Below are 50271 nucleotides of genomic sequence, written 5' to 3' on the forward strand. Positions count from 1 at the left end.
GTGTCATGCAGCAGGTACTTGGTGGAGTGCTCCCAGAACCGCTCGGTGGCTGCCCTGAGGAGCTTCTCAGGGTGTTCGGCAGCATGGACCGCCAAGAGGTGGTCTGAGATCCGGCGGTGAAGGAACTGCATCGATCCGGAGGCGCCAACGATCAGGTTGCTCGCGTCCTCGAGCTCGCGGGCATCGCTCCGGCTTCCGTCGAGGGCTTGGACGAGGTCGCGGTGGCTGAAGGTGGAGACGGTTCGGCCGTCTGCGAGGTTCCAGGCTGCTTTGGCTGCCAGATGCAGTAGATCGTCGGTGGTGCGTTCGTCGTTGTAAAGCCCGTCGGTCCGCCAATGGCCCGCCACAAGAAACTCGACGACTTTGGGGATGAGCGTCGCGACGGCGGAGTAGGCAAGAGGATCAGGGTCAGCGTCGGCCTCGACCGCCATCGCCATCAAAGTGAGGTTGATGAGAAGGAGGTCCGACTGAAGCCGGCCCTCGCGAATGCGATTGGCGACCGGTGCGACCCGACTTTCGTCGAGGCGAGCAATGATCATAGTGTTGATTTCGCGTTCGGTTAGGTTGGCAAACGCCAGCGGCGTTAACTCGCCGTAGTTGGTGACGATGGGATCCACGCTACGCCCGGCAAGAAGGAAGCGGTTCCCGGTCTGTTCTGCCCATCGGCGCAGCGCGTTGTTGAACCGAGCGAACCGGGCGCGTTGTTCGCGACCATTGTCGACCTCGTCGACGCCATCGACTAGGAGGACCGAGTTGCCCTCGAGGAGATGTGCCGCCAGGACAGAAGCGCGGCGCGGATCAGTCGGGAACACCCCAGAGGAAACTGCTTCGGTGAACGCACGCTCTGTGGCAGCTCGAGGCAGATCTGCCGCCTCCGTCCAGTGGATGACGACGGGAAGCGGAGACCCGGGGGCACCACTGAGATTGATTGCGGCTTCTGCGAGCGCGACGCTCTTGCCTTGACCGGCGTCCGCAATCAGCAGCATGGGCTGGGTCGCGTTGACGATCGCCTGGCTTAGAGACGTTCCGCTCTTGAGACGTCTCGCGACACGGATCTGTGGCACCAGCGGGTTGGCGTCGAGGAGCCGTTGACTGCGTGCTAGGAGCAGATCACGCACGTCCTCAACGCTTGGGTGGCCGTTCCCGGTGCCGTTTGAAGAGTCATTCGCGCCTGAGACATCCAGCGACGCTGTGAGCGACGTAAGCTCTCGGAGATTGGCGACGTCCGCGTGGATTTCCGAGATTGCTCGCAACACTGCTTCGTTGCGGAAGCGGTCGACGTCGCCATCGAGGTGGGTGGCCAACACCGCGAGTGCTCCCCCTCGCAAGCGGTTGAGGGCGACCTCGACTCGGAACTCCTCGAACCAGTGTCGCTGTAGACGTTGTGGATCGAGGTCAATGGCTAGTTCATCCTCGAGCATCGACCATGACGAGAAGCTCTCAAGGCCGTCGATGTCGTCGCGTTGACTCCTGACGCCGTCAACCTGGGCCGAGATGATCGCCGCGATTCCCACAAGAAGGGGCGCTTCAGGCGTGACAGCTCCGACCGGGAGGTCGATGGGCGCAACGCCGAGTATCACCTCTCGCGCACGTTGCCGTGGTTCGTCCTCAGCGATCTGGTCAGCCAGTGCTGTGTCGAGCGAAGCGCTGAAGGCGTCGTTGAGCTCTCCGGTGAATCCTTCGCCTCGAATCCACCCGGTTGCCTTGTCCCACAGGGTGTCAGTTGTGCGCTGGAGCAATTGCTCAACGAGGAAGTCGATGATGCCGGGTCCAGACAACATGAGGACTAGTTTCGCTACTGGCGCGTGGCCTCGCCGGTGTTTGCGCAGATCCGGAGGTCGCGGCGGTCCCGGACGCGCCGTGGGCCCAGACAATTGCCCAAGGATCAGTCGTTCGATGCGCGGAGTCGCGAGAGCCGGCACTTTCGCGACGACCACGGCAGCATGGCAAGGTCGACGGCCTCCCGCCCGCTAAGACGCAACCGTAAGCGTCGAGGCCAATGCTCGAACGATTTGACGTCCGGGCCGACACTTGCCATCGACCGAGAAGTGCCGTGATCGGGCCTACCGTCGTGTTCAGGAAACGGGAACCGCGGAGCAACTGTTCAGCGCCGGGCACGACCTGAAGCAGCAGAAGCGAGGGCGATCTAGCTGGACTTCATTTCCCGTGGCGTCACACGGTTGCCATGGATGACGATCGTCACGACGTGGCGGGGCTTGCCACCGGGAATGGGAACCTCCTGGACCCATACTGATTCCTCAAGCGTAGGTATGCCATGGGATTGGTCGGTTAGGTCGAGAACCATTTCCAGGGACACCGCCGGGCCGGTTACCGTGTAAGCAGCGGCCTGTCCTCCGTATGCCTTCAGGAGGGCGGCAGGCGACACGTCGACGAGATCGCGCTTCACCTCAATCGTGAACTTGTGCGTCTGAGTGACAGTGACGTCAGCACGTCCAGAGGCGACGTCGTGTTGCTCCATCTCGACGAACCGCCGCAAGGGCGAAGTCTTCAGCCATGTCGCGATATCACGTTGGAGGAAGTTCTCGGTGAAGGCGTTCCCGTCAACGGGCTCAAAAAGGTAATAGACGATAGGGCCGCCATTCATACGGCCGATGTTTGCCCGGTCGGCCGCAAACTTCAGGACGTACGTCAGCAGTTCTGTGAACTCGTCGCGCGCCGTTCCCGTCAGCCCAGGACAGCCGTCGAGGCCGCTCATGACACGGCCAAGGAGCTGGTCAACGACTGGGTCCGACTCTCGTGCCTTGATTCGAGCCCTTGTCTTGGCTCCATGGTTCAGTGCCTTGACGAGGTCTGGCGTTCTCTCGGCAGCATCGGCGAGCTGAGCTGCTGTGCCCAGATCAAGGTCAGCGCCAAGCTCTGCGGCTAGGTCTGGAGCCGCGGCCCACGCTTTTCCCACGGCATCACCGCCAGGGTCGCGCCGTGATGTGGATACGGCAGTTAGAAGGTCGCGCGCGACCTCCAGCTCGCCTTCGGGCAGTTCTTTGTCCTCGACCAACCCGCGGAGGTGGTTCAGAAGCCCTTCTCGCCCGAGGAAGGCTGCTTCAACGGTCGGTTCAAGTACGACCCGAAGCCCGTCACCGGTCATCACTGTGACGGACCGTGAGGCCCGGTAGGCAGCGAGGACCCGAATCAAGGTGTCGCTGGGGGTGTTCCACGACGGCTCTGCCAGCGGGTCCATGGCCGACCGCAGTGTTCTCGCGAGCGCGAGCCATTCTGCCTCCGCTTGGCGCCGGGGTGCCGCCCAACTTCCAAGGTTGCTGCGGGTCGCCATCGCGGCACGATGAGTAATCGCGCCGGTCAGAACTTCGAGGGAATCGCTTACCTCTGCGCTCGCATGCCCACCAGCAACGAAGGCTACGGTGAGGTCCAACGCGCATCTGTAGAGGGTGGCATCCTCGCGTGCCTCCTCCATGTTCTCCACGGTGGTGAACTGGTCTCGAGCGGACGTCAGCCCAGCGAGGACGTCCTTAACCGTGTTGGCTTCCAGCGCCGCGCGCAGTGTCTGATGTGCAAGTTCGTAGGAAGCATCTGCGCGGGCGATGTCGTGCTCGAGCAGCATGCGGAGCTGTTCCCTAAGGCCGTTCTCGTCCCAGCGGTCCAGGGCGAGCCCGATGAGCTTCGGAAGGCGCTCCAGCAGGTCCTCAGGATCATCAGGACCCACCGTGTTGAGGTGCTCAAGTGCTCGGTAGCGAGCCGTATCCACGGCAAACCCGAGGCGAGTGAGGGTTTCTAGGTACGCATAGGCCTGCAGGCCATTCGTCGCCTTCGAATCCGCGACACGGTCGTAGAGGGCGAGCGCGAGAGGTCGGCCCTTGTTTTTGAGGAGTCGCGGGCTGTTGAGCGCAACATCGGCCGAGTCGAGGAAGGCCAGGTTGGTAAGGGTTGGAAGGGCCACGACGACTGCTTCGAGCAGGCCGTCGGCGTGAGCGTCCTCTGCGCGCGCGGCTGCCTCCGCGAGAGCAATAAACTCGGGCGCGCACTCTGCTGCGGCTCTGGCGACGGTTGCGGTCTCGTTGAGATCGGACCGGTCAACGGAGGCAAGAAGCTCATCGCCATATGCCTCCAGTACGCCTGGAGTGCTCGTGTCCGGGACGCTGAGGGCGCTCAGAGCTTCAAACAGACCAAGCATTGACACCTCCTCTCATGACTAATTCCGAACAGCAGCGAATCTCAATTGTGCTCGTCGCGCCTCCCATGCCGACCACTGGGACTGGTCTTGGTGACCGGTGCACCTGGCCTCCGAACTAAGCTCGAAGCACGAGCGGCCGGACGGATTGTGGTCACCACAGTGGGGTTCCATCGAGGCTGGAGTAGATGTGGTCCTGGTCGAGGTGCCCCTGCACTGCAGCCGGCTCGTCGGATGCGACGAGGACCTGGAGCGTGGGGAGTTCCTCTTTGAGGGAGTCGAGTTCGCTGAGAAGAACCGCTTCGGCATCGACAGTGAGTTCATCGCCTGGTGAGTCGAGGAGGACAAGGCCGGGATGGCTGCCAACGCCAGAGCGTTGGCCGACGCGGAGGAGGGCGGCGACGACTGCAACGCGCAGGCGGACGCGTTCACCGCCGCTCAGCTTCTTGAAGGACTCCTCTACGCCGGCGGTAACGACGGTCATGCCACCGTTGCGATTGAGTTCGACCGAGTCGAGGTTGTCGATGCCAAGCTTGCGGCCAATAGCGAGAATCTCAGCGTCAAGCTCGGCGAAGAGTTGGCCAGCCTCCTCGGTGGTGACCGCCTTAAGAACGTCGAGTGCCGCTTCGAGAACGCGGACGGTCTCGGAAGACTCAGTCATGACTCTTCCGTCGGGGAGGCTTTCGAGGCGACCCTGGAGGCGGGCCTGCTCGAACTGGATCTGGAGTCGGTCGGTGAACTCGTCGGCTTGGCTTGCAGCGGTGAGCTCGGCCGCAAGGGAATTTACGCGGTCACGGGCTTCCTTCACGGCCGCTTCTGCGACCGCAGCGCCTTCCTTGGCTGCGTGCTCTACGTTCTGGAGCGCTTCGAGTGCGTCAGTGGCGTCCTCATTGTCGTCAGTGCTGTCGTCGTTGTGAATAGCACCGGTGGGGATCTCTTTGGTGCAAACGGCACATTCGTGGTCACTGAGTTCACGTTGGGTGCGCTGAGCCTCGAACTTCTGCTCGCATCGGGGGCAGGAGGCCGGGTTCAGTCCTTGGAACAGCACTTCTGCGAGCTCGGTCTCGCGTTCCCTACTGACGCGGAGTGCTTCTTCTTGTCGGGCGATCCGGGCATCGTCCAAGGTTCGGCAAGCTTCGCGACTCTCGGCGGTCGCGGTGTCGAGGTCGCGTTCAGCTTCTCGAAGTTCGATGGAAACAACGGCAAAGGACCGGCCGGACGCTGAGGGGAGGGCCGCGAGTTTGGTGTCAAGTGCTTTGAGATCGGATTCAATGGCTGCGCGTGCGCCGGTCCGCACCGCGGCGTCTTCGGTGACCCGGCGGACCGTGTTGGCCTCGTCCTGACGTTGGACGCGGATGAGAGTACTGAGCCGAATATAAGCACCCATCAAGGGCACATTGCAGTACATCTGAAGAATTCGGGCAGGAAGACCCGCGAAGACGGTGTCACCGAAGAGAAGATCGGAGCTCCTCGGGAGGTGGATTCCTCCATAGTAGGCGGGCCAAGTGTTGGATCGTGGGGCTCCTTGGTCGCTTCCTTTGTGCCTCTGGAAATTTGTAATGGGGTCGAACCCCAGGAGAGTCATCATCGTTTCATCTTGGAAACTGGCGAACTGTGACTCGGACAGGTTGGAAGCAACCACGTTGACCGCGTCGGCCCCAGTGTCTCCAGCGAGGTAACCGCGCAGGGTTTCGGCGTCCGTGGCACGGACCACGTCCGCGACGAAGCCGTTCCCCTCCTTGGTCAGGATGACTGCCATCGGGATGCCGTTGATGGCGTACTCGAGCGCAACGCGGTCGAACCACGGCTGCACATCGCTTCGGAGACCTCGGGGCTTGCCGCGCAACGCCCATGTGACTAGTTCTAGCACCGACGACTTGCCGCGGAGGTTTTCATTGGTGATGAAAGCCGTAACACCATATGGGAAGTCGAAGAACTCGTCGAACGGTCCGTCCCACTCGGTGCTCGTCCGGGTTCCGCTGAACGTGAGTCGCCTGAGGTCGATGGACCTCGCTACGGGAGGTACGGGGACGAGCGAGACTCCTTGACCAGTGAGGACTTCGTCCACTGTGGCGAGAGGCAAGCCAGACTTCTCCGCGATCTGAGCCTTCAGCTTGTCTTGCGTTGGCACGCTCATGCCTGCTGCCCTTCCAGGGTGGCTCGAATCTCGGCCAACCGGCGGCGAGCTCGGTCGGTAATGCTGGGGATGCGGACGCCGTGGGGAGTACTCAGGTACTCGTCGACTAGGTATTGGCGGTCTTTGAGAGTGGTAGCGCCATGGCCATCAGCAAGGAGGACTACGAGTGCTGCACGAGTGGAGTACCAGGCTAGGTCCGGATAGTCCTTGCGAATGCGGGCAGCCATGTCCTTCCCGGCTTGAGTGAGGTAGTAGTCGGTTCGCGTCACGTGGCCAGGTCGGCCCTTCTTGCGGCGGATTACTAGGTCAGCCTGGCGGAGAACGGAAAGGGCGTCCTCGAGGTCTTCGTATGCACCAAAGAGGTAGCGGAGCATCGGGTAACGGCGGAGCTCGGGCTCTTCGCTGTCGAGAATCTCGCCAGCCATTTGAAGTAGCGCGGGGTCCTGGTCGCCGTCGTCGTAGTCGTTGAGGAGTTCGTTGGCGAGGTAGTCCGGGTTCCTGACCCAAAAATCGAGCTTCTGAAGGCGCACCTGTGTCCGCACGACGCCTACAGCGGCGGCGAGCGGGGCGTCGGCAACTGACAATGTGCTCCCGTCTACAACCTCGATCGCCTTGTCGATCAGCATCAAGATGCGGACCGCGTCCTGCATACGCGTCGTAGGTCTGGTCATTAATCGCTCTCCGCTGCATACGATGACCAAGACGAGGTCAGCGGTCACCACCGTTCGCTACATGAAACCAGAAGAGTCCGTGCGCACGCGGGGAAACACAAGACTCGGTGGGCACGGCGTGACACACACGCGACTCGCGTCATTCCGCCGCCTATGACAGAGGTGGTATGGAAGGATCCCGGTCCGTGATTCGGGCGGTGGTGTTCGATGTCGGCGAGTGTTTGATCGATGAGACCCGCGAGTACGGGACCTGGGCGGACTGGCTGGGGGTGCCGCGGCATACGTTCTCGGCGGTGTTCGGGGCGGTGATCGCTCGTGGGGTGGACTATCGCGAGGCGTTTCAGGTGTTCCAGCCGGGGTTCGATCTGACTGAGGAGCGAAGGAAGCGAGAAGAGGCTGGACAGGCGGAGCGGTTTGGGGAGGATGACGTCTATCCCGACGTACGTCCTGCTTTGAAGGCGCTGCGCGAGGACGGGTCGTGGTTGGGACTTGCCGGGAACCAGACGGTGAGCGCGGGGCGGATCCTGCGGGAGCTGGACTTTCCGGTGGACATGGTCGCAACCTCCGACGACTGGGGTGTGAGCAAGCCGGATCTGGGGTTCTTCGAGCATGTCATCCACGCGACTCCGTACGCGGCGGAGGAGATCCTCTACGTCGGAGACCGGCTCGACAACGACATCCGGCCAGCCGCCGAGTCCGGGATGGCGACGGCGCTGATCCGCCGGGGTCCGTGGGGTTTGATCCAGGAACACGACCCGACCGCAGACGAGATCGCGACGCTCCGGATCTCCTCCCTCTCCGAGCTTCCCAAATGGATCGCAGCCCTCAACGGGAGCGGACAGGGCCGCTGAGTTGAGCATCATGGCCGAGCGCAGCGCGACCCAGTGAATCAGGGATCAGCCGACCGTCGATTCAGCATGAGCAGGACCGGCCTCGTGCACACCAGAAGACTCAGTCGGTGATGTCGCCGGAGTAGCCATAGGTCGTGTCGTGCCAGGTGCCGTTGGCTGCGCTGGTGGCGTGGAACTCGGACCACGTGACGTTGACGCTGGTGATGGGCGAGAAGTACATGGCGGGTGACGGCCGCGGTCCGGTGCAGGTGCCGGTCGCGTCGCACTGCCAGTCGAAGTCTGCGACGTGGCCGCTGAGCGGATACTGCGGGTTGAACTCGCCGGTCAACCGGAGGATGCGCAGGCCGTGGAAGGTGCCGGTCAAGCCCTCGCTGATCGTTCCGGTGCCGCCAGGGCTTACGCCCGCGAAGCTGGTCCAGGTGCCGCTGTACTCGATGCGGAAGCAGTAGTGCTTCTGACCGATCTTCCACACCCGGACATGCTGGAGGTACGAGTCGAGAGCCCAGACATGGCCGTCGCTGGCAAAGTCCGCCACGTTCGTGTTGCCGATGGTCACGTCGTACAACGTATGTCTGTCCGTCGGGCACGAGTCCAGGTCGGTGGGGACCGCCGAGGCACGTGAGGTGCCGGCGGCCAGCAGACCCACGCAGAGAAGCATGGCCATGAGAATCCGCAGTGCGGGCTTCGACATCTTCATGACGCCTCCTGGCGAGCTGCGGCCGAAGACTCAGGTGCCGAGATCGGCCGGACAGCTACTTCGAAGTATCCGCCTGGCTGCCCCCAATGTGGATCCCCGTTCCGGGGTATAGATCGCCGGCACCCACGGTGACTCAGGCTTCGTCGGCTCCTTCCACCGGTTCCATGGAATGTGCCCGGATCTCGGTCTCGTCGAATTCAAGATCGCCCTCGGCGGGTGCTTCGCTGTGGATGCGGTTATCGGCGACCTCGTCCTCGTCGGGTTCGTCGCCGTGGATGCCTGAGATCGCTGACATGTGCATCGCCTCGATTCTGGCTGGATCTCTTGTGCCCCTTATCCAGAGTAGGTCGGCAGCGAGGCAAGGTTCGCGTCGGACTGCACGACGATGGCCTGACCGTCGCGCTCGAGCGCGTCGAGGATGTCGGCGGCGTCGAAGATCTCCCCCGGTGCCCCGGCACCAGAGCGACGGCGACGGCCGTCGAGGAGCCGGACGGCGCCCTCGACCACGATCGGTGCGGTGACGGCGTAGATGTCGCGGCCGGTCGCGGTGATCCGCTTGACGTCGGCGCCCTGACGCACGCGAACGTCTACGGCGAACCGCTGGGCAGAGCGTCCTGACTCGTCACTCGCGGCCGGCTCGGGTGTCGCCTCGTCGCGGAGCTCGGCGAGCGGAGCGCTGTTGAGGTAGGAGCGGAGCGTACCGACGTCGAGGTGGTTGTTGATGGTGATCACCTCGGAGAACGGCAGTTCCACCACCGACTGCTCGCCCAGCGGCTCCGGGTAGGACCAGGCGCCGGTCGGCGCGGGGCTGGGCAACGGGACCAGTGAGCCCTCGCGGATGACCAGACGAGTCGCGGTGTTGCGGGCTCCGGTGATCCGGGTGCCGGCGGTCGGCCACCAGCGGTCCAACCCGATGGCGACCTCGACCTCGTCGGCCGACGAGCCGCCGAGGACGGCGGTCACGAGCAGGTCGGCGAGGCCACCGTAGAACGCCATCGCCGGGACCACGGAGACGTCCATGTCCCGGGCTGGGGCGTCCAGCTCGCGATAGAGCGCCTGTACGACCGGCTGCTCGGCGGTGACGTCGAGATAGTGGGCACCGGACTCGACCGCGGCCCGGGCCAGTGGGAGCGCGGTGTCGAGGAAGGGGCCGGCGCAGTTGATGACCGCGGCAACACCCGCGATCGCGTGCCGCAGCCGCTCGGCGTCGTCGAGGCCGACGACTCGGCTCTCCAGGGCGGCATGGCGGGGCGGGACGTCGGCGAGGCGCTCCGCGCTGCGGCCGGCGAGGACCGGGGTCAGCCCGCGGCGTACCAGCTCATCGACAACGAAACGTCCGGTGTGACCGGTGGCGCCATAGACCAGGACTCGCTCATCTGTGTTCATGGCTCCATCGTCGGGCCGTGAGACCCAGCCAAACGAGTGTCTGAAACGACGTACTACGTACACTTTGCGACATGCCTCGGCTCGCCCTCGTCCTGCACGGCTCCTCGATGCTCTACGAGGTCGCGATCGCCGCCGAGATCTTCGGCGGCGACCACTCCGGCCTCGCTCCCGGCGGTGAGTGGTACGACCTCGTCGTCTGCACTCCCGACGGCACACCGCATCCCTGGCTGGCCGACCTGGCGACGGCGTCGTACGACGCGATCGCCGAGGTCGACACCGTCGTCGTCCCGTCCTCGATCGATCTCGACGACAATCCCGACCTCGCGCTCCTCGACGCACTTCGCGCCGCCCACGAGCGCGGCGCCCGGATCGCGTCCCTGTGCACCGGTTCGTTCGTGCTGGCCGCAGCCGGGCTGCTCGACGGCCGGGTCGCGACGACCCATTGGCTGCACGCCGACGAGCTCGCCCGGCGTTATCCGCAGGTCGACGTCCGCCCGGACGTGCTCTATGTCGACGAGGGCGACGTGCTCACCTCGGCGGGCAAGACCGCTGCGCTCGACCTCTGCGTCCACCTCGTACGCAGCGACCTCGGCGCCGCCGCGGCCAACGGGATCGCCCGCAACCTCGTCGTCCCTGCCCACCGCACCGGCGGTCAGGCGCAGTTCATCACCCCACCCGCGCAGCCCCGTGTTCCCCGCGGCCTTGCGCCCACGCTGGAATGGGCGCGCGCCCGACTCGACCAGCCCCTGACGGTCCGCGAGCTGGCTGACCACGCCGGCCTCAGCACCCGCCAGCTCGCCCGACGGATGCAGGCCGAGCTGCAGACCGGGCCCTTGGACTGGCTGCACCACCAGCGCATCTCGCGCGCCCAGGAGCTCCTCGAGCGTACCGACGCCTCGATCGACCAGATCGCGGGCAGTTGCGGGATGGGCACAGCAGCCACGCTGCGCCGTCACTTCCACCGCACTCTCGGCGTGACACCCACGACCTACCGGACGACCTTCCGTCTCGTCGGCTGATCAGCGGCCCCGACCGAGTGCCATCCGCCCGAGGGTGCGGTCCAGGTCGTCGAGGGCCTCGGGCCACGTCGTCTGGCTCGGCGGGGCGGTGTGGGCGAAGCTGCCGGCGAGCTCGAGGGTGACGTAGCCGTGGATGAGACTGGACATCAGCCGGACCGCGTACGTCTCGGTGGTCTCGGGGATGCCGTAGCTGCGGACGACGGTGAGGGCGAGGTCGGCGTTGCGGCGTCCGGCGGTGATCGCCTCGTCCACGGAGTCGAGCCGGGACTCCCCTTGCGACGCGGGCGGGACGCGCTGGCGGGTCGTGGCGTCGTAGCGGCCGGGCGAGCGGCGGGCGAAGTCGCGGATGGCGTTGGCGTACGCGACGAGGAGGTCGCGGCCCTCCCCCGCGGCCGTCGCCTGGGTCGTGGCGTCGGCGAGCTCGTCGAGGACGTACGCGGTGACGGCCGTGCGGAGGTCGGTGCCGCTGGAGATGTGGGAGTAGAGGGTCGGCGACCTGACACCGAGACGCCGAGCCAGGACCGAGACCGTGACGGCGTCGAAGCCCAGCTCGTCGGCCAGGTCGGCGGCGGCCGCGATCACGTCGCTCCGGTTCAGTCCAGGACGACCCATCGGATTCCTCCCGATAACGAGTTGCCTACGAGTTGTAGGAAACCTAGCATCGTTGGCATGAAGCCGCTGACCGAGACCGACGTACGCTCCTCGTTCGTCAACCTCACCAAGGGTGCGACCAAGCGCCTCAACCTTCCCGCCGACCTGACCGAACGGCCGTGGGAAGACCTCGACTACCTCGGCTGGCAGGACCCGAAGGCGCCACAGAACCAATACCTCGTCACCGAGCACGACGGGCGGCTCTGCGGCGTCGCCCTGCGGGCCTCGCGCGAGTCGCGCGGGCCGCGCAAGACCATGTGCGCGCTGTGCACCACGGTCGGTGACGTCGCGCTGCTGGTCGCCTCCCGCGCCGGACGTGCGGGACAGGACGGCAACTCCGTCGGCACCTACATCTGCGCCGACCTCGACTGCTCCCTCAAAGCGCGCGGCAAGCGCAAGCTCGACACCCCGGTCATCCACGAGACCCTCAGCGTCGAGCAGAAGATCGACCGACTCCTCGGCAACCTCGATTCGTTCGTGGCGAGGGTGCTCCGGCCTGCGTGACACCTCGACGGCTTGACGTCTGACCCCACGCCGGAGGCCCAGAACTTCGCACAGCCGACGAGCACGTCGGCACAGATCTTTCCGAGTGCGACGCAATTGACGGAAATTCCGTTGCGCGGCCCGATATGGTCAAGGTCACAAAGTTACTGAACTCGGGGACTCGGAATGAAGATCAAGAAGGTCAATGCGGCGGGCGCCGTCGCACTTGCGCTCACAACTGTGTTGTTGCCCGCGTCAGCCAACGCCCACGAGGGAACATCGATCGGCTACACACCGATCGATGCGGTATCGGAGCATGTCGCCAGGGTCACAGCGGAGGAGCTGGTTGCGGCCGAGGCAGAGATCTGGCGCACGGGCGATCTGGCCACGGCCAAGTCGTTGGCGCTACGCACGCTCGACTCTCGGCTCAGCACCACCCTCTCACCAGAAGCAGTTGCCAAGGTGCTCGAGCGGGCAGCGATGCTCCGGAAGACGGTTACAGACAGCGGCTTTGAGATCACGCGGTACAGCGCCAGCGAAGACTACCGATTGGTCACGGGTGAGGGCCGGACCGTTGTTGAGGTGACGGTGATCCGAAGCTGGGTCGAGACCGACACAGTCACCCGCGAGCAGACAGACGTCGGAGACACTGACGTCTATCGCCTACCGCTTGAGCCAACGACCGATACTCGGATCCCATCCGCGTCAACCGTCGAGATTGCCGCGGAGGGCGAGCAAACGGCGAGCGAGCCTGGCGCCAAGTCAGCAGACACGCTTACGGAACAGGCTGAGAGCGAGACCGCCAAGCCACCGTCTTCCAAGCCCGAGGACTCCGATGTCACGGACGGAACGGTCGGCACGACCGCAAACAGTTTCAACTACACCGCGTTCGCGAACTACGGAAAGAAGTGGACCTCGTCCCCGTATAACGGCGACAAGAAGGAGGACTTCAACCCCAGCTATCCCTACTTCAAGAACAACTGCGCGAACTTCGTTTCACAGATGTACAACAAGGGCGGATGGAAGCGCACCGGCGGCGTCAACCCACGTTTGGACGGGAACTGGGACGACGATCTCTCCGGCCCCGCTGGCCCCTCACGCACGTGGTCGCAGGCCAAGGAGTTGTATAAGTACGCCAAGAACGAGAAGGGCCTCGACCCGCTCGGCAACATCTGGAACGCGGCCCCAGGCAACACGTACTTTATGGACTGGGACGGCGACAGGGTGATCAATCACGTCACTGCTGTCACTGCGCGATCCTCCCGAGGCATCCCGCGCATCAGCCAGAAGACCGCGAACCGCCACAACATGCTGCTCACCACCTGGAAGGCTAAGGTCGATGACAGCCACCCCAAGGTGAAGTGGTACGGCCTTCGTCGAACTACCTGACATCTGACAACGGGATAAGGACCCTCAACATGTGGATGTTTCTCGGATCGTGGATCTTCGTGTTCTTGTTGGTGGCGGTGGCCGGCGTCGGCCTGTTCGCACTGTGCAGACGACAGACCAGAATGACCGCCGCCATCGCGGCCGCCGCTTTCCTGGTTGCGACCGGCGTGTTTGTGTCATTCCTCGTCTCGCCGACGACGGTGGATGACGGAGTCATCTGCGGCGGGACCGTCGGAAGCACCCATGCTGATCCCCTCGACGATATGACGGCTGACGACCTTGCAGCCGAAGGAGCCGAGGACTACAGCGACGATTGCCGCGACGCCGCGCGCGGGCGCTTTGCTCTCATCGTCGGAAGCTACGTCATCGTGCTCGCCGGCATCGCTGGAGCCGTAGCAGCTCGGGGTTCGTCGCGTCAGCGGCGATCCGTCTCCGTCTGACGCTGCCTGGACGCGAACGCGGCTTCTCAGTTGGTGTCGGCCAGGTCTCCGAGGACCTCGATTCGGTCGGACCCGCTGAGCAGGCCGCCCATGGGCGAGACCTCGCGCATCTCGATGGAGTCGCGGTCGAGGCCGGTCATGACGCGCTGCAGGCCGCGTACGTCCTCGCTGTCGATGAGCGAGGTCCAGCGCTCGAGGTTCCGCTCGTGCGGTTGCCCGCTGACGTTGCGGCGGAGGTGGTCGAGGCGGCGCTCGATCCGCGGTTTCCACTCCTGCAGCGTCGTCGAGGTCAGGTCACCCGAGAGGCGTCGGTGAAGCATCCACGAGCGGCGTACCGAGCGCGTCAGGTCGGGCGTGATGGGGCGGCGTACGACCTCGAGGCGCCAGCCCATGCAGGACAGCAGGCGGTCGAGCTGATCGTCGCTCAGGTCGACCTTCCCGGAGAGGAACTGGCTGATGCTCGGCTGATGAACGCCACTGGTTCGCGACAGCGTCGACTGGGTGGTGCCCGTCTCGAGCATCACCTCGCGCAGGATCTCTCCACGTGACGACATGATCCGATCATAGCAAGATCTACTATGAGGCGCGTCGGCTCAGCACTCGATGACGTTGACCGCGAGGCCGCCGCGGGAGGTCTCCTTGTACTTGATCTTCATGTCGGCACCGGTCTCGCGCATCGTCTTGAGCGCCTTGTCGAGGCTGACCCTGTGGGAGCCGTCGCCGTTGAGGGCGAGGCGGGCGGCGTTGATGGCCTTCACGCTGGCGATGGCGTTGCGCTCGATGCACGGGATCTGCACGAGGCCGCCGACCGGGTCGCAGGTGAGGCCGAGGTTGTGCTCGATGCCGACCTCGGCGGCGTTCTCGACCTGCTCCGGGCTGCCGCCCAGGACCTCGCACAGCGCCCCGGCGGCCATCGCGCAGGCGGAGCCGACCTCGCCTTGGCAGCCGACCTCGGCGCCGGAGATCGAGGCGTTCGTCTTGCACAGGATCCCGATCGCGGCCGCGGTGAGCAGGAACCGGACGATGCCGTCCTCGATCGCGGACTCGTCCAACCCGGCCTGGGGAGCCACGAAACGTACCCAGTAGTGCAGGACGGCGGGCACGATGCCGGCGGCGCCGTTGGTGGGGGCGGTGACGACCCGGCCGCCCGAGGCGTTCTCCTCGTTGACCGCCAGGGCGAACAGGTTGACCCAGTCCATGACCCGGAAGGGGTCCTGGGCACCGGCTCCGGAGGACAGGTCGCGGTAGAGCAGCGGCGCCCGACGCGGGACACGCAGACCACCAGGAAGTACGCCGTCGGTGACCGGGTCACGGTCGCAGCCGGCCTGCACGCAGTCCGCCATCACCCGCCAGATCTCGAGCAGACCGGCGCGGATCTCCTCGTGCGTACGCCACGTCAGCTCGTTGGCGCGCATGAGGTCGGAGACCCGGAAGCCCTCGCGCTCGCAGGTGCTGAGCAGCTCGGCTCCGGTGGTGAAGGGGAAGCGGACCGGCGAGTGGTCCGGCACGACCCGGGCGGCGCCCGAGGCGTGCTCGTCGACCACGAAGCCACCGCCGACGGAGTAGTAGGTGCGCTCCCGGCGTACCTCTCCGGAGGCGTCGTAGGCGGTGAACACCATGCCGTTGGGGTGGCCCGGCAGGCTCTTGCGGCGATGCATCACCAGGTCGGTGTCGGCGTCGAAGCGGATCGGGGTGGCGCCGCCCAGCGACAGCTCTCGGCGCTCCCTGATGGCCGCCACCCGACCGGACGAGGCCCGGGTGTCGACGGTCGCCGGCTCCTCCCCCTCGAGACCGAGCAGGACCGCGCCTTCCGAGCCGTGACCGTGACCGGTGGCGCCGAGCGACCCGAACAGCTCGGCCCTCACCCGCGTGACCGCGTCCACGAGACCATCCGCGACGAGGCCGTCGACGAACGTCTTCGCGGCGCGCATCGGCCCGACGGTGTGGGAGGACGAGGGCCCGATGCCGATCGAGTAGAGGTCGAAGGTGCTCAGGGCCATCGCCACGACCGGTGCCGGGGCGCCGCTGAGGTCAGCGGTCACGACGGTTCACTCCTCGATCAGAGCGTCGTAGGCCGCGGCGTCGAGCAGCTCGGGAGCACCGGAGACGCGCATCTCGAAGAGCCAGCCAGCGCCGAACGGGTCGCTGTTGATCAGCGCCGGGTCGGCGACGACGGCCGCGTTGATCTCGAGGATCTCGCCGTCGGCGGGCGCGAAGAGGTCGCTGACCGACTTGGTCGACTCCAGCTCACCGCAGCTCTCTCCCCCGGTGATCTTGGTGCCGACCTCGGGCAGCTCGACGAAGACGATGTCGCCCAGCGCCTCGGTGGCGAAGGCGGTGACGCCGACGCGCGCGACGTCGTCTCGGATCTCGATCCACTCGTGCTCGGCGGTGTAGGACAGGTGGGTCGGGTTGCTCATGGCTGCGCTCATCTCTCGGCTCATTTCTTGGAGTAGAAGGGAAGATCGACGATCTCGGCGTCCTCGCGGCTGCCGCGCACGTCGACGTGGACCTTGGTGCCGGCGGCGGCGAGGTCAGGCCGGACGTACGCCATCGCGATGGGACGTCCGAGAGTCGGCGACGGGGAGCCGCTGGTGACCACGCCGATCTCGTCGCCGGTGGCCGGGTCCACGACGGCGTAGCCCGCCCGCGGAGAGCGGCGACCGGCAGCCACCAGGCCGACGAGCACGCTGCGCGGGCCCTCGTCGCGGCGTACGGCCAGGGCGGCGTCGCCGACGAAGCCGTCGGGCTTGTCGAAGACGACGACCCGGCCGAGACCGGCCTCGAAGGGGGTCGTCTCGCGGTTCAGCTCGTGCCCGTAGAGCGGCATGCCGGCCTCGAGCCGGAGAGTGTCGCGGCAGGCGAGCCCGGCGGGCTGCAGGCCGTGCGGCGTACCTGCCTCGGTGAGCGCCTCCCAGACGGCAGCGGCCGACGAAGGCGCGCAGTAGATCTCGAAGCCGTCCTCGCCGGTGTAGCCGGTGCGGGCGAGCAGGGCCTCGACCCCGGCGACCGTGCCGGCGTCGATGGCGTAGTACTTCAGGGAGGAGACGTCCAGGTCGGTCACAGCGGCCAGGATCGCCGCCGAGGCGGGGCCCTGGACCGCGATCAGCGCCCACTCCGCGGAGGCGTCGTGGACCGCGGCACCGAACCCCTGGGAACGCTCGACCAGCGCCGGAGCGACGACACCGACGTTGCTCGCGTTGGCGACGACCAGGTAGCGCTCCTGCTCGAGCCGGTAGACGACCAGGTCGTCGATGATGCCGCCGTCCTCGGCGCAGATCATCGAGTAGCGGGCGCGGCCGATGCCGATCGCCGAGGGCCTGCCGACCAGGGCGTGGTCGAGGGCGCGTCCGGCCTCGGGGCCGGTCACCTCGATCTCGCCCATGTGGGACAGGTCGAAGAGGCCCGCGGTGGTGCGTACGGCATGGTGCTCGGCGGTCTCCGAGCCGTAGCGGACCGGCATGCTCCAGCCGGCGAAGTCGGTGAACGAGGCGCCGAGCGCCTGGTGGATCGCGTGCAGAGGGGTAGGGACGGGTGAGGTCATGTGTGCGGGAGGCTCCCTGGTGGTGGGTGCCGACAGCGGCACCCGTGGACGGGTGACCTCCCCGCTCTGTCATCGCTACCTGAGAGCTTCACCGCCCGATGGGGGCGATTTGCACCGTGGGTGCAGGATCCAGCGGATCCTGTCTTTCCAGAGGTCGCCTCACCACAGCGGTCATGGGGCCTGAGAGATTCTGGGGAGGTTTGCTCCTTCGGCGCCTCACCCCGGATGGGCAAGGACTCTCCCGCTGCGGTTCAAGTGGCGGATGTGAAGTTGTGCGGCAAACCTAGGTGTGGCCATCTCAGCCGTCAAGATGACGACCTACGATGGCCCGATGCCACCGACCAGCACCAGCAGCCGGGTTCCCGTGGTCATCCTCACCGGTCATCTCGGGTCGGGTAAGACCACGCTGCTCAACCATCTGCTGCGCCAGCCCGGCGCTCGGGTGGGCGTGGTCGTCAACGACTTCGGCGACATCAACGTCGACGCCGGGCTGGTCACCGGCCAGATCGACGAGCCGGCCTCGATCGCCGGGGGCTGCCTGTGCTGCCTGCCCGACGCCGGTGGTCTCGACGACGCTCTCGAGAAGCTGACCCACCCGCGGCTCGCGCTCGACGTCGTCATCGTCGAGGCCAGCGGGATCGCCGAGCCCGGCACGCTGGCCAAGCTGGTCCGGTTCAGCGGTGTCGAGCGGGTACGCCGCGGTGGGCTCATCGAGGTCGTCGACGCCGCCTCCTACTTCGAGACCCTCGACGACGGCAGGGGCCCGGCGCCGGTCCGGTTCGCGGCCGCCTCGCTGGTCGTGATCAACAAGACCGACCTGGTTCCGGCTGCCGAGCGGGACGAGGTCCTGGCGCGCATCGAGCGACGCGTGCGCGAGCACAACCCCGAGGTCCACATCGCGTACGCCGTGGGTGGCCGCATCGACCCGCGGCTCGTCTACGACGCCGCCGTGCCCGAGGACCCGCCCGACGAGCTGCCGATCGCCGCGCTGCTGCGCGAGGCGGCCGCCTCGCACGAGGCTCATCAGCATGCCCGGGCGGTCACCGTGACGACGCCGGGCACCATCGAGCCGGGTCGACTGGTCGACCTGCTCGAGGAGCCGCCGGCGACGGCGTACCGGGTCAAGGGGACCGTCGCCGTCGCGACCGGTCAGGGACCGCGCAGCTACCACGTGAACCTGGTCGGACGCAGCGCCCACGTCGCCGCGGCCAGGCGGACACAGGACGCGACGAGCGAGCTCGTGGCGATCGGCCTCGAGCTCGAGACCGACTCAGTCCGGCTGGACCTTGCCGATGCCCTCGCCCCGGCCGAACGACCGAGCACCGAGGGTCTTCGCCGGCTACGCCAGCTGGTCCGCGTCAGTCTCTGAGACCGAGGTCCATCCCCGGACCCGATGGACAGTCGCCGTCTTCGGGTGGGATCCGGTGGGCGGCCCGATCTCGAAGAGGTCGATCATCAGGAACAGCGGGTAGGTCGGAGCCTGGGGAAGACGTCGTACGACGCGGCCTTCGCAGCCGATGACGGTCTCCTGCCCGTCCCAGATCGCCGTCCAGGTGTGGGCCCGGGTCGCGTCGAACGGGACGGTGACCTCTGCCATGTCGGTGGTCAGGCGTGGGTCGTGGTGCGCCTTGACCCCCGAACGGGCGACCGTGGTCGCGCCGATCGCGTCCGCATCGATCTCGAAGAGGCAGATCTCCCCGGAGTCCTCACCGGAGAGATGCTCGGTGCCGACCAGCCATGCCGCGAGCATGCAGCCCTCGTCCCGGGTCGCGGCGACGGTCACGTCGACGCGACCGCGAGCGGGAGCGAACAGGAGCCGTTGCGGCGTCTCGGTCCGCACCACCAGCCCGTCCTCCCGGTGACGATGCGTTCCGCGTGCGGTGCCGACCGGACCGGAGTACGCGCCGGTCTGCAGGTTCGAGACCCGCAGCGGCGCGTCCTCGGGTCGCCAGTCGAGCTGGTCGGCCTCGATCCGCAGCTCGAGCGCACCCGGGAGGAGCCGGTAGCGAGCCTCGGACCGCTCCGGCGTCGTCCAGTGCGGCAGATAGTGCGGGATCCACCACTGCTCGGACAGCCCGCCGGAGAAGTCTTCGTCGAGATCCGGCCGCCGGGCCGGGGGCAGAGGCAGCTCATCGAGCGGCAGGACCATGCTCGATGGTCTCACCCCGACGAGCAGAGCTCACCCGGCTCGGCGGACGATCCGTTCCATGTCGGTGATGACCACCGAGCGCGACTCCAGCCTGACCCAGCCCTTGGCCGCGAAGTCGGCGAGCGCCTTGTTGACCGTCTCCCGAGCCGCGCCGACGAGCTGCGCGAGCTCCTCCTGGGTCAGGTCGTGGCGTACGTGCACACCTTCGTCGGTGGTCTCGCCGAACCTCTCGGCGAGGTCCAGCAGAGCCTTCGCCACCCGGCGGGGCGCGTCCGCGAAGACCAGGTCGCCGATCACGTCGTTGGCCCGGCGCAGGCGGCCCGACAGCAGGGCGAGCAGCCCACGCGTCACGCTCGGGCGCCCGTCGAGCAGGCGCAGCAGGTCGTCGTGCGACAGCGAGGCGAGCTCGACCTGGTCGGTGACGGCCGTGACCGTGGAGGAGCGCCGGCCGGGGTCGAAGAGCGACAGCTCGCCGAACACCTGGCCCGGCCCCAGAATCGCCAGCAGGCTGTCCTGCCCGTTGGCCGCGGCACGGCTCAGCTTCACCTTGCCGTCCACGACCGCGTAGAGCCGGTCGGCGGCGTCGCCCTCGTGGAACAACACCTCACCGCGCCGGAGGCGTGTCTGACTCATCATCGCGAGCATCGCCGTCATCGACTCGTCGTCCAGCTCGCTGAAAAGCGGTGCGTGCCGAAGCACGTCTTGATCCATTACCCAGCCGCTCCTGTCATCTTTTTACCGAAGACATCAGCGTAGCCAGATCCGGAGCCCCGACAGCGGAGGTGTGGCCCGCATCGCACCCCTATCGAGTGCGTTCTTCGCCACACCCACATGACTCGGCGATCAGGACGGCCGCGGCGCTGCGGTGGTTCGACGGATCACCAGCTGCGTGTCGACCGTGACCGACACCGCAGTGTCCTCCTCGTGGCGCAGGATGCCGAGGAGCATCTGGGCAGCGAGGACGCCCTGGAGGCGAGCGTCCTGCTTGATGGTGGTCAGGTGCAGGAGGCTGGCGTGTGGGTGGTCGTCGATGCCAATGATGGAGATGTCCTCGGGAATCCGCAGGCCGGCATCCCGGATGGTGCGCATGGCACCGAACGCGACTTCATCCGAGTGAGCGTAGACGGCGGTCGGGAGCTCGGAGACCGAGAGCAGCTGGGCCATCGCCGCAGCGCCCTGCTCGCCACCCCAGGCGGTGGTGACCACGAGCGCCGGATCGGGCTTGATCCCTGAGTCGTTCAGAGCGACGTGGTAGGCGCGACTACGCCCAGAGGGCTGGCGCGGCTGGTCGGGGTCTATCGCCTCGATCATCGCGATCCGCTCATGGCCCAGCCCGAGCAGGTGGCCCATCGCCTGCCTGCCGGCCTTGAGGTCGTCGATGCAGACGTGGGGGTACACCTCATGCTGGCCGCCGGCGGCGATGACCTGGACGCCGAGCATCAGCTCCAGGCTGCGCCGCTCGGCCTCCTCGACGGGGAATCCGACGACGATGACGGCATCGACCTTCCGCCGGGCGGGCAGGCGCTCGAAGAACGAGGTGCGGTCCTCCAGGTTGCCGACGTGGTAGAGCAGTACGTCGAACTGGGACTCGCGCAGCACCGACTCGATGCCTTCGAGGATCGCACCGAAGAACCAGCGTGAAAGGTGCGGAGCCACGACCGCAACTCGGCCCGTCGAGCCCTTCTTGAGCCTCGAGGCGTCGGGCGAGACGACATAGGCGTGCTTCTTCGCGACGTCCAGCACCTTCTTCCGCGTCGCTGGAGAGACATTCGGCATTCCACTGAGCGCTCGCGAGGCGGTCCCCAGCCCCACCCCCGCCATCCGAGCGATGTCGGCCAAGGTCAGCTCGCGTGGTTGCTCAGCGTCCATGTCGAGCATGGTACGCGATCAGATGGGAACGGTTCCATCAACTAGTGCACTCCTGTCTGGACTGAGATCCCGGGCCTTGACAAGGCTGCGTGACCTGAATCACAGTTGTGACTGGAAACGATTCCAGTACCGTTTGAACAGGAGTGAACATGATGCTGATGCGCACACTTAGGGCCCTGGGGGTGACGGCAGCGATGCTCGCAATGGCGTCGGTGTCGGCGTGCGCCGGACCCGGCGGCGAGGCGCCCGCTGCGGATGCGAGTCCGACGAGCGTACGGACCGACGTCGGTGCGCAGCAGGCGACGATCACGCTCTTCACCGCGGCCGGGCTCAAGGACTACCAGCAGGCACTGGCCGATGCCTTCATGAAGAAGTATCCGGCCATCACTGTCGAGCTCCAGGTCGAGGCCGACAACAACTACAACACCGTGCTCCCGCGGCTGCTCGCCTCGGACAGTCCGCCCGACCTCGCGCTCGTCGGAGACCTGAGCGGCGCCGTCCGTGACGGACTCGTCACCAATCTGGATGCCTACGACGATGCGTACGGCTGGAGTCGGAAGGTGCCGGCCAGCGTCCTCGATGCCGGACGGGTCCAGGACGGCGAGATCGGCACCGGCTCCCTCTACGTAGGTGGTGGTGCAGCCGGCCCGCTGGCTGGGGTGTTCTACAACCGGGACCTGGCCAAGAAGGTGGGGATGACGGACGTCCCGCGGACCCTCGATGAGTGGGAGGCGGTGATGGCGAAGGCCAAGTCGATGGGGATCACGCCCATCGTCGCGTCCAACGCCGACGGCCTCATCGGGCATCTGTACAACCTGCTGTTGGGCGACTACATGGGGGCGCAGTCCGTACTGGACGTGGCATGGCGCAAGCCCGGTGCCTCTCTCGAGACCGCGGAGGCGACCGAGGCCACTGCCCGCCTGCAGAAGTGGGCCGACGCCGGATACTTCAACACGGACGCGAACGCGATCAACCAGGATGCGTCCTACGGCCGGTTCGCCGCGGGTGAGGGCTTGTTCATGGTCCAAGGCACCTGGATCACCCAGTCGCTGCCGACATCCTTCGACGGCAAGTACGGCGTGTTTCCGATCCCGCCCGTCGAGGCTGGGGGGCCGCCCATCAGCATGACCGCCAACACGTTGGCGTTCTCCATCGCGGCGCGATCGGACCACAAGGACAGCTCAGCCCTGTTCCTGGACTTCCTCACCTCACCGGAGGCCGCCGAGGTCGCCACCGAAAACGGGTATCCGGCGGCAAGCGCGACCGCCAAGACCACGTTGACCCTGGACGCCGACGTCGAGAGCCAGATCCAGGCCGGGTACGCCGCCGTCGCCGCATCCGACGGGTTCTTCACCTGGATCCAGAACTCCGTCCCTGCGGTGAACACGGATCTGCCGGCGCAGTTGCAGCTGTTGGTCAGCGGCAAGGCCGAGCCCGAGGACGTGGTCGAGCACCTACAGGGGTCCTACGAGAGCGGCCTGCGGGACTGATCATGACCGACGTCACCACCTCCGCTCCCACAACACCGCCGAGGATCACCGAGCTGGGCCGGCAAGCCCTCCCCCGTCGACGGCGCCGTTCGACGGCGAGGCGCTGGAGCGGCTGGCTCTTCGCGCTGCCCGCCCTGGCCTTCTACGGGTTCTTCAACCTCCGCGCGATCATCCAGTCGGTCTGGTACTCCCTCTACGACTGGAACGGCATCGGGCCATCCACCTGGGTCGGACTGGACAACTACGTCGCGATCCTCACCGACCCCGAGCTGCTGGCACCGTTGCTCCATGCGCTCGTCCTGATCCTGTTCTTCACCATCTTGCCCGTGTGCTTCGGTCTGGTGGCGGCCGCGACGATGCAGTCGATCCAGGGGCGGCTCACCGGGGCGCTGGCGCGCACCGTGCTGTTCCTCCCCCAGATCATCCCCGGGGCTGCGGCCGGAGTGGCCTGGACGTGGATGTACGCCGACAACGGCGTCGTCAACCAGGTCCTGCGTCTGATCGGTCTCGGCGGATTCACCCGTGCCTGGCTGGGCGACTTCGACTGGGCGCTGGTGGCTGTCGGATTCATCGGCACCTGGCTGTCGACCGGGTTCTGCACCCTGCTGCTGATGTCGGGCGTTGGCAAGATCGGGCCCGAGCTCTACGAGGCGGCGCGTCTGGACGGCGCCGGAGCGATCGCCCGGTTCCGTAGCATCACGGTCCCCGGCCTCAAGCACGAGATCGGCGTGTGCACGACGGTGACGATCATCAGTGCGCTCGCCAGTTTCGACGTGGTCTACCTGGCCACCCACGGCGGGCCGGGCGGCGCCACCATGGTCCCAGGTGTCAAGGTCTACGACCTCGCCTTCAGTGAGAGCCGGCTCGGCGACGCATCCGCTCTCGCCGTGGTCCTGGCTCTGCTCATCGTCGCCATCATCCTGCCGCTTCAACGGCTCTTCCGAGAGGACTGACCGTGGCCGCCATCTCACCGTCCATCCTTCGCGCGGGCTCATTGCGCCGCCGGGGTCCCGGCATCGCCCTGATCCTCGTCGCGGGCTTGTACTCCATAGTCCCGCTGGTCAGCATGCTGTCAGCGGCGCTGGCACCACAGGGGACGATCCCTGACGGCCTGTCCTGGCCGACCGATCCACAGTGGCACAACTTCGTCGACGCCTGGACCGTCGCCAACGTCACCACGCTGCTGAAGTCCAGCGTTCTCATCGTGCTCGGTGTGGTGCCGGTCTCCGTACTCATCGCGACCATGGCGGCCTACGCGATCACCGTCCTCAGGATCCCGCTGGGCCGGGCGTTCTATCTCCTCCTGCTGCTCACGCTCACGCTCCCGTACGAGATCGTGATCGTGCCGCTCTACCAGCAGGTCAACCAGCTCGGCCTGCTCGACAGTCAGCTCGGGCTCATCCTGCCGCTGATCGGCCTGAACATGCCGTTCGCCGTGTTCTGGATGCGAGCACACTTCGTGAACTCTCCCGCAGAGCTGACCGAGGCCGCCTCGCTCGACGGTGCCGGACCCTGGAAAGCACTTCGACACGTCCACCTGCCACTGGCCACTCCGGCGGTGACCTCACTGGTGCTGCTGATGTTCCTGTCGACCTGGAACACCTTCCTGCTCGCCCTCGTCCTGGTCAACGACCCCAACAAACGCACGATGGCCGGCGCCCTGCAGGCGTTCCAATCGAGATACAGCACCGACATCGTGCTGCTCAATGCGGGCGCGCTGCTCCTGATGGCGCCCACGATCATCGTGTTCCTGCTGCTCCAGGGTCAGTTCACCAAGGCCCTCCTCCAAGGAGCCACCAAGGGATGACCGCCCTTCACCTCGACCTCACAAGCCCCGACCAGACAAGGACCGCTGCCATGAACTCCGACTGGTGGGCCGATGCCGCCGTTTACCAGATCTATCCACGAAGCTTCGCCGACTCCGGCGACGACGGCCTGGGCGACCTCCGCGGCGTCACCTCCCGCGTCCCCTACCTCGCTCTGCTCGGCATCGATGCGGTGTGGCTGAGCCCGTTCTACCCCTCGGCACTGGCCGACGGCGGCTATGACGTCGACGACTACCGCTCCGTGGATCCGCGACTGGGCACCCTGAACGACTTCGACGAGATGGTGACCGCACTCCACCGCGTCGGCATCAAGGTGATCATCGACATCGTCCCCAACCACACCTCCAACCGGCATGCCTGGTTCACCGAGGCCCTCGCCGCACCCAAGGGATCGCCGGCTCGTGACCGCTACGTCTTCCGTGACGGCTCCGGCCCTGACGGAGCGAACCCACCGTCGGACTGGCAGTCCATCTTCGGCGGGTCCGCCTGGGCACGGGTTCCCGACGGGCAGTGGTATCTGCACATGTTCGCGCCCGAGCAGCCCGACCTGAACTGGGACAACCCCGAGGTGCGCGCCGACTTTCTCGCCACGCTGCGGTTCTGGGCCGACCGTGGCGTCGACGGCTTCCGTATCGACGTGGCTCACGGAATGGCGAAAGACCTGACCGAGCCGTTCACACCCACGGCGCAACTACCCGACCTGGCCGACGCCGACGGCGCCCACCCGCTGTGGGACCGTGACGAGGTCCACGACATCTACGCTGAGTGGCGCCACGTCTTCGATGCCTACGACCCGCCACGCATGGCGGTCGCCGAGGCTTGTGTGGCGCCACAGCGCCGGCACCGATACGTAGGCGCCGACGGGCTCCACCAGGCTTTCAACTTCGACCTCCTCGAGGCTGCCTGGGACGCAGAGGAGTTCCGCGCCCGCATCGACCGACAGATCACCGAGAGCGCCGAGACCTCTGCGACCTGGGTGCTGTCCAACCACGATGTCGTACGCCATGCCACCCGTTACGGGCTGCCCGGGGCCGAAGACCGTCCACGGGAGACGGCAGCGGCATGGCTGCTCAGCAACGGCACCGAGCCACCGCTCGATCGTGACCTCGGGCTTCGACGTGCCAGGGCCGCAACCCTGCTCACGTTGGCGCTGCCCGGTTCGGTCTACCTGTACCAAGGCGAAGAGCTCGGCCTGCACGAGGTCGGAGATCTCCCCGCAGAGCTCATCCACGACCCCGAGTTCCGCAGATCCGGTGGCGCACGGAAGGGTCGAGACGGCTGCCGGGTGCCGATCCCGTGGACCGGCGATCGGCCGGCGTTCGGTTTCTCGCGCGGGACCCCGCATCTCCCCCAACCCCAGTGGTTCGCCGACTACTCCGTCACCACCGAGGAGGCAGACCCACATTCCACGCTCGAGATGTACCGCCGTGCGCTGGCACTGCGGACGAAGCTACGAAGTCGCGGCTTCGCATGGCACAACGAGCCCCGAGCTGAGGTGCTCCATTTCGTTCGACCCGAGGGCTGGCACTGCATCACCAACTTCGGATCGCAGCCAGTGCCCCTGCCCGAAGGAACCATCCTTTTCGCCAGCACACCGATCGACGGCCATCAGCTGCCACCCAACACGACCGCGTGGTTGCTCAGCGGCGAGACGCCGACCTGAACGTCGCCCGCGGTTGGGAAGCGTCCAGGCGCCGGCGTGGTTATGTCTGCCGTGAAGCTCTCCATGCTGGACCGGTCCCGCACGCGGGTGGGGTACGCCGAGGGCGCTGCGCTGACCCACACGATCGAGCGGGCGGTGGCCGCCGAGCGGCTCGGCTACCACCGGTTCTGGGTCGCCGAGCACCACGCGGTGCCGGGGATCGCGTCGGGGTCGCCGCCGGTGCTCCTCGGTGCGCTCGGCGCGCACACGTCCACGATCCGGCTCGGGTCGGGCGGGGTGATGCTGCCGCACCACCAGCCGCTGGTCGTCGCCGAGCAGTTCCTCATGCTCGACGCGCTCTATCCCGGCCGGATCGACCTCGGCCTGGGACGTACGTTGGGCTTCACCGCACCCGTACGCCGCGCCCTGCGGCAGGAGCTCGACGACCCGGACACGTTCGCCGAGGACATCGAGGAGCTCCGCGACTATCTCGACCGCACCGCGGCCGTCACCGCCCGGCCGGCCGCTGACCACCAGATCCCGGTGTTCGTGCTGGCGACCGGGAAGGGCGTCGCCCTCGCTGCTCGGCTCGGGCTGCCGGTCGTCGTGGGCGGTCCGGTGCTGTACAGCCCGCGGCTGGACGAGGTGCTCGGGGCGTACCGCACGGACTTCCGGCCCTCCTCACGGGCGGCCGAGCCGTCGGTGACCGTCTCCGTCGACGTGCTCGTCGCCGACACCGACGCCGAGGCCGCCGAGCTCGCTCTGCCGGAGGCGTGGGCGATGGCCAGGTCGCGGCAGACCGGCGAGTTCGGTCCGCTCGAGCCGGTCGCGGCGATCCGGGACCAGACCTGGTCGAACCAGGTGCGTGAACGGGTCGAGGCGCATCTGGCGCGTACGACCGCGGGGTCTGCCGAGACCGTCCGGCGTCGTCTCGACCAGCTGGCCGAGGCCACCGGAGCCGACGAGCTCCTCGCCTTCACCTCCACCTACGACCGCGACGCCCAGCTCGCCTCCGACGCCGCGCTCGCCGGGATCATGACCGGAGCCTACGACCGGAGGTAGCCGGAGCCGCGCCGGTGGGGAGTGTCACTGTGCTGCAGTCGCGCCGAGCAACTGACCGAGGGCGTCAGCCGTCCGAGCCCGCCACGTCGGATCAGGCGCTCCGTGACGCAATGTCTCGGCGAGGTACGTCCCGAGCACCAGCGTCAGTATCAGGTCCGGTTCGAGGTCGGTGGTCAGTGCGCCCCGGTCGAGATCTTCCTCGATCTGAGTGAGCACGGGCCGGAGGCCGCTCGCCAGGGCGCTGCGAAGTGCCGCACTGAACTCGGGGTCAGCATCGGTGAGCACCGCGGCCACACCGCCGGGTCCGATGGTGTGCTGGAGCACCTCCTCGGCATTGGCAAGCACCCATTCCAGGCGTCTCGCGGTGGCCAGATGCTCGGGTGCTCCGCCTCTGTCGGTGACGGGACGCAGCGCGGCGGCCAACAGCTCACGACGGTCCCGGTAGCGCCGGTAGATCGTGGTGCGCGCGACGCCGGAACGTGTCGATACCGACGCCACGTTCACTGCCTGAGGCCCTTCCTCGCGGAGGATGTCGATCGCGGCTTGAGTGATCAGCGAGTCGGTGCGGGCCTGGCGCGGGCGACCTCGCGCGGGGGTCGTCGTCTCCCGATCCATGGCGGGAATATACCTTGGTCGATTTACGATACACTAGGTGTATCGATTATTGATCTCGAAGGAGTCCCCGGTGTCTGCCCACCTCTACCTTGTCTCGTTCATCGTCATGGCGGTCGCCGTCAACATCGTCGTCTACATCGGCGTGACGATGGTCTACGTCAGCGAGAAGCGTCGCGGTGAGGGATCCCGAGCGTCAGACGATCCGGTGGCGCCGTCGATCCACCAGGTTCGGGAGCGGGCGGGCGCGGCCGATGCGGCCGCTGTGCAGCCCGGCGATCGTCGATACGACGACAAGGAATCTCGAGGCGGCCACGGTCTGGTGATCAGCCGTGCGAAGCCGTAGAGCCGCGTCCTCGACGGGTTCGGCCGCTCAGGCAGAGCCGGGCCCCGGGCCCGGCTTCGTGGTCAGGGTGTGGGCGGTCTCCAGGAGGAGGCGTCCGAGCTCGGCCTGGCGCGGGGGTGCGAGGCGCGCCTCGATGCCCGTGATGCTGAGCGCTCCGTACGGCTGCCCGTGGGCGTCGAAGACGGCGGCACCGAGGCCCCAGCTGCCGACCACGATGAGACCCGGGTTGACCGCGTATCCGAGCTCGCGGGTCGCGGCGACGCGCTCGCGCAGGGCGTCGGCGGAGTGCTGCTCGCCGTAGGCGCCGACGAGGTCGGTGCGGGCCAGGTAGGCCTCGCGCCGCGACTCCGGGAGGAAGGCGAGGATCGCCAGGCCGGCCGAGGCGACGCCGAGCGGGAACCGGATGCCTTCGTGGAGCACGTGCGAGCGGATCGGAAAGCTGCCGTCCTCGCGCAGGACGCAGACCGTCTCGTCACCGCGCCGGATCGAGAAGAAGGCGCTCTCCCCCGTCTCCCGGGCGATGCGCAGCACGGCGGCACGGGCCGCCGGGGTGATGTCGTGGCGGGTGGTCGCGGCCGCGCCGAGCAGGAAGCACTCCGGGCCCAGGTGCCAGGTGCCGGTGTCGTTGTCGCGCTCGACCAGGCCCTCCTCCTGGAGCGCACTGAGCAGCCGGTGGGCGGTCGGACGCGGGATGGCGGCGGTCGTCGCCAGATGGGTGGTCGTCGCGCCCTCCGGCTCGCGCGCGGCGAGCAGGCGCAGCAGGTGCGCGCTGCGACGGATGACGCTGGGGCCGGGTTCCATGGGACGTACGATAGGCGACGTCCACTCAGTGGACGCATCTGCGGCAGCGGGGTCGTTCAACGAGAGATCGAGCGTGAACTCGCGCTCATCTATTGACCGGGCGGCCGACCCATCCTTGACTGATCATCATGGACAAGGTCATCTCCTCAGCTGCCGAGGCGGTTGCGGACATCCCGAACGGAGCGACCCTCACGGTCGGCGGTTTCGGGCTGTGCGGCATCCCCTCGGTGCTCATCAACGCAATCCTTGAGGCCGGTGTGACCGACCTCGAGGTGGTCTCCAACAACGCCGGTGTCGACGACTGGGGCCTGGGCCTGCTGCTCGGCGCCGGGCGCCTGCGGCGGGTGGTCGCCTCGTACGTCGGTGAGAACAAGGAGTTCGCGCGGCAGTACCTCTCCGGCGACCTCGAGGTCGAGCTGACCCCGCAGGGCACGCTGGCCGAGCGGATGCGCGCCGGCGGCTCCGGCATCGCCGCGTTCTACACCCGCACCGGCGTCGGCACGCAGGTGGCGCAGGGCGGCCTGCCGTGGAAGTACGACGACGCCGGCAACGTCATCAAGACCTCGCCCGAGAAGCCGGTGATGACCTTCGAGACGCCTGACGGCGAGAAGGAGTTCGTCCTGGAGGAGGCGATCGTCGCCGACTTCGGCATCGTCCGCGCGTGGAAGGGCGACCGTCACGGCAACCTCGTCTTCAAGGACTCCGCCCGCAACTTCAACCCGCTGGCCGCGATGGCCGGACAGATCACGATCGCGGAGGTCGAGGAGCTCGTCGAGCCCGGCGAGATCCCGCCGAACGACGTCCACCTCCCCGGGGTCTACGTCCACCGCGTGGTCCCCCTGACCCCCGAACAGGCCGCCGACAAGCGCATCGAGAAGAGGACGGTCCGCTGACATGGCATGGACACGTGAAGAGATGGCCGCCCGCGCCGCCGCGGAGCTGTCCGACGGCGACTACGTCAACCTCGGCATCGGACTGCCGACGCTGGTGCCCAACTACGTCCCCGACGACGTCGAGCTGGTGCTGCAGAGCGAGAACGGCATCCTCGGCACCGGCGCCTACCCCACCGAGGACGCCGTCGACCCGGACCTGATCAACGCCGGCAAGGAGACGGTCACCGTACGCAAGGGCGCGAGCTTCTTCGACTCCGCCACCAGCTTCGGGATGATCCGCTCCGGCAAGATCGACGCGGCGATCCTCGGCGCAATGCAGGTCTCCGCGGCCGGGGACCTGGCGAACTGGATGATTCCCGGCAAGATGGTCAAGGGGATGGGCGGCGCGATGGACCTCGTCCACGGCGCCAAGAAGGTCGTCGTGCTGATGGAACACGTCGCCCGCGACGGCTCCTACAAGATCGTCAACGAATGCTCGCTGCCGTACACCGGGCTGGGCGTCGTGCAGCGCATCATCACCGACCTCTGCGTCCTCGACATCACTCCCGAGGGCCTGCGTCTCGTCGAGCTCGCCCCGGGCGTCACGCTCGGTGAGGTCGAGGAGAAGACCGAGCCGCCGATCCTCCGCTGATCGCCGAGACGTCAGCGGCGTCGGCCGAGGCGTCACCTGCGTCGGGCGAGTTGGCAGGCACGTGCCGACTCGGCCGACGTACGTGACGTCTCGGCCGACGTGTGTGACGGCTCGGCGGGTCTGCGACAATGTCCGGCGTGGATCTGAGGGTGGTGCGGCCGACGCGCGGGAGCGTGTGGCTGGCGCTGCTCGCGGCGGTGGAGATCACCACCGGGTCCAGCCTGGCCCACCTGGCCGGCGGCGGGGAGCTGCCGGACGCGTTGTGGCTGGTGGCGACCGGGTTCGCCGCCTTCGGCGCCGGGATCGTGGTGCTGCAACGCCGAGTCGGGATCGTCCTGGGGGCGGTGCTGGCCGGCGCGGCGCAGCTGGGGATGCACGAGGCCTTCGAGGCGTACGCGACTCCGGCCGCCCACATGCACGACAGCGGCTCGGGCGACACCTCGATGCTGGTCGCGCACACCGCGGCGGCGGTGCTCACCGTCGCCGTGTGGCTGCTTCACCGCCGGGCCTGGCAGGTCATCGCCCGAGCGCTCACCACGCCCCCGAACCCGATCCCGTTCCGCCTGCCGGTGCAGGCGCAGCCGGTCGTGCCGCGCACCGGGCTGTGGACGTACGTCGCTGCCGGCCGGGGTCCGCCGGTCCTCCTCTGAGGACCCGACCCCGACAACTGGGCATTGCCCACCAGCAGACACTCCACAGAAAGCAACAACCATGTCTCGACGTACCCTCGCGCGCCTCGGCGCGCCCGCTGCCGCTGCCGCGGCCGTCACCTTCCTCGTCGCCGCTCCGGCCTCCGCGCACGTCACGGTGACCCCCACCGAGACGGCGGCCGGCGCCTACACCGTGCTGACCTTCAGCAACGGTCACGGCTGCGAAGGCTCGCCGACCAAGCAGATCACGATCCAGGTCCCCGAGGGGATCAACGACGTGACGCCCACGCGGCAGCCGTTCTACGACGTCAAGGTCGTCTCCGAGAAGCTCGCCGAGCCGATCGAGGACGCCCACGGCAACAAGCTCACCGAGCGCGACGCCACCGTCGTCTACACCGCCAAGACGCCGTTGCCCGACGGTCAGCGCGACGCCTTCGAGGTCTCCCTGCAGCTGCCCGAGGAGGAGGGCACGCTCGCCTTCCCGGTCATCCAGACCTGCGTGAAGGGCGAGACCGCCTGGGTCGAAGAGGCTCCCGAGGGCGCCACCGAGGAGCCGGAGAACCCCGCGCCTTCCTTCGAGGTCACCGCCGCCGAGTCCGAGGACGGCCACGGCCACGACGCCGAGGAGTCGGCCGAGAAGGCCGAGCCGGCCGCCGCGGAGATCGAGGAGGGCGACAGCAACAACATGTGGGGTGCCATCGGTGCCGGCGCCGGCATCCTCGGCCTGATCGCGGGCACGACCGCCCTCGCGCTGGGGCGTCGTAAGGCGTGAGTGCTCCCCTGACGCGCCGGCCCGGCCTCGACCACCGAGGCCCGGGCCGGCGCGCCCTGGGGCGGCTGCTGGTGGTGCTCGCCGCCGCTGCGTACGCCGTCCTGCTCAGCACCTCCCCCGCCCAGGCGCACGCGACGCTGATCGGCACCGACCCCGAGGAGGGGGCGGTCCTGGACCAGGCGCCGGAGACGATCACCTTCACCTTCGACGAGGCGGTGACGCTGCCTCCGGCGGGCGTGACCGTCTACGACGCGAAGGGCGAGGAGGTCACCTCCGAGGCGACCGCGAGCGGCACCGAGATGCAGGTCGCGCTCGCGGAGGCGAGCAGCCTCGGCGACGGCACCTACGTCGTCGCCTGGCGTGCGGTGTCGGCCGACGGTCACCCGATCTCGGGCTCGCTGACCTTCGCCGTCGGCGCCCCGAGCCTCAGCGTCGCCTCGCCTCCGTCCACGGAGCCGTCCAGAGCGACGGCGGTGATCCACGGGGTGCTCCAGTTCCTCCAGTACGCCGCGCTGCTGCTGGTCGTGGGCCTGGTCTGGTTCCGCGGGGTGATCGTCGGTGAGCACCGCGTCCCCGACCGTGCCATCGCCCGGGTCCAGCGGGTGCAGATCCTGGCCGGCATGGTCGCCGTGGTCGCGCTGGTCGCGCTGGCCCCGGCCAGCGGTGCGCTGCAGAGCGAGAGCGGACCCGGGGCGATCCTCACCTTCGACGCCTGGTCGCCGGCCTCGGTCGGCAAGGAGTGGCTCAGCGCGCTGGTGGGGATCGTGGGCATCGCGGCCGCGCTCGCGCTGCGCGAACGCCCCCGCCTCGCCGCGGTCGCGGGGCTGGTCGCGATCTGCTCCCCGGCGCTGGTGGGCCACTCCCGCGCGGTCGTACCCGCCTGGCTGGTCACCGCCACCGACGTCATCCACCTCGTCGCCGGCGCGCTCTGGCTCGGCGGGCTGGTCGGACTCGCGCTGACCCTGCCGCTGATCACCCGGCGCGGCACGGTCGCCGCCGAGATCGTCACCCGCTTCTCCACCCTCGCCGCCGTGTCCCTGGCCGCCCTCGCGGTCTCGGGCGTGCTGATGGGCTGGCGGATCCTCGGCTCGTGGGACAACCTGCTCAACAGCACGTACGGCACCCTGCTGATGACCAAGATCGCCCTGGTCGTCGCGGTGGCGGTGATGGCGGCCGGCAACCGGCTGCTGGTTCTCCCCCGCGTCCGACAGGCGGCCGGCCACGACGACACCGTCGAGGCCGGGTCGATGCTGCGCCGGGCCGTGCTGATGGAGGCCGGCGTGCTCGTCGTCGTCCTCGGCGTCACCGGCTTCCTGGTCGACCAGCCGCCGCAGGCCGGGGCCGGCTCGCCCGGGACCGGATCGGCCACGGTCGCGCAGACCAACACCCAGGCCGCGGAGCTGGGCGACGACCACCGGGTCTACGCGACGCTGACCCCGTCAGGTCCGGGCCCGAACGTGCTCCGGCTGCAGATCCAGGACGCGGCCGGCGAGCCCGTCGAGGCGGCGGCGGTCCCGACCGCCAAGCTGAGGTCAGGCGATGTCGACCTGGGCAGTCTGACCCTGAAGACGGTCGCTGCCGGCACCTGGGAGGCGGAGGTCGTACTGCCCAAGGGCGGCGTCTGGGAGGCGACCGTCGGGTTGCGCCTGGGCGAGTTCGAGAGCCCGCTGGGACTGGTGAAGTTCTCCGTCAGACAGTGACGGTCAGACCGTGACCGGGAGCCGGAGCGTGTGGATCATCCCGTCGACACGTACCTGCACGAAGAAGACGTAGTCACCCGCCTTCGGCGGCTTCACGTGGATGCCGAGGCGGGTGCCGTCCTCGCCGTTCTCGGGGCCGCCGAGGGGGTGCAGGTGGATCACCTCGCCCGTCTCGCGGCTGAACGCGGTCACGTGCGCGTAGACCCCGAGGTAGGTGCCGAGGTTGACCGGCTTGCCGGCCGGGTCGGAGATCAGGACGCCGATCTCCTGGTCGATCCCGGGCTTCGGGGTCTCCTCCAGGGCGGCGATCACGGTGCCGTCGTCGGAACCGGGTACGTCCACCTCGGAGGCTCCTGCGACCTTCGCCGTCGTGCCGAGCATCGCCTGCTCTCCCTTGCCGTCGGGGGTCCGGGCCGCGAACTCGACGACCACCCGGTAGGTGCCGCCCGCGGGCAGCGTCAGGTCGCCGGACCACTCCCCGGGCTCACCTTGGTTCGGGTGCAGGTGCCGGAAGACCTCCAGGTCGTCGCGGACGACGTAGAGGTGGAGATCCTTGGTCTGCTCCTCGATGTAGTCGGTGACCGGGTCGCCCTCCTTGGTGATCGTGAAGCTCACCTTCCCCGGCGTGCCCGCCTCGGCGGGCAGGCTGACGTCACCGATCGAGTAGCCGCCCGCAGTCGCGGAGGTGCCGTCGGCGCCCTTGATGGCGGTCACGACGGTCGCCGCGCTCGGGGTCGAGGTGGGGTCGGCCGCTTCCGGTTCGCCGCCGCAGGCGATCAAGGTGATCGCGAGGCCGAGGGTCAGGACGACAGCAGCAATTCCGACACGCACGGGCCAAGGGTGCCATGGCGCTGGTCAGAACCCGACACCAGGATTGAGAATCCCCAGCGGGTCCAGGGCCGCTTTGATCCGGTGCTGCAGGTCGATGGAGTCGGCGCCGATCTCGGGCTCGAGCCACTTCTGCTTGAGCCGGCCGACACCGTGCTCGCCGGTCGTGGTGCCCCCGAGCTCGATGGCGAGGGCGAAGATCTCGTCGCCCGCGGCGGTCTCGGCCGGCGGCATCACGCCGGGGACATCGTCGGGCGACGGGTCCCAGCCGATGACCGGGTGGAGGTTGCCGTCGCCGGCGTGGGCGAGCGTGTAGGTGCGTACGCCGTGCCGCTCGGCGATCTCGGAGATCCGGTCGACCGCCTCGGCGAGCCGGGACCGGGGCACGCAGATGTCCTCGATGAACCAGGACCCCTCCGCCTCGATCGCGGGCAGGACCTGGCGACGCGTCTCGACCAGCCGGTCGGAGGACTCCTCGTCGACGCCCTGCTCGATCCAGGTCGCCTCCTTGCCGAGGATCGCCGCGATGGCCTCGATCTCCGTCGCCGCCGCGGGCCCGTCGGCCTGGGCGATCACCAGGGCGTCCCCGCGCTCGGCATAGGACGTCCCGGCGAACCGGTCGACCGCCTCGAGGCAGCTGCGGTCGAGGAACTCCAGCATCGACGGCAGCCGCCGGGCGGCGGCGATCTCGGCGCAGGCGCGAGCGGCCGCGGCCACCGAGGCGTACGCCGCCGACGCGGTCAGCGTGAGCACCGGCCGTGGCTTGAGCCGCAGGGTCGCGCCGACCACGATGCCCAGGGTGCCCTCGGAGCCGACGAAGAGCGCGGTGAGGTCGAGGCCCGCGACGCCCTTCATGGTGCGGCGGCCGGTGTGGATCAGGGTGCCGTCGGCGAGCACGATGTCGAGGCCGAGGACCGCCTCCCGGGTGACCCCGTACTTCACGCACCGCAGCCCACCGGCGTTGGTGGCGACGTTGCCGCCGATCGAGCAGATCGCCGCGGAGGCCGGGTCGGGTGCGTACCTCAGCCCCACCTCGGCCGCCGCCGCGTCCAGCCGCGCGTTGAGCACGCCGGGCTCGACGACCGCGATCTCGTCGACCGGGTCGAGCTCGAGGATCCGGTCCATCGCGGACAGGTCGACGACGAGGTGGCCGGTGCCGGCCACCGCTCCCCCGGCCAGCCCGGTGCCCGCACCTCGCGGGACGACCGGCACCCGGTGCTTCGAGGCGACCCGCATCGCCGCCTGGACGTCCGCGATGCTGTGAGCCCTCACCACCGCCAGCGGCAGGCCGGCGGCGACCGATCCGGACCGGTCGGTCGAGGCCGCCAGCAGCGAGATCTCGTCGGTCACCACCTCCGAGACGCCCGCGGCGAGGTCATCGACCAGGGAAAGCTGTGACTCCGTCGTCATCCTGACATCCTCTCGCCTGGCCGACTCCTCTGGCGGCCGATTGCCAACCCTTTCAACGTTACCGATACGCTTTCCCTCGAGGGGAGTACCTCACCAAGCTCATTCCGGTCAGTACGTCGGTGCCGACACCGTCCCGGAATGACACCTCGATCTCGGGGTGAGGGAGACCTCAGACGTTCATCGACACGCCTGAGGAACCCGCATGCTCGATACCATCGCCACGCCCACTCTGTGGGCCGTGACCATCGCCGCCGTCGTGGTGCTGATCGCCCTCGACTTCGTGCTGACCCGCAAGCCCCACGACGTCTCCATGAAGGAGGCCATCGGCTGGTCGGCCTTCTACATCGCGCTCCCGCTCGCCTTCGGCGTCTGGGTCTGGAACGCCCACGGAAGCCAGACCGGCTTCGAGTACTACACCGGCTACATCGTCGAGAAGTCGCTCAGCGTCGACAACCTGTTCGTGTTCATGCTGCTGCTCGCCGCCTTCGCGGTGCCACGGCACCTGCAGCAGAAGGTGCTGCTCTTCGGCATCGTCGGGGCGCTCGTGCTGCGCGGCATCTTCATCGCGCTGGGCGCCGCCGCGCTCTCCCAGTGGGACATCGTCTTCCTGATCTTCGGCGTGATCCTGCTGGTCACCGCCGCGAAGATCTTCACCGAGGCGCTCCGTGGCCACGACCAGAAGGTCGACCCCGAGGAGATGCTGGCCGTACGCATCGGCCGCAAGATCGGCCTGAAGCCGATGGCCATCGTGGTGCTCGCCATCTTCGCCACCGACATCGTCTTCGCGGTCGACTCGGTGCCGGCGGTCTACGGCATCACCGGCGACCCCTACCTGGTCTTCGCCACCAACGCGTTCGCCCTGCTCGGTCTGCGGGCCCTCTACTTCGTGCTCGAGGGTGCCCTGTCCAAGCTGGTCCACCTCTCCTACGGTCTGGCCGCGATCCTCGCCTTCATCGGCGTCAAGCTCGGCCTGCACTGGGCCCACGGCATCTGGGACAGCGTCCCGGTCGTCCCGACCTGGCTCTCGCTGGTGATCATCGTCGGCATCCTCGCCGTCACCGTCACCACCAGCCTGATCGCCTCCGCGCGCTCCACCGCTCCGGAGGAGGAGAAGAAGGAGCACGCGGAGGTCTGATCGAGCGTTGCCCGAAGTCGGCCCAACCAGGGTCAGTCCAGCGCGAGTCCCTCCGCCGGGCTGACCTTGGTGGCCCGCTTGGACGGCGCCACGCAGGAGACCAGGCCGGCCAGGCCGGCGGCCACGACGACCGCCACCAGCTGCAGCACCGGCAGCTCGAAGGTGGCGTCGGGGAGCATGTCGCCGACCAGGATCTCGCTGCCGCCCCAGGCGAAGAAGACGCCGAGCGCGGTGCCGACGAGAGCCGCCACGGCCGAGAGCAGCACCGCCTCGGCGGCCAGCGTCCGCCGCAGCTGACGCCGGGTCAGGCCCAGCGCCCGCAGCAGCGCGTGCTCACGTCCGCGCTCGAGCACCGAGAGGCCCAGGGTGTTGGCGATACCGGCCAGCGCGATCAGCACCGAGACCGCCAGCAACCCGATCACCGCCCAGGTGAACACGTCCAGCTGAAGCTCGACCCAGGCGCGCTGGCTCTTGCCGTTGGTGAGCTCGGCGTCCGGAGCGATCGCCCCCAGCGCACCGGCCAGGTCCTCCGGGTCGGCACCGGCGTCGGCGCGGACCCAGACGGCGTACGTCTGCGGGTCATCGACCAGTGTTCGCAGCGTGGCCGCGGAGATCTGCGGGGCGCCGTCGATCTCGCGTACGTCCAGGGTCACCGTCGCGGTCCGGTCGCCGACGGCCAGCGTGACCTTCTCCCCCGAGGCCTCGAACTCGTCCTTCACGAAGGCCGAGGCGGCCACCGGGGAGAGCACCATGGTGCCGGGCTTCACGGTGAGGTCCCTGAGCGGGACGTCACCCGCCGGGGGCGCCACGACCGGCAGCGACACCGGCTTGCCGTCAGCCTTCACCGACGCCATGGCTCCCGGTACGGCGACCGCGTCCGCGACCCCCGGGACCGACTTCGCATCGCCGAGGACCGATTCCTCCAGAGGCTTCGACTCGGACTGGAGCGCGATGTCGATCGGGTGCTGCTTCGCCATCTCGTCCAGGGTGGCTCCGCGGATGGTCGCCATCCCGGTCAGCACGCCGGTGGTGAGGGTGACGCCGACGAGCAGCGACGCCGCGGTGGCGGCGGTGCGCTTCGGGTTGCGTCCGGCATTGGCCGCGGCGAGCTTCGCCGGAGAGCCGGCGACCAGCGCCAGCGCCGACCCGGCCAGCCTCACCAGGCCCGGCACGAGCGCGGGGCCGAGGAGCATCACGCCGATGAAGGTGACCCCACAGCCGAACAGCACGATCAGCATCCCGGTCTGCGAGTCGTCCCAGCCCACCGCCACGAAGATCGTCACGATGCCCGCGAGCGCCACGACCAGACCGAGGCCGAGCCGGAACAACCCGGCGCCGCGTACGTCGAAGCCCTCCTGCGGCCGCAGCGCGGCCAGCGGGCTCAGCCGCATCAGCCGGCGCGTCGGCAGCCACGAGGCGACCAGCGTGGTGAGCACGCCGAGGACGAAGGCGCCCACGAGCCACGGCCATTCGAAGGAGACGTCACCCAGCGGGGCGGTCTCGGCGAGCTGGCGTACCAGCGCGACGATCCCCCAGCCGAGCAGGACGCCGACCACCAGGCCGAGCAACGAGGCGAGGAGCCCGAGGGCGAGCGCCTCGCGGCGTACCGATCGCAGGACCTGACGCTTCGTCGCGCCCATCGCGCGCAGCAGGGCGAAGTCGCGCATCCGCTGGGCGAACAGGATCGAGAAGGTGTTGGTGATGACCAGCACGGAGACGAACAGCGCGATGAAGGCGAAGATCAGGATCATGTACGCCACGATGTTGACCTCCTTGTTGAGCTGGGTCTGCAGCTCGACGAGGTAGTCGTCGGTGTTCAGCCACTTGTCGGCCTCGGCACCGGTCCCCGCGGTCATGACGGCCTGGACGTACTGGTTCTCCCAGCCCTCCATCTCGGGCCAGGTGACGTAGATCGGCGATGACCACATCGACGGGGCATCGACCAGACCGACGACGGTCGTCTCGATCGCGGTCTTCCCGCTGCCGACCTTCAGCGTGTCGCCGATGGCGACCTTGTTGGTCTTGGCGGCGTTGGCGTCGACCACGGCCTCGCCGGCGCGGGTCGGGAACCGGCCCTCCTCGAGGTCCTGCCACTGCCAGCGCTTCTCGGTCGAGACCGCGCCGACCATGATGTCCTGACCGAGCATGGTCTCGTCGGTACGGACCGGCTGCGTGGAGGCGGCCAGCGCCCAGCCGCCCTTCTCGACGTACTTCTGGGTGATCTCCTCGGACGGGAGGTCGACCGCTCCGACCGCGTTTCGGAACGGCGCGTCGATGCCCGCGAACAGGCCCGACTTCGTCGCCGAGGTGAGGGCGTTGGTCACCACGATCAGCGCGACCGCGGCGACGACCGCCACCACTGCCGCGGCGTACCGGCGTGCGTATGTCCGCAGGGATGCGAACAGCACCGTCCGCATCAGCGCGTCACCCCTTCGATGTGGCCGTCCTTCACGGTGACGATCTCGTCGGCGTACGCCGCGGCGGAGGCCTCGTGGGTCACCATGACCACGGTCTGGCCGAGCTCGCGCACGCTGCGGCGCAGGTGGTCGAGCACCTCGGCCGAGGTCTCCGAGTCGAGGTTTCCGGTGGGCTCGTCGGCGAAGAGGATCGCGGGCTGGGTGACCAGCGCACGGGCGATGGCCACGCGCTGCTGCTGGCCACCGGAGAGCTCGGAGGGCTTGTGGCCCAGGCGCTGCCCGATGCCGAGGGTGTCGGCGATCATCTGCGCCCGGGCGCGGGTCTCGTCGGTCACCCGCTTGCCGGCCAGCTCCAGCGGCAGCTGGATGTTCTGCCCGGCGGTGAGCATCGGCAGCAGGTTGAACGCCTGGAAGACGAAGCCGATGTTCTCCCGCCGGAAGATGGTCAGCTGGTCGTCGTTGAGGTTCTGCAGGGGCTGGCCCGCGACCGTCACCTCACCGCCGGTGGGACGGTCGAGGCCGGCCAGGCAGTGCATCAGCGTCGACTTGCCCGAGCCGCTCGGGCCCATGATCGCGGTGAAGGCGCCGCTGCGGATCTCCAGGTCGACCCCGCGCAGGGCGTGCACCTCGGTCGCACCCTTGCCGTAGGTCTTGGTCAGGCCCACCGCTCGGGCGGCGGCCGTCATCGTGGGAACAGAGGTCTGTGTCATGCCACAGAGCCTCTCGTCGCGACGCGTCAGCCCGCATCGGGCTGGAGGCTGATCCCGGCGTACGACCGGGGGTGGATCGGCAAGGGTCGGCTCAGGGTCATCCCCGGGTGAGCGTCACTCCGTCGGCCAGCCGGTAGGGGTTGGTCGCGACCAGGGCACCGATCGAGCGGCGCAGCCGGGAGACCTCGGCGCGCACGGTGACGATGTGCTCGGCGTCGCCGAAGACGGCCTCGCTGAGCCCGCGGGCGGTGAGTCCGGTGGGGCCGGCCCGGTCGACGAGGGTGAGGATCTCGACATGGCGCCGGGTCAGGGTGGTGCGCCACCGGCCTGACTCCGAGACGACCTCGAGGGTGCCGTCGGGGTCGAGCCGGGCGGTCAGGGTGCCTGAGGAGCCGGAGGAGGTCGGCCGGACCAGCCAGCCGCGCTCGCCGACCCGCTCGGGCAGGCACAGCCCCAGTCCCGGGACGGTCAGCATCTTGTCCTGCCGTGGCGCCGCGATCCGGTCGCGAGCGGCCATCCCGGCATGGTGGGCGACCCAGCCGTCGTCGTCGACGACCAGCAGCGGACCCTCGACGCCGGAGACGACGTGGTCGGTCTCGCGGCGCAGCCTTTCGAGCCACTCCTGGTGGCGGCGCCACAGGCTCATCTCGGCCAGCCGCACCGCGCTCTCGACCAGCGCGCCGATCGCCGGATGCAGGGTCAGGGCCGGGCCGCTGACGTCGACGACGCCGAGCAGGGCTCCGGTGCGGGGATCGTGGATCGGGGCCGCCGTGCAGTACCAGGGATGCTGGGCCTGCTCGAAGTGCTCCGCGGAGAAGAGCTCGACCGGTGCCGCCTCGGCCAGCGCGGTGCCGATGGCGTTGGTGCCGACCGCGCGCTCGGTCCACAGCGCGCCCTCGACGAAACCGAGCTGGTCGGCGATCTTGAGGACCCGGGCCGAGCCTGCCCGCCACAGCACCACACCCTCGGCGTCGGTGACCACCATCAGGTACGTCGCCGCATCCGCGGCCGAGGTCAGGACCGCCTTCAGGTCGTCGATCACCATCGCCAGCGGCGAGCGCGCTCTCCTGGCCGCGCACTCGGCTGCCGACGGCGTACGCCTGCCGTTGCTGCTGCCGGGCTCCAGGCCCATGCTCATCACGCGGCGCCAGGAGCGCTCGACCAGGATCCGGGGTGTGCTCGGCGGGCGGGTGCCGGACAGGACGGCGTCGTGGACGCGTACGAGATCACGGGCGAGGCGCGGCAGGTCTGCTCCCGCCGGGACTGCTCCGGTCACTGTCATCTGGCGTCCACCTCCGCCTCCGAGGGTAGGTGCTCGCTGTGACCGGCGCCACATGCAATCGGCTGCAACCCTTTCTCCTCCGCCCGCGCGACTGTGTGCTGGGGGCATGACCCAGACACTCGAACCCACTCCCGCGGCCGTCCAGAGCGGCCCGGCGCAGACCTGGCTCGCCGACTTCGAGGCGGCCCTGAAGGAGCGCGACATCCCCCGGGCCGCCGGTCTCTTCGCCACGAAGAGCTTCTGGCGCGACCTGGTCGCGTTCTCCTGGAACATCACCACCGTCGAGGACCCGACCGGGGTCGCCGACCTGCTCTCGGCCACGCTGGAGCGCGTCGACCCCTCCGGCTTCGCGCTCGAGGAGCCGGAGGCGACCGCGGACGGGGTGACCACCGCGTGGTTCACGTTCGAGACCGCGATCGGTCGCGGCCGCGGGCTGCTGCGCCTCAAGGTCGAGGACGACCGTGCGAAGGCGTGGACGTTCCTGACCACGCTCTACGAGCTCAAGGGACACGAGGAACCCCGCGGCGTACGTCGCCCGAGGGGTGCCGAGCACGGCGTCAACCGTGACCGGGTGACCTGGGCGGAGAAGCGGCAGGCCGAGGCGGAGACGCTGGGCCTGACCGAGCAGCCGTACGCGGTGGTCATCGGTGGCGGGCAGGGCGGCATCGCGCTCGGCGCGCGGCTGCGACAGCTCGGGGTGCCCTCCCTCGTCATCGACCGCTACGAGCGGCCCGGTGACCAGTGGCGCGGCCGCTACAAGTCGCTGTGCCTGCACGACCCGGTCTGGTACGACCACCTGCCCTACCTGAAGTTCCCCGACAACTGGCCCGTCTTCGCACCCAAGGACAAGATCGGCGACTGGCTGGAGTCCTACGTCAAGGTGATGGAGGTGCCCTACTGGTCCTCGACCACGGCCACCAGCGCCTCCTACTCGGAGGAGGACGGCGAGTGGACGGTCACCGTCTCGCGCGGCGGGGAGGAGATCACGCTGCACCCGAAGCAGCTCATCCTGGCCACCGGGATGTCCGGCAAGCCGAACATCCCCGACCTGCCGGGCATAGACATCTTCGAGGGCGAGCAGCACCACTCCTCCCAGCACCCGGGGCCGGATGCGTACGAGGGCAAGCGGTGTGTGGTGATCGGGTCGAACAACTCCGCCTTCGACATCTGCGGGGCTCTGTTCGAGCACGGTGCCGACGTGACCATGGTGCAGCGGTCCTCGACCCACATCGTGAAGAGCGACACGCTGATGGACATCGGCCTCGGCGACCTCTACTCCGAGCGTGCGGTCGCCTCCGGGATGACCACGGAGAAGGCCGACCTGGTCTTCGCCTCGCTCCCGTACCGGATCATGCACGAGTTCCAGATCCCTCTGTATGAGCAGATGGCTGAGCGCGACGCCGACTTCTATCAGCGTCTGGAGAAGGCAGGGTTCCGGCACGACTGGGGCGACGACGGCTCCGGGCTGTTCATGAAGTACCTGCGCCGCGGCTCGGGCTACTACATCGACGTGGGCTCGGCCGAACTGGTCGCCGACGGGTCGGTCAAGCTCGCTCACGGCCAGGTCTCCCATCTGACCTCGTCGGCTGTCGTGCTCGAGGACGGGACGTCGCTGCCTGCCGATCTGGTCGTGTACGCCACCGGCTACGGCTCCATGAACGGCTGGGCCGCCGACCTGATCAGCCAGGAGGTCGCCGACCGCGTCGGCAAGTGCTGGGGTCTCGGCTCCGACACCACCAAGGACCCCGGGCCGTGGGAGGGCGAGCAGCGCAACATGTGGAAGCCGACCCAGCAGGAGGCGCTGTGGTTCCACGGCGGCAACCTGCACCAGTCGCGCCACTACTCGCTCTATCTCGCGCTGCAGCTCAAGGCCCGGTTCGAGGGGATCGAGACGCCGGTCTACAACCTGGCGCCGGTGCATCACCTCGCCTAGGGACTCTCCGGAGTCAGCGGCCGACCAGACCGGTCTCGTAGGCCAGCACCACGAGCTGGACGCGGTCACGAGAGCCGGTCTTGGCCAGCAGCCGGCCGACGTGGGTCTTCACGGTGGCCTCGGCGACCACGAAGGTCTCGGCGATCTCGGTGTTGGACAGGCCGCGGCCGACCAGCGTGAGCACCTCGCGCTCACGCTCGGTCAGCGCCTCCAGCCGCCCCTCGATCGCCGGCCCGGCGGTCGCGGGTGCGGAGGCGGCGAAGTGCTCCAGCAGGCGCCGAGTGGTGCTCGGCGCGACGACCGAGTCGCCGGCGTGCACGGTGCGGATCGCGGTCAGCAGGTCCTCGGGGCGGGCGTCCTTGAGCAGGAAGGCAGCGGCGCCCGCCCGGATGGCGGCGAAGGCGTACTCGTCGAGGTCGAAGGTGGTCAGCACGATCACCCGCGGTGCACCCTGGCGGCCGGCGACCAGACCGGTCGCCTCGACGCCGTCCATGCGGGGCATGCGTACGTCCATCAGGACCACGTCGGCCTCGATCCGGCCCAGCGCGGCGACGGCCTCCTGGCCGTCGCCCGCCTCGCCGACGACGCTCAGGTCGGGCTGGGAGTCGATGAGCATCCGGAAGCCGGCACGGACGAGCTCCTGGTCGTCCACGAGAAAGACACGGATCGTCATAGCGGGAGTCTTGCGTAGACCCGGAAGCCACCGCCGGATGCGGGGCCGGTCTCGAGTGTCCCGTCGTGGGCGGAGATGCGCTCGCGCATCCCGACGAGGCCGAGGCCGCCCGGCTGCGCGGTGGCGTCCGCGGCTGCACCTCGGCCGTTGTCGGTCACCTCGATCGCGAGACCGCCGTCGTCCGCGGTCACGGTGACTCTCGCCGCGGCGCCCGGACCGGCGTGCTTGCGTACGTTGCTGAGCGACTCCTGCACGACTCGGTAGGCGGTCAGCGCGACACCCTCGGGCACGGCGAGACCGGGCTCGGGAAGGTTCGCGGCGAGCTCCATGCCACCGGCGCGGGTCTCCTCGACGAGGGTCGCGATGTCGCCCAGCCGTGGCTGCGGACGGGTCAGCGTGTCCCCGTCGCGCAGCAGACCGAGCAGCTGCCGCATCTCGGTCAGCGCCTCGCGGGCGGTCTGCGCGACGGTCTCCAGGGCCTTCGGGGCGAGGGCCGGGTCCTGCTCGGCGGCATAGCGCGCGCCGTCGGCCTGGACCACGATCACGCTCAGCCCGTGGGCGACCACGTCGTGCATCTCGCGCGCGATCCGCGCCCGCTCCTGGGTCGCTCCGAGCTCGGCACGCTGCTCGGCCTCGCGGCGCAGCTGCTCGTTGCGCTGGATCAGCGAGTCGACGTACGCCGTTCTTGTGCGCGCCAGCGCTCCCAGTGCCCAGGCGGCCACGGGGAAGGTGGCGAGCGAGAGCACGACCGGGACGTACGTGCTCCAGTTGATCTCGTCCTGGGCCGGGCCGTTGGAGGCGGCATCGACGGCGCCCAGCCAGTCGTAGGCGCCGAGGACGGACCCGAACAGGCCCACCGCGAGCGCGGCCAGGCCCCAGCGCGGCCGGGCGTAGCGCGCCACCGAGTAGACCGCGATCGGGAAGGAGACCTGGGAGACGAGCGGATAGTCGAGCAGGAGCACCTGCAGCCCGCAGGCTCCAGCGACGATGGCGTAGACGATCACCGGGTGCCGGCGGCGCCACAGCAACGGCACCAGCTGGATCACCACGAGCACCAGGTCGGCGACGTGGTTGACGCTGGACACGTCCTGGGCCGCGCCGCCGCTGAGCAGCGCCTGGATCGCGTAGAACGGGATGATCAGGAACAGGGTCCCCGCGAGCAGTACGTCGAACCACCATCGCCCACGCGGGCCGAGCCGCCAGGGCCGTACCAACTCCTCCACGCACCCACCGTAGAGGAGCCGAGGCGGCCTCGACGTCAGCCCGGGGACGGATGTGCTCCTCAGACCCGGGGCGGACTAGAATCCAGAGGCTGGCGATGGCCAAGTAAATGGTTTGGTCGCCGCTTGATGGTGCTTGGGAGGGCTCGTGGAGGCAGTGCGCTACGTCGCGATCGGTGACTCGTTCACGGAGGGAGTCGGCGACGAGACTCCTGATGGTCACGTACGCGGCTGGGCCGATCTGGTCGCCCAGGGCTGGGCCGCTTCGGGCGTGGGGGTGGAATACGCCAACCTCGCGATCCGCGGGCGCCTGATCCGCCCGATCGTCGAGGAGCAGCTCCCCGCCGCGCTCGCGCTCAAGCCGACCCACCTCTCCTTCAACGGCGGCGGGAACGACATGCTCCGCCCGAAGGCCGACGCGAACGCGATCGCCGACTTCCTCCATCCCGTGCTCGAGGCCTGTGACGCCCACGGGATCAAGCTGATCCTGCTCTCCGGCGCCAACCCCTCGGCCCGGCTCCCGCTCGGCAAGGTCTTCCAGCGTCGCGGCGACGAGCTCGTCGGCCTGGTCGAGCAGCGGATCGCCCATCGTGACGACGTCGTACGGGCCTACAACTGGCCCGACACCACCCTCACCGACGGCCGCTTCTGGTCCGAGGACCGCCTCCACATGAACGCCCGCGGCCACCACCGCGTCGCCGCCCGCGTCCTCGACTCGCTCGGCGTCGACGTCCCCGAGGGCTGGTGGGACCTCGACTTCGAGGGCGCTGCGGGCAAGAAGGGCCTGGCCTACTACCGCGAGTTCGTCGGCCCCTGGATCCACCGCCGCCTCACCGGCCGCTCCTCCGGCGACGGCCGCACCGCCAAGTTCCCCACCTGGACGCCGATCGCCAACTGAGCCGAGGCGTCAGGTACGTCGGTCGAAGCGTCAGGTAGGTCGGTCGAGGCGTCACGTCGGTCGCTCGAGGCGTCACGTACGTCGGCCGAGTGGGCATGATGTGCCAACTCGGCCAGCGCGAGTGACGCTTCGGCCGACGGGAGCGACGCCTCGCTGGGGCTGAGTGGTCAGAGTCTTCGTACGCGGAGCGCGCAGGTGACCATCGGCAGGGCGAACTCGCCGGCCGAGGTCTCCGGCCTGGTGGCGAGGTAGCGCCGGATCCGGGCGAGGGTGGCCTCCAGTTCCTCGTCGTGCATGACCAGCATCCCGGCCCGGGTGCCGAGGGTCGCGACCAGCGAGTCGGCGGTGCGGCGCTGCCCGTGCTGGAAACCGGCCTGTTCCGGGGAGCCGAAGCGGACCGGCGCATCCGTCGTCGGCAGGTGCAGGGTCGCTGTCTCCGTACGCCAGCTCGCCGGTGTGTCGCGTGGTCCGATCGCCGCAGGGCCGCTGACCCTCGCCAGCCCGGCGACCCCAGTCGACGCTGTCGTCGACGGTGTTCCACAGACCGGCGAGCACCCCGCCCGGCGCGAGCACTCTGGCGATCTCGGGGCCGGCGACGGCCATGTCGAACCAGTGCATCGCGTTGCCGGCGAGGACCGCGTCGACGGAGGCGTCCGGGAGCGGGATCGACTCGGCGCTGCCCGACAGCGCCGCGACCTCGGGCAGGCTCCTTCGCAGCTCCGCCAGCATCGCCTGGTCGGGTTCGACGGCCGTGACGTCCGTACCCGTCGCCGCCAGAGTCGCGGTCAGCTTCCCGGTGCCGGCGCCGAGGTCGAGCACCCGTGGCCCCGGCGCCGGCTCGAGCGCCCACCGGATCGCTTCGTGCGCGTAGTCGGGACGATGGGCGGCGTACGCGCTCGCTGCCGCGCCGAAGGATGCGGCGTGCCGGTGCCGAAGGTCCGAGTCCACGCAGGCAACACTCCGGTACGTCGCCACAACTGACAACTCGATTGCCATAAGTGACGTCTCGGCCGACGCGAGCGCCGTCTCGGCCGACGTAGGTGACGTCTCGGGTCAGGACCAGTGGCGGCGGATGACGGCGGTGACGTCGAAGGGGTCGGCGCCGCGTTGGGCGGCGAGGACGCCGGCGCCTTCGGGTGAGCCGGTGTAGAGGAGGCCGGAGCCGCCGACCCAGTGCTCCCAGGCGCCGAGGAACGACTTCGCGTCGGCGGCTCGACGGCCGAGGGCGGTGGGGACCGCGTGCCAGGCCTCGGCGTTCGCGGCGTGCCTGCCCGAGACGCCCAGCCGCAGCCTCTCGAGGGCATTCAGGTCGCCGGTGATCGGGCGCGAGACCAGGTAGCGGGGCGCGGCGATGGGTGCCAGCGCCTCCTCGAGCGAGGTGGCGAAGAGTGCCGACTCCTCCTCGGGCACCCCGGCGAGATGGAGGCGATAGCTGCCGTCGCTGTCCACGGCGATCTCGAGGCTGTCGGCGCCGGCCGAGGTCTGTCCGGTCGTCTTCAGCGCGTCGGCGACCGCCGCCCCGACCGCACCGACGCTCGGGCGCCGGCGCAGCTGGGAGGCGATCCGGGTGCCGTCCCGATAGACGTTCATGACCCACAGCGCCCAGAGCCCACCGACCGCGCCGCCGACGGCCGCTGCGGCCCCGCCTGCGACACCGAAGGCGAGCGCGAGGACCAGCCCGAAGCTCAGCAAAACCGCGGAGGCGAGGACGACCGGCGCCGGCAACCGCCATTCCGGCACCCGGCCCTCCAGCAGCCGAAACCCCGGTGGCCGTGGCGTGAGCACGACCCCCGACGGCGCTCGCAGCGCCCCCGCCCGGCGGAGCCGGATCCTGACGGTGCGGCCGGCGACGTCGGCGTACGGCTCCCCGATCCGCCACCGCTCCCGGATCGCCGTGCGGTCCTCCGAGCGGGCGACCATGCGGGCGTTGACGGTGTCGAAGTCGGACTCCGGCGGGGCGGCGTACGGGGAGAACGTCTCGTCGATGTGGCCGACCCCGTCGACGACCGAGCCGTCCTCGTCGGCGCCGAAGAAGCCGGTGTGCTTGCGGACCAGGCGCTTCCAGTCGTTGTCGCCGCGCGGGTGCTCCTCCTCGACGCAGACGACCGTCCAGTTGACCGCGACCTTGTCGGGCCGCCCCGGATCCGTACGCAGCGACCGGCCGCGCAGCTGCACGACCGCGGTCGTGGTCGTGGCCGCGGTGAGGTCGACGATCCCGGTGACCGACCGGGCGTCCCAGCCCTCCCCGAGCAGGCCGCGCGTGCCGACCAGCACCCGACAGCCACCGGCCTCGAAGAACCGGGTCACGTGCCCGACCCACTGCCGGCTCCCCCAGCGTCCCACGAGCGTGGCGTACGCCTCCCCCGGCTCGACCTGCAGAGCCTCGGCCAGCGCGGGGTCCGTCTCGGCGATGTGCTCGACCAGCGCGGCGAGGGTCGCCGCGGGCCCGGCGACGGTGGCTCCGGTGACCAGCAGGACGTCGTCGTGGGACCCGCACAGCGTCGCGAGCACCGCCCGCGCGGAGCCGGACTGCTCGGCGATCACGCCGCGCAGGTCGATCGGCAGCGTGGCCGAGGCCCGCTCGTGGTCGGTGACGACCAGCAGCCGCAGCGAGTCGCCGTGGGCGAGACGCTCGTGGTCCACGATGGCCGCGGTCGCCGTCGTCTTCGCCTCCGAGCGCGCCAGCACCCGGTCGACGGGCGAGCGCCCGGCCCGGATGCCACGCCGGGTCAGCGAGTAGCCGACCGCCGGCAGCGCCTGCTTGATCGCGGCCAGCGCCTCCTGGTCGGCCGCCGCCTCGGAGGCGGCCAGATGTCCGCGTACCCAGTCACCGATCAGCGCCACCCAGTCCTCGGCCGAGGGATCGCGACGGTGCGCCTCGGTCAGGTTCGCCCCGTCGGGCAGGGCGAGCAGCCCGCGATGGTGGGCCCGCAGCGCCGCCGTGGCCACGTCGGGCATCGCCTTCGCGAGCTCGGCCCAGGACGGAGCACCCGCCGACCGGGACACGAACCGCCGGTCCAGCCAGGTCAGGAACGGCACGCTGCCCAGATCGGCCGAGGTCAGCGCGGTGAGCAGCTCCTCGAACCGCTCCGCGCTCCCCCGCAGCCATTCCCGCTCGCCCGGCGTCGGCGCGGTCAGCCAGACCAGGTCCGCGAACGGTGCCAGGTCGCCCTCGCGCACCACGGCCGGGATCGAGGTCGAGAAGACGATCTCGCCGAACAGCAGCCCGACCAGTGCGGACTCCTCCTTGGTCAGCGCCTCGGGTGGGGTCGCGGTCAGCCCCAGCACCCGCGCGTCCGGCAGCAGCAGGAGGATCTCGCCGAGCAGCTCGCCCCAGACCTCGAGCAGGTGGTGGCACTCGTCCAGCACGAGCAGCAGCGGCCCGGCCGTACGCAACGCCGAGACCAGCGCCCGGCCGTTGTCGTGCAGCCTGGCCAGATGGCTCTCCCCGGTCTCCGCCTCGTCGTCGGGATCGCCGAAGACCGCGACCGACTGGTAGGTCAGCGAGGTCAGCGGCGCGTCCAGATCCCGCGACGAGGACGCCGAGAGACCCAGCGCGGCCGCCTGGCGCAGCCACTGCCCCTGGATGGCCGTGTTGGGGCTGAGCACGACGACCTTCGCCCCGTCCGCGATCGCCTCGCGTGCCGTCTCCAGCCCGACCAGCGTCTTCCCGGCGCCGGGCGGCAGCACCACCCACGCCCGCGAACGCCCCGCACCCCAGGCCGCGCTCAGTGCGGAGAGCGCACGCTGCTGATGGACACGGAGCTTCATTCAGCGAAGCCTAGCCAGCGCCGAGGCGTCACCCGCGTCGGCCGAGGCGTCAGGTACGTCGGCCGAGTGGGCACCCCCGTGCCCACTCGGTGAACCTGCTGGCCGGCTGCGTACCCGGCCGGGTGCTCGTCCTCGA

The 50271-nt window shown here is 68.8% G+C and carries 46 protein-coding genes, 1 pseudogene and 2 riboswitches (1 of these 49 only partly in view); of the genes and pseudogenes, 20 read left to right on the forward strand and 27 right to left on the reverse strand.

The window, feature by feature from the left end; translation table 11 throughout:
* The 4 genes from ABTX24_RS21550 to ABTX24_RS21565 form a co-directional block, all read right to left on the reverse strand.
* On the reverse strand, positions 1–1781 hold the 5' portion of the coding sequence (locus ABTX24_RS21550; RefSeq protein ID WP_350842471.1) for an NACHT domain-containing protein. The gene continues 1066 nt to the left of window position 1, outside the view; the window shows 1781 of its 2847 coding nt (coding positions 1–1781); it begins with the start codon at positions 1779–1781; its stop codon lies beyond the left edge, outside the window.
* Positions 1782–2146: 365 nt separating this feature from the next.
* Positions 2147–4150 (reverse strand): hypothetical protein, encoded by a 2004-nt coding sequence (locus ABTX24_RS21555; protein WP_350842473.1) that lies wholly within the window; start codon positions 4148–4150, stop codon positions 2147–2149.
* Positions 4151–4301: 151 nt separating this feature from the next.
* Positions 4302–6284: a hypothetical protein gene (locus tag ABTX24_RS21560; protein WP_350842474.1), complete on the reverse strand. Its 1983-nt coding sequence runs from the start codon at positions 6282–6284 to the stop codon at positions 4302–4304.
* A complete protein-coding gene (locus tag ABTX24_RS21565; protein ID WP_350842476.1) occupies positions 6281–7003 on the reverse strand; it encodes a hypothetical protein in 723 nt (240 codons plus the stop codon). Before ABTX24_RS21565 ends, ABTX24_RS21560 begins: the two co-directional genes overlap by 4 nt.
* Before the next feature lie 137 nt (positions 7004–7140).
* Between ABTX24_RS21565 and ABTX24_RS21570 the strand changes: the two genes are divergently transcribed.
* The gene (locus ABTX24_RS21570; protein ID WP_160022031.1) at positions 7141–7806 is read left to right on the forward strand and encodes an HAD family hydrolase; all 666 of its coding nucleotides are present in this window, start codon (positions 7141–7143) and stop codon (positions 7804–7806) included.
* 100 nt (positions 7807–7906) lie between these two features.
* Here the strand turns inward: ABTX24_RS21570 and ABTX24_RS21575 are convergent, their stop codons facing one another.
* The 3 genes from ABTX24_RS21575 to ABTX24_RS21585 form a co-directional block, all read right to left on the reverse strand.
* Entirely contained in the window at positions 7907–8503 is a 597-nt protein-coding gene (locus ABTX24_RS21575) for a hypothetical protein (protein ID WP_160022029.1), read from the reverse strand.
* Positions 8504–8636: 133 nt separating this feature from the next.
* Positions 8637–8798: a hypothetical protein gene (locus tag ABTX24_RS21580; protein WP_201450981.1), complete on the reverse strand. Its 162-nt coding sequence runs from the start codon at positions 8796–8798 to the stop codon at positions 8637–8639.
* Positions 8799–8836: 38 nt separating this feature from the next.
* Complete coding sequence (locus ABTX24_RS21585; RefSeq protein WP_160022027.1) at positions 8837–9889, reverse strand: saccharopine dehydrogenase family protein; 1053 nt, start codon at positions 9887–9889, stop codon at positions 8837–8839.
* Between the two features lie 71 nt (positions 9890–9960).
* Here ABTX24_RS21585 and ABTX24_RS21590 point away from each other — a divergent pair, with 71 nt between their 5' ends.
* Positions 9961–10908 carry a GlxA family transcriptional regulator gene (locus ABTX24_RS21590; RefSeq protein ID WP_160022025.1) on the forward strand — a complete coding sequence of 316 codons (948 nt, stop codon included), beginning with the start codon at positions 9961–9963 and terminating at the stop codon, positions 10906–10908.
* Here ABTX24_RS21590 and ABTX24_RS21595 read toward each other — a convergent pair whose 3' ends face one another.
* Positions 10909–11520 (reverse strand): TetR/AcrR family transcriptional regulator, encoded by a 612-nt coding sequence (locus ABTX24_RS21595; protein WP_350842480.1) that lies wholly within the window; start codon positions 11518–11520, stop codon positions 10909–10911.
* Positions 11521–11577: 57 nt separating this feature from the next.
* Here ABTX24_RS21595 and ABTX24_RS21600 point away from each other — a divergent pair, with 57 nt between their 5' ends.
* The 3 genes from ABTX24_RS21600 to ABTX24_RS21610 all read left to right on the forward strand — a co-directional run bounded on the left by ABTX24_RS21600 (position 11578) and on the right by ABTX24_RS21610 (position 13871).
* Positions 11578–12063, forward strand: a complete 486-nt coding sequence (locus ABTX24_RS21600; protein WP_350842482.1) for an FBP domain-containing protein — start codon at positions 11578–11580, stop codon at positions 12061–12063.
* A 165-nt stretch (positions 12064–12228) separates the two neighbouring features.
* A complete protein-coding gene (locus ABTX24_RS21605) occupies positions 12229–13431 on the forward strand; it encodes an amidase domain-containing protein (protein ID WP_160022019.1) in 1203 nt (400 codons plus the stop codon).
* 29 nt (positions 13432–13460) lie between these two features.
* Positions 13461–13871, forward strand: a complete 411-nt coding sequence (locus ABTX24_RS21610) for a hypothetical protein (RefSeq protein WP_160022017.1) — start codon at positions 13461–13463, stop codon at positions 13869–13871.
* 26 nt (positions 13872–13897) lie between these two features.
* Here ABTX24_RS21610 and ABTX24_RS21615 read toward each other — a convergent pair whose 3' ends face one another.
* Genes ABTX24_RS21615 through gcvT form a run of 4 tightly spaced genes read right to left on the reverse strand, consistent with a single transcriptional unit; the run spans position 13898 to position 17415 of the window.
* Positions 13898–14425: a helix-turn-helix domain-containing protein gene (locus tag ABTX24_RS21615; protein WP_350842484.1), complete on the reverse strand. Its 528-nt coding sequence runs from the start codon at positions 14423–14425 to the stop codon at positions 13898–13900.
* A 39-nt stretch (positions 14426–14464) separates the two neighbouring features.
* A complete protein-coding gene (locus tag ABTX24_RS21620; RefSeq protein ID WP_350842532.1) occupies positions 14465–15871 on the reverse strand; it encodes an L-serine ammonia-lyase in 1407 nt (468 codons plus the stop codon).
* 48 nt (positions 15872–15919) lie between these two features.
* Positions 15920–16291, reverse strand: coding sequence for a glycine cleavage system protein GcvH (gene gcvH, locus ABTX24_RS21625; RefSeq protein ID WP_350842534.1), 372 nt, complete (start codon positions 16289–16291; stop codon positions 15920–15922).
* A gap of 20 nt (positions 16292–16311) precedes the next feature.
* Positions 16312–17415 carry a glycine cleavage system aminomethyltransferase GcvT gene (gcvT, locus tag ABTX24_RS21630; protein WP_350842486.1) on the reverse strand — a complete coding sequence of 368 codons (1104 nt, stop codon included), beginning with the start codon at positions 17413–17415 and terminating at the stop codon, positions 16312–16314.
* A 56-nt stretch (positions 17416–17471) separates the two neighbouring features.
* Positions 17472–17572: riboswitch (glycine riboswitch) on the reverse strand.
* Between the two features lies 1 nt (position 17573).
* Positions 17574–17669, reverse strand: a riboswitch (glycine riboswitch).
* A gap of 77 nt (positions 17670–17746) precedes the next feature.
* On the opposite strand from gcvT, the gene ABTX24_RS21635 reads away from it, so the two are divergent.
* Positions 17747–18784 carry a CobW family GTP-binding protein gene (locus ABTX24_RS21635; RefSeq protein WP_350842488.1) on the forward strand — a complete coding sequence of 346 codons (1038 nt, stop codon included), beginning with the start codon at positions 17747–17749 and terminating at the stop codon, positions 18782–18784.
* Here ABTX24_RS21635 and ABTX24_RS21640 read toward each other — a convergent pair.
* The 3 genes from ABTX24_RS21640 to ABTX24_RS21650 form a co-directional block, all read right to left on the reverse strand.
* Positions 18755–19579: a hypothetical protein gene (locus ABTX24_RS21640; protein WP_350842490.1), complete on the reverse strand. Its 825-nt coding sequence runs from the start codon at positions 19577–19579 to the stop codon at positions 18755–18757. The genes ABTX24_RS21635 and ABTX24_RS21640 overlap by 30 nt on opposite strands.
* A 15-nt stretch (positions 19580–19594) precedes the next feature.
* Complete coding sequence (locus ABTX24_RS21645) at positions 19595–20275, reverse strand: Crp/Fnr family transcriptional regulator (protein ID WP_350842492.1); 681 nt, start codon at positions 20273–20275, stop codon at positions 19595–19597.
* A gap of 132 nt (positions 20276–20407) precedes the next feature.
* On the reverse strand, positions 20408–21433 hold the full coding sequence (locus tag ABTX24_RS21650) for a LacI family DNA-binding transcriptional regulator (RefSeq protein WP_350842494.1): 1026 nt from the start codon (positions 21431–21433) through the stop codon (positions 20408–20410).
* Positions 21434–21591: 158 nt separating this feature from the next.
* Here ABTX24_RS21650 and ABTX24_RS21655 point away from each other — a divergent pair, with 158 nt between their 5' ends.
* The 5 genes from ABTX24_RS21655 to ABTX24_RS21675 are packed head-to-tail and all read left to right on the forward strand — an operon-like array spanning position 21592 to position 27453.
* A complete protein-coding gene (locus ABTX24_RS21655; RefSeq protein WP_350842496.1) occupies positions 21592–22923 on the forward strand; it encodes an ABC transporter substrate-binding protein in 1332 nt (443 codons plus the stop codon).
* Positions 22924–22925: 2 nt separating this feature from the next.
* Complete coding sequence (locus ABTX24_RS21660; RefSeq protein ID WP_350842498.1) at positions 22926–23876, forward strand: carbohydrate ABC transporter permease; 951 nt, start codon at positions 22926–22928, stop codon at positions 23874–23876.
* A 2-nt stretch (positions 23877–23878) separates the two neighbouring features.
* Entirely contained in the window at positions 23879–24730 is an 852-nt protein-coding gene (locus tag ABTX24_RS21665) for a carbohydrate ABC transporter permease (RefSeq protein WP_350842500.1), read from the forward strand.
* A gap of 50 nt (positions 24731–24780) precedes the next feature.
* Positions 24781–26412 (forward strand): glycoside hydrolase family 13 protein, encoded by a 1632-nt coding sequence (locus ABTX24_RS21670; RefSeq protein ID WP_350842501.1) that lies wholly within the window; start codon positions 24781–24783, stop codon positions 26410–26412.
* A 42-nt stretch (positions 26413–26454) separates the two neighbouring features.
* A complete protein-coding gene (locus tag ABTX24_RS21675; RefSeq protein WP_350842503.1) occupies positions 26455–27453 on the forward strand; it encodes an LLM class flavin-dependent oxidoreductase in 999 nt (332 codons plus the stop codon).
* A gap of 24 nt (positions 27454–27477) precedes the next feature.
* On the opposite strand, the gene ABTX24_RS21680 is transcribed toward ABTX24_RS21675, so the two are convergent.
* Positions 27478–28068: a TetR/AcrR family transcriptional regulator gene (locus ABTX24_RS21680; protein WP_160022001.1), complete on the reverse strand. Its 591-nt coding sequence runs from the start codon at positions 28066–28068 to the stop codon at positions 27478–27480.
* Between the two features lie 70 nt (positions 28069–28138).
* Between ABTX24_RS21680 and ABTX24_RS21685 the strand changes: the two genes are divergently transcribed.
* Complete coding sequence (locus ABTX24_RS21685; protein WP_350842505.1) at positions 28139–28411, forward strand: hypothetical protein; 273 nt, start codon at positions 28139–28141, stop codon at positions 28409–28411.
* A gap of 27 nt (positions 28412–28438) precedes the next feature.
* Here the strand turns inward: ABTX24_RS21685 and ABTX24_RS21690 are convergent, their stop codons facing one another.
* The gene (locus tag ABTX24_RS21690; protein WP_350842507.1) at positions 28439–29212 is read right to left on the reverse strand and encodes an IclR family transcriptional regulator; all 774 of its coding nucleotides are present in this window, start codon (positions 29210–29212) and stop codon (positions 28439–28441) included.
* A gap of 128 nt (positions 29213–29340) precedes the next feature.
* Here ABTX24_RS21690 and ABTX24_RS21695 point away from each other — a divergent pair, with 128 nt between their 5' ends.
* The 5 genes from ABTX24_RS21695 (at position 29341) to ABTX24_RS21715 (ending at position 33858) form a co-directional block, all read left to right on the forward strand.
* On the forward strand, positions 29341–30105 hold the full coding sequence (locus tag ABTX24_RS21695; RefSeq protein WP_160021995.1) for a CoA transferase subunit A: 765 nt from the start codon (positions 29341–29343) through the stop codon (positions 30103–30105).
* Position 30106: 1 nt separating this feature from the next.
* Positions 30107–30736 (forward strand): 3-oxoacid CoA-transferase subunit B, encoded by a 630-nt coding sequence (locus ABTX24_RS21700; RefSeq protein WP_160021993.1) that lies wholly within the window; start codon positions 30107–30109, stop codon positions 30734–30736.
* Between the two features lie 128 nt (positions 30737–30864).
* Complete coding sequence (locus ABTX24_RS21705; RefSeq protein WP_350842510.1) at positions 30865–31386, forward strand: cell division protein FtsQ; 522 nt, start codon at positions 30865–30867, stop codon at positions 31384–31386.
* A 61-nt stretch (positions 31387–31447) separates the two neighbouring features.
* Positions 31448–32158 (forward strand): YcnI family copper-binding membrane protein, encoded by a 711-nt coding sequence (locus tag ABTX24_RS21710; RefSeq protein ID WP_350842511.1) that lies wholly within the window; start codon positions 31448–31450, stop codon positions 32156–32158.
* Positions 32155–33858, forward strand: a complete 1704-nt coding sequence (locus ABTX24_RS21715; protein ID WP_350842513.1) for a copper resistance CopC/CopD family protein — start codon at positions 32155–32157, stop codon at positions 33856–33858. Before ABTX24_RS21710 ends, ABTX24_RS21715 begins: the two co-directional genes overlap by 4 nt.
* Positions 33859–33861: 3 nt before the next feature.
* On the opposite strand, the gene ABTX24_RS21720 is transcribed toward ABTX24_RS21715, so the two are convergent.
* A complete protein-coding gene (locus ABTX24_RS21720) occupies positions 33862–34689 on the reverse strand; it encodes a DUF8832 domain-containing protein (RefSeq protein WP_350842515.1) in 828 nt (275 codons plus the stop codon).
* A gap of 24 nt (positions 34690–34713) precedes the next feature.
* Positions 34714–36096 (reverse strand): FAD-binding oxidoreductase, encoded by a 1383-nt coding sequence (locus ABTX24_RS21725; RefSeq protein ID WP_350842517.1) that lies wholly within the window; start codon positions 36094–36096, stop codon positions 34714–34716.
* A 202-nt stretch (positions 36097–36298) separates the two neighbouring features.
* Between ABTX24_RS21725 and ABTX24_RS21730 the strand changes: the two genes are divergently transcribed.
* Positions 36299–37231: a TerC family protein gene (locus ABTX24_RS21730; RefSeq protein ID WP_350842519.1), complete on the forward strand. Its 933-nt coding sequence runs from the start codon at positions 36299–36301 to the stop codon at positions 37229–37231.
* A 32-nt stretch (positions 37232–37263) separates the two neighbouring features.
* Here ABTX24_RS21730 and ABTX24_RS21735 read toward each other — a convergent pair whose 3' ends face one another.
* From ABTX24_RS21735 to ABTX24_RS21745, 3 genes are all read right to left on the reverse strand, one after another.
* On the reverse strand, positions 37264–39648 hold the full coding sequence (locus tag ABTX24_RS21735; protein ID WP_350842520.1) for an FtsX-like permease family protein: 2385 nt from the start codon (positions 39646–39648) through the stop codon (positions 37264–37266).
* Positions 39648–40358, reverse strand: coding sequence for an ABC transporter ATP-binding protein (locus tag ABTX24_RS21740; protein ID WP_160021978.1), 711 nt, complete (start codon positions 40356–40358; stop codon positions 39648–39650). Before ABTX24_RS21740 ends, ABTX24_RS21735 begins: the two co-directional genes overlap by 1 nt.
* Before the next feature lie 97 nt (positions 40359–40455).
* Positions 40456–41640 (reverse strand): GAF domain-containing protein, encoded by a 1185-nt coding sequence (locus ABTX24_RS21745; RefSeq protein WP_160021976.1) that lies wholly within the window; start codon positions 41638–41640, stop codon positions 40456–40458.
* Between the two features lie 106 nt (positions 41641–41746).
* Here ABTX24_RS21745 and ABTX24_RS21750 point away from each other — a divergent pair, with 106 nt between their 5' ends.
* The gene (locus ABTX24_RS21750) at positions 41747–43573 is read left to right on the forward strand and encodes a flavin-containing monooxygenase (protein ID WP_350842522.1); all 1827 of its coding nucleotides are present in this window, start codon (positions 41747–41749) and stop codon (positions 43571–43573) included.
* Between the two features lie 13 nt (positions 43574–43586).
* Here the strand turns inward: ABTX24_RS21750 and ABTX24_RS21755 are convergent, their stop codons facing one another.
* Both ABTX24_RS21755 and ABTX24_RS21760 read right to left on the reverse strand, forming a co-directional pair.
* The gene (locus ABTX24_RS21755; protein ID WP_160021972.1) at positions 43587–44246 is read right to left on the reverse strand and encodes a response regulator; all 660 of its coding nucleotides are present in this window, start codon (positions 44244–44246) and stop codon (positions 43587–43589) included.
* The gene (locus ABTX24_RS21760) at positions 44243–45469 is read right to left on the reverse strand and encodes a sensor histidine kinase (protein WP_350842524.1); all 1227 of its coding nucleotides are present in this window, start codon (positions 45467–45469) and stop codon (positions 44243–44245) included. Before ABTX24_RS21760 ends, ABTX24_RS21755 begins: the two co-directional genes overlap by 4 nt.
* 145 nt (positions 45470–45614) lie before the next feature.
* On the opposite strand from ABTX24_RS21760, the gene ABTX24_RS21765 reads away from it, so the two are divergent.
* On the forward strand, positions 45615–46364 hold the full coding sequence (locus tag ABTX24_RS21765; RefSeq protein WP_350842526.1) for an SGNH/GDSL hydrolase family protein: 750 nt from the start codon (positions 45615–45617) through the stop codon (positions 46362–46364).
* Positions 46365–46531: 167 nt separating this feature from the next.
* Here ABTX24_RS21765 and ABTX24_RS21770 read toward each other — a convergent pair whose 3' ends face one another.
* The 3 genes and pseudogenes from ABTX24_RS21770 to ABTX24_RS21780 all read right to left on the reverse strand — a co-directional run bounded on the left by ABTX24_RS21770 (position 46532) and on the right by ABTX24_RS21780 (position 50135).
* A complete protein-coding gene (locus ABTX24_RS21770) occupies positions 46532–46660 on the reverse strand; it encodes a hypothetical protein (protein WP_350842536.1) in 129 nt (42 codons plus the stop codon).
* Positions 46661–46970: 310 nt separating this feature from the next.
* Positions 46971–47360 (reverse strand): annotated as a pseudogene (locus ABTX24_RS21775) (class I SAM-dependent methyltransferase); the annotation flags it as partial.
* 57 nt (positions 47361–47417) lie between these two features.
* Positions 47418–50135, reverse strand: a complete 2718-nt coding sequence (locus ABTX24_RS21780; protein WP_350842528.1) for a DEAD/DEAH box helicase family protein — start codon at positions 50133–50135, stop codon at positions 47418–47420.
* Positions 50136–50271: the final 136 nt, after the last annotated feature.

The organism is Nocardioides sp. NPDC127514, from assembly GCF_040302125.1.
In the GTDB taxonomy this organism is placed as follows: domain Bacteria; phylum Actinomycetota; class Actinomycetes; order Propionibacteriales; family Nocardioidaceae; genus Nocardioides.

Coding starts and splice junctions, on each gene's coding strand:
- ABTX24_RS21555 (WP_350842473.1), bottom strand. CDS start 4,150: ATGCTTGGTCTGTTTGAAGCTCTGAGCGCCCTCAGCGTCCCGGACACG.
- ABTX24_RS21560 (WP_350842474.1), bottom strand. CDS start 6,284: ATGAGCGTGCCAACGCAAGACAAGCTGAAGGCTCAGATCGCGGAGAAG.
- ABTX24_RS21575 (WP_160022029.1), bottom strand. CDS start 8,503: ATGAAGATGTCGAAGCCCGCACTGCGGATTCTCATGGCCATGCTTCTC.
- ABTX24_RS21580 (WP_201450981.1), bottom strand. CDS start 8,798: ATGTCAGCGATCTCAGGCATCCACGGCGACGAACCCGACGAGGACGAG.
- ABTX24_RS21585 (WP_160022027.1), bottom strand. CDS start 9,889: ATGAACACAGATGAGCGAGTCCTGGTCTATGGCGCCACCGGTCACACC.
- ABTX24_RS21590 (WP_160022025.1), top strand. CDS start 9,961: ATGCCTCGGCTCGCCCTCGTCCTGCACGGCTCCTCGATGCTCTACGAG.
- ABTX24_RS21595 (WP_350842480.1), bottom strand. CDS start 11,520: ATGGGTCGTCCTGGACTGAACCGGAGCGACGTGATCGCGGCCGCCGCC.
- ABTX24_RS21600 (WP_350842482.1), top strand. CDS start 11,578: ATGAAGCCGCTGACCGAGACCGACGTACGCTCCTCGTTCGTCAACCTC.
- ABTX24_RS21605 (WP_160022019.1), top strand. CDS start 12,229: ATGAAGATCAAGAAGGTCAATGCGGCGGGCGCCGTCGCACTTGCGCTC.
- ABTX24_RS21610 (WP_160022017.1), top strand. CDS start 13,461: ATGTGGATGTTTCTCGGATCGTGGATCTTCGTGTTCTTGTTGGTGGCG.
- ABTX24_RS21615 (WP_350842484.1), bottom strand. CDS start 14,425: ATGTCGTCACGTGGAGAGATCCTGCGCGAGGTGATGCTCGAGACGGGC.
- ABTX24_RS21620 (WP_350842532.1), bottom strand. CDS start 15,871: ATGGCCCTGAGCACCTTCGACCTCTACTCGATCGGCATCGGGCCCTCG.
- gcvH (WP_350842534.1), bottom strand. CDS start 16,291: ATGAGCAACCCGACCCACCTGTCCTACACCGCCGAGCACGAGTGGATC.
- gcvT (WP_350842486.1), bottom strand. CDS start 17,415: ATGACCTCACCCGTCCCTACCCCTCTGCACGCGATCCACCAGGCGCTC.
- ABTX24_RS21635 (WP_350842488.1), top strand. CDS start 17,747: ATGCCACCGACCAGCACCAGCAGCCGGGTTCCCGTGGTCATCCTCACC.
- ABTX24_RS21645 (WP_350842492.1), bottom strand. CDS start 20,275: ATGGATCAAGACGTGCTTCGGCACGCACCGCTTTTCAGCGAGCTGGAC.
- ABTX24_RS21650 (WP_350842494.1), bottom strand. CDS start 21,433: ATGGACGCTGAGCAACCACGCGAGCTGACCTTGGCCGACATCGCTCGG.
- ABTX24_RS21655 (WP_350842496.1), top strand. CDS start 21,592: ATGCGCACACTTAGGGCCCTGGGGGTGACGGCAGCGATGCTCGCAATG.
- ABTX24_RS21660 (WP_350842498.1), top strand. CDS start 22,926: ATGACCGACGTCACCACCTCCGCTCCCACAACACCGCCGAGGATCACC.
- ABTX24_RS21670 (WP_350842501.1), top strand. CDS start 24,781: ATGAACTCCGACTGGTGGGCCGATGCCGCCGTTTACCAGATCTATCCA.
- ABTX24_RS21675 (WP_350842503.1), top strand. CDS start 26,455: ATGTCTGCCGTGAAGCTCTCCATGCTGGACCGGTCCCGCACGCGGGTG.
- ABTX24_RS21680 (WP_160022001.1), bottom strand. CDS start 28,068: ATGGATCGGGAGACGACGACCCCCGCGCGAGGTCGCCCGCGCCAGGCC.
- ABTX24_RS21690 (WP_350842507.1), bottom strand. CDS start 29,212: ATGGAACCCGGCCCCAGCGTCATCCGTCGCAGCGCGCACCTGCTGCGC.
- ABTX24_RS21695 (WP_160021995.1), top strand. CDS start 29,341: ATGGACAAGGTCATCTCCTCAGCTGCCGAGGCGGTTGCGGACATCCCG.
- ABTX24_RS21700 (WP_160021993.1), top strand. CDS start 30,107: ATGGCATGGACACGTGAAGAGATGGCCGCCCGCGCCGCCGCGGAGCTG.
- ABTX24_RS21705 (WP_350842510.1), top strand. CDS start 30,865: ATGTCCGGCGTGGATCTGAGGGTGGTGCGGCCGACGCGCGGGAGCGTG.
- ABTX24_RS21710 (WP_350842511.1), top strand. CDS start 31,448: ATGTCTCGACGTACCCTCGCGCGCCTCGGCGCGCCCGCTGCCGCTGCC.
- ABTX24_RS21725 (WP_350842517.1), bottom strand. CDS start 36,096: ATGACGACGGAGTCACAGCTTTCCCTGGTCGATGACCTCGCCGCGGGC.
- ABTX24_RS21730 (WP_350842519.1), top strand. CDS start 36,299: ATGCTCGATACCATCGCCACGCCCACTCTGTGGGCCGTGACCATCGCC.
- ABTX24_RS21735 (WP_350842520.1), bottom strand. CDS start 39,648: ATGCGGACGGTGCTGTTCGCATCCCTGCGGACATACGCACGCCGGTAC.
- ABTX24_RS21740 (WP_160021978.1), bottom strand. CDS start 40,358: ATGACACAGACCTCTGTTCCCACGATGACGGCCGCCGCCCGAGCGGTG.
- ABTX24_RS21745 (WP_160021976.1), bottom strand. CDS start 41,640: ATGACAGTGACCGGAGCAGTCCCGGCGGGAGCAGACCTGCCGCGCCTC.
- ABTX24_RS21750 (WP_350842522.1), top strand. CDS start 41,747: ATGACCCAGACACTCGAACCCACTCCCGCGGCCGTCCAGAGCGGCCCG.
- ABTX24_RS21755 (WP_160021972.1), bottom strand. CDS start 44,246: ATGACGATCCGTGTCTTTCTCGTGGACGACCAGGAGCTCGTCCGTGCC.
- ABTX24_RS21770 (WP_350842536.1), bottom strand. CDS start 46,660: ATGCACGACGAGGAACTGGAGGCCACCCTCGCCCGGATCCGGCGCTAC.
- ABTX24_RS21780 (WP_350842528.1), bottom strand. CDS start 50,135: ATGAAGCTCCGTGTCCATCAGCAGCGTGCGCTCTCCGCACTGAGCGCG.